This window comes from Formosa haliotis (assembly GCF_001685485.1).
Taxonomy (GTDB): domain Bacteria; phylum Bacteroidota; class Bacteroidia; order Flavobacteriales; family Flavobacteriaceae; genus Formosa; species Formosa haliotis.
On record NZ_BDEL01000001.1, the window covers coordinates 4,084,216 to 4,141,886 of the forward strand.

Annotated in this window: 45 protein-coding genes and 2 pseudogenes (2 of these 47 only partly in view); 27 read left to right on the forward strand and 20 right to left on the reverse strand. The window is 33.9% G+C overall.

Annotation, left to right across the window (positions count from 1 at the left end; genetic code table 11):
- Both A9D35_RS17335 and A9D35_RS17340 read left to right on the forward strand, forming a co-directional pair.
- On the forward strand, positions 1-668 hold the 3' portion of the coding sequence (locus A9D35_RS17335) for a hypothetical protein (protein WP_141675573.1). 43 nt of this gene lie to the left of the window's left edge; 668 of the gene's 711 nt are visible here — the last part of the coding sequence; its start codon lies beyond the left edge, outside the window; it ends in the stop codon at positions 666-668.
- Positions 669-956: 288 nt separating this feature from the next.
- Positions 957-1,691, forward strand: coding sequence for a hypothetical protein (locus tag A9D35_RS17340; RefSeq protein ID WP_141675574.1), 735 nt, complete (start codon positions 957-959; stop codon positions 1,689-1,691).
- On the opposite strand, the gene A9D35_RS17345 is transcribed toward A9D35_RS17340, so the two are convergent.
- Complete coding sequence (locus A9D35_RS17345) at positions 1,678-2,592, reverse strand: bifunctional metallophosphatase/5'-nucleotidase (protein WP_066225338.1); 915 nt, start codon at positions 2,590-2,592, stop codon at positions 1,678-1,680. The two genes, A9D35_RS17340 and A9D35_RS17345, sit on opposite strands and share 14 nt — an antisense overlap.
- 12 nt (positions 2,593-2,604) lie before the next feature.
- Complete coding sequence (locus A9D35_RS17350) at positions 2,605-3,363, reverse strand: 5'-nucleotidase C-terminal domain-containing protein (protein WP_066225340.1); 759 nt, start codon at positions 3,361-3,363, stop codon at positions 2,605-2,607.
- Between the two features lie 71 nt (positions 3,364-3,434).
- Here A9D35_RS17350 and A9D35_RS17355 point away from each other — a divergent pair, with 71 nt between their 5' ends.
- The 14 genes from A9D35_RS17355 (at position 3,435) to A9D35_RS17415 (ending at position 16,134) form a co-directional block, all read left to right on the forward strand.
- Entirely contained in the window at positions 3,435-3,953 is a 519-nt protein-coding gene (locus A9D35_RS17355) for a DUF6913 domain-containing protein (protein ID WP_066225342.1), read from the forward strand.
- 4 nt (positions 3,954-3,957) lie between these two features.
- The gene (dapA, locus tag A9D35_RS17360) at positions 3,958-4,836 is read left to right on the forward strand and encodes a 4-hydroxy-tetrahydrodipicolinate synthase (RefSeq protein WP_066225344.1); all 879 of its coding nucleotides are present in this window, start codon (positions 3,958-3,960) and stop codon (positions 4,834-4,836) included.
- Between the two features lie 179 nt (positions 4,837-5,015).
- Positions 5,016-5,816: an outer membrane protein assembly factor BamD gene (locus tag A9D35_RS17365; RefSeq protein ID WP_066225346.1), complete on the forward strand. Its 801-nt coding sequence runs from the start codon at positions 5,016-5,018 to the stop codon at positions 5,814-5,816.
- Positions 5,817-5,820: 4 nt separating this feature from the next.
- Positions 5,821-6,147 (forward strand): DNA-directed RNA polymerase subunit omega, encoded by a 327-nt coding sequence (locus tag A9D35_RS17370; RefSeq protein WP_066225348.1) that lies wholly within the window; start codon positions 5,821-5,823, stop codon positions 6,145-6,147.
- A gap of 10 nt (positions 6,148-6,157) precedes the next feature.
- The gene (gene coaBC / locus A9D35_RS17375; protein ID WP_066225350.1) at positions 6,158-7,369 is read left to right on the forward strand and encodes a bifunctional phosphopantothenoylcysteine decarboxylase/phosphopantothenate--cysteine ligase CoaBC; all 1,212 of its coding nucleotides are present in this window, start codon (positions 6,158-6,160) and stop codon (positions 7,367-7,369) included.
- Positions 7,362-8,249, forward strand: coding sequence for a type IX secretion system protein PorD (gene porD / locus A9D35_RS17380; RefSeq protein WP_066225352.1), 888 nt, complete (start codon positions 7,362-7,364; stop codon positions 8,247-8,249). The genes coaBC and porD overlap by 8 nt, the downstream gene beginning before the upstream one ends.
- 62 nt (positions 8,250-8,311) lie before the next feature.
- A complete protein-coding gene (gene recN, locus A9D35_RS17385; protein ID WP_066225354.1) occupies positions 8,312-9,964 on the forward strand; it encodes a DNA repair protein RecN in 1,653 nt (550 codons plus the stop codon).
- A gap of 12 nt (positions 9,965-9,976) precedes the next feature.
- Complete coding sequence (locus A9D35_RS18735; RefSeq protein WP_159427076.1) at positions 9,977-10,138, forward strand: hypothetical protein; 162 nt, start codon at positions 9,977-9,979, stop codon at positions 10,136-10,138.
- 161 nt (positions 10,139-10,299) lie between these two features.
- Entirely contained in the window at positions 10,300-11,124 is an 825-nt protein-coding gene (locus A9D35_RS17390) for an enoyl-ACP reductase FabI (protein WP_066225355.1), read from the forward strand.
- An 82-nt stretch (positions 11,125-11,206) separates the two neighbouring features.
- Positions 11,207-12,211 carry a glycosyltransferase family 2 protein gene (locus A9D35_RS17395; RefSeq protein ID WP_066225357.1) on the forward strand — a complete coding sequence of 335 codons (1,005 nt, stop codon included), beginning with the start codon at positions 11,207-11,209 and terminating at the stop codon, positions 12,209-12,211.
- Between the two features lie 2 nt (positions 12,212-12,213).
- Positions 12,214-13,176, forward strand: coding sequence for a CdaR family protein (locus A9D35_RS17400; RefSeq protein ID WP_066225358.1), 963 nt, complete (start codon positions 12,214-12,216; stop codon positions 13,174-13,176).
- A complete protein-coding gene (coaE, locus tag A9D35_RS17405) occupies positions 13,173-13,763 on the forward strand; it encodes a dephospho-CoA kinase (protein ID WP_066225360.1) in 591 nt (196 codons plus the stop codon). The genes A9D35_RS17400 and coaE overlap by 4 nt, the downstream gene beginning before the upstream one ends.
- Positions 13,764-13,840: 77 nt before the next feature.
- Positions 13,841-15,415 carry a sensor histidine kinase gene (locus A9D35_RS17410; protein WP_066225362.1) on the forward strand — a complete coding sequence of 525 codons (1,575 nt, stop codon included), beginning with the start codon at positions 13,841-13,843 and terminating at the stop codon, positions 15,413-15,415.
- Between the two features lie 5 nt (positions 15,416-15,420).
- Entirely contained in the window at positions 15,421-16,134 is a 714-nt protein-coding gene (locus tag A9D35_RS17415) for a response regulator transcription factor (protein WP_066225364.1), read from the forward strand.
- Positions 16,135-16,359: 225 nt separating this feature from the next.
- Here A9D35_RS17415 and A9D35_RS17420 read toward each other — a convergent pair whose 3' ends face one another.
- The 8 genes from A9D35_RS17420 to A9D35_RS17455 form a co-directional block, all read right to left on the reverse strand.
- The gene (locus A9D35_RS17420) at positions 16,360-16,791 is read right to left on the reverse strand and encodes a hypothetical protein (RefSeq protein WP_066225366.1); all 432 of its coding nucleotides are present in this window, start codon (positions 16,789-16,791) and stop codon (positions 16,360-16,362) included.
- A complete protein-coding gene (gene miaA / locus A9D35_RS17425; protein WP_066225367.1) occupies positions 16,788-17,699 on the reverse strand; it encodes a tRNA (adenosine(37)-N6)-dimethylallyltransferase MiaA in 912 nt (303 codons plus the stop codon). Before miaA ends, A9D35_RS17420 begins: the two co-directional genes overlap by 4 nt.
- Positions 17,700-17,703: 4 nt before the next feature.
- On the reverse strand, positions 17,704-18,573 hold the full coding sequence (locus A9D35_RS17430; protein ID WP_066225368.1) for an ion transporter: 870 nt from the start codon (positions 18,571-18,573) through the stop codon (positions 17,704-17,706).
- 67 nt (positions 18,574-18,640) lie between these two features.
- Positions 18,641-20,017 (reverse strand): exonuclease domain-containing protein, encoded by a 1,377-nt coding sequence (locus tag A9D35_RS17435; RefSeq protein WP_066225369.1) that lies wholly within the window; start codon positions 20,015-20,017, stop codon positions 18,641-18,643.
- Positions 20,018-20,033: 16 nt separating this feature from the next.
- Positions 20,034-20,699, reverse strand: a complete 666-nt coding sequence (locus tag A9D35_RS17440) for a YggS family pyridoxal phosphate-dependent enzyme (protein WP_066225370.1) — start codon at positions 20,697-20,699, stop codon at positions 20,034-20,036.
- Between the two features lie 17 nt (positions 20,700-20,716).
- Positions 20,717-21,955 carry a DUF1015 domain-containing protein gene (locus tag A9D35_RS17445; RefSeq protein ID WP_066225372.1) on the reverse strand — a complete coding sequence of 413 codons (1,239 nt, stop codon included), beginning with the start codon at positions 21,953-21,955 and terminating at the stop codon, positions 20,717-20,719.
- Between the two features lie 8 nt (positions 21,956-21,963).
- Positions 21,964-22,854, reverse strand: a complete 891-nt coding sequence (locus A9D35_RS17450; protein ID WP_066225374.1) for a 3-hydroxyacyl-CoA dehydrogenase family protein — start codon at positions 22,852-22,854, stop codon at positions 21,964-21,966.
- A 66-nt stretch (positions 22,855-22,920) separates the two neighbouring features.
- Positions 22,921-23,880 carry a Gfo/Idh/MocA family protein gene (locus A9D35_RS17455; protein WP_066225376.1) on the reverse strand — a complete coding sequence of 320 codons (960 nt, stop codon included), beginning with the start codon at positions 23,878-23,880 and terminating at the stop codon, positions 22,921-22,923.
- Between the two features lie 130 nt (positions 23,881-24,010).
- Here A9D35_RS17455 and A9D35_RS17460 point away from each other — a divergent pair, with 130 nt between their 5' ends.
- Positions 24,011-24,652 (forward strand): protein-L-isoaspartate(D-aspartate) O-methyltransferase, encoded by a 642-nt coding sequence (locus A9D35_RS17460; RefSeq protein ID WP_066225378.1) that lies wholly within the window; start codon positions 24,011-24,013, stop codon positions 24,650-24,652.
- Positions 24,653-24,660: 8 nt separating this feature from the next.
- Positions 24,661-25,458 carry a patatin-like phospholipase family protein gene (locus A9D35_RS17465; RefSeq protein ID WP_066225380.1) on the forward strand — a complete coding sequence of 266 codons (798 nt, stop codon included), beginning with the start codon at positions 24,661-24,663 and terminating at the stop codon, positions 25,456-25,458.
- Positions 25,459-25,463: 5 nt separating this feature from the next.
- Here A9D35_RS17465 and A9D35_RS17470 read toward each other — a convergent pair whose 3' ends face one another.
- The 3 genes from A9D35_RS17470 to smpB are packed head-to-tail and all read right to left on the reverse strand — an operon-like array spanning position 25,464 to position 28,060.
- Positions 25,464-26,024, reverse strand: coding sequence for a hypothetical protein (locus A9D35_RS17470; protein WP_066225382.1), 561 nt, complete (start codon positions 26,022-26,024; stop codon positions 25,464-25,466).
- 10 nt (positions 26,025-26,034) lie between these two features.
- Positions 26,035-27,573, reverse strand: coding sequence for a M61 family metallopeptidase (locus tag A9D35_RS17475; protein WP_066225383.1), 1,539 nt, complete (start codon positions 27,571-27,573; stop codon positions 26,035-26,037).
- A gap of 28 nt (positions 27,574-27,601) precedes the next feature.
- Positions 27,602-28,060: an SsrA-binding protein SmpB gene (gene smpB, locus A9D35_RS17480; protein ID WP_066225386.1), complete on the reverse strand. Its 459-nt coding sequence runs from the start codon at positions 28,058-28,060 to the stop codon at positions 27,602-27,604.
- A gap of 446 nt (positions 28,061-28,506) precedes the next feature.
- Between smpB and A9D35_RS17485 the strand changes: the two genes are divergently transcribed.
- Complete coding sequence (locus A9D35_RS17485; RefSeq protein WP_066225388.1) at positions 28,507-28,935, forward strand: hypothetical protein; 429 nt, start codon at positions 28,507-28,509, stop codon at positions 28,933-28,935.
- A gap of 219 nt (positions 28,936-29,154) precedes the next feature.
- On the opposite strand, the gene clpB is transcribed toward A9D35_RS17485, so the two are convergent.
- Positions 29,155-31,761, reverse strand: a complete 2,607-nt coding sequence (gene clpB, locus A9D35_RS17490; protein ID WP_066225390.1) for an ATP-dependent chaperone ClpB — start codon at positions 31,759-31,761, stop codon at positions 29,155-29,157.
- A gap of 136 nt (positions 31,762-31,897) precedes the next feature.
- Here clpB and ytxJ point away from each other — a divergent pair, with 136 nt between their 5' ends.
- Positions 31,898-32,278: a bacillithiol system redox-active protein YtxJ gene (ytxJ, locus tag A9D35_RS17495; protein WP_066225392.1), complete on the forward strand. Its 381-nt coding sequence runs from the start codon at positions 31,898-31,900 to the stop codon at positions 32,276-32,278.
- 89 nt (positions 32,279-32,367) lie between these two features.
- Here ytxJ and A9D35_RS17500 read toward each other — a convergent pair whose 3' ends face one another.
- A complete protein-coding gene (locus tag A9D35_RS17500) occupies positions 32,368-33,399 on the reverse strand; it encodes a TlpA family protein disulfide reductase (protein WP_066225395.1) in 1,032 nt (343 codons plus the stop codon).
- A gap of 268 nt (positions 33,400-33,667) precedes the next feature.
- Between A9D35_RS17500 and hutH the strand changes: the two are divergent.
- Positions 33,668-35,178 (forward strand): annotated as a pseudogene (gene hutH / locus A9D35_RS17505) (histidine ammonia-lyase).
- 68 nt (positions 35,179-35,246) lie between these two features.
- Here hutH and A9D35_RS17510 read toward each other — a convergent pair.
- Positions 35,247-37,793, reverse strand: coding sequence for an ATP-dependent Clp protease ATP-binding subunit (locus A9D35_RS17510; RefSeq protein WP_066225397.1), 2,547 nt, complete (start codon positions 37,791-37,793; stop codon positions 35,247-35,249).
- Between the two features lie 260 nt (positions 37,794-38,053).
- Between A9D35_RS17510 and gyrA the strand changes: the two genes are divergently transcribed.
- Positions 38,054-40,615: a DNA gyrase subunit A gene (gene gyrA / locus A9D35_RS17515; RefSeq protein WP_066225399.1), complete on the forward strand. Its 2,562-nt coding sequence runs from the start codon at positions 38,054-38,056 to the stop codon at positions 40,613-40,615.
- Positions 40,616-40,785: 170 nt separating this feature from the next.
- Positions 40,786-41,883 carry a tetratricopeptide repeat protein gene (locus tag A9D35_RS17520; protein ID WP_083191745.1) on the forward strand — a complete coding sequence of 366 codons (1,098 nt, stop codon included), beginning with the start codon at positions 40,786-40,788 and terminating at the stop codon, positions 41,881-41,883.
- An 835-nt stretch (positions 41,884-42,718) separates the two neighbouring features.
- Here A9D35_RS17520 and A9D35_RS17525 read toward each other — a convergent pair.
- The 3 genes from A9D35_RS17525 to A9D35_RS17535 are packed head-to-tail and all read right to left on the reverse strand — an operon-like array spanning position 42,719 to position 52,393.
- Positions 42,719-44,635 carry an OmpA family protein gene (locus tag A9D35_RS17525; protein WP_066225401.1) on the reverse strand — a complete coding sequence of 639 codons (1,917 nt, stop codon included), beginning with the start codon at positions 44,633-44,635 and terminating at the stop codon, positions 42,719-42,721.
- An 11-nt stretch (positions 44,636-44,646) separates the two neighbouring features.
- A complete protein-coding gene (locus A9D35_RS17530; RefSeq protein ID WP_066225403.1) occupies positions 44,647-45,615 on the reverse strand; it encodes a PorP/SprF family type IX secretion system membrane protein in 969 nt (322 codons plus the stop codon).
- A 10-nt stretch (positions 45,616-45,625) separates the two neighbouring features.
- Positions 45,626-52,393 (reverse strand): HYR-like domain-containing protein, encoded by a 6,768-nt coding sequence (locus A9D35_RS17535; RefSeq protein ID WP_066225405.1) that lies wholly within the window; start codon positions 52,391-52,393, stop codon positions 45,626-45,628.
- A gap of 692 nt (positions 52,394-53,085) precedes the next feature.
- On the opposite strand from A9D35_RS17535, the gene A9D35_RS17540 reads away from it, so the two are divergent.
- The 4 genes and pseudogenes from A9D35_RS17540 (at position 53,086) to A9D35_RS17555 (ending at position 57,272) form a co-directional block, all read left to right on the forward strand.
- A complete protein-coding gene (locus A9D35_RS17540) occupies positions 53,086-53,577 on the forward strand; it encodes a SixA phosphatase family protein (protein ID WP_066225407.1) in 492 nt (163 codons plus the stop codon).
- Between the two features lie 94 nt (positions 53,578-53,671).
- Entirely contained in the window at positions 53,672-55,735 is a 2,064-nt protein-coding gene (gene ppk1, locus A9D35_RS17545) for a polyphosphate kinase 1 (protein ID WP_066225409.1), read from the forward strand.
- A 1-nt stretch (position 55,736) separates the two neighbouring features.
- Positions 55,737-56,644: pseudogene (locus A9D35_RS17550) on the forward strand (Ppx/GppA phosphatase family protein).
- A gap of 97 nt (positions 56,645-56,741) precedes the next feature.
- Positions 56,742-57,272, forward strand: a complete 531-nt coding sequence (locus A9D35_RS17555) for a porin family protein (protein WP_066225411.1) — start codon at positions 56,742-56,744, stop codon at positions 57,270-57,272.
- Positions 57,273-57,371: 99 nt separating this feature from the next.
- Here A9D35_RS17555 and A9D35_RS17560 read toward each other — a convergent pair.
- Positions 57,372-57,671, reverse strand: a protein-coding gene (locus A9D35_RS17560; protein WP_141675575.1) for an IS3 family transposase (it continues 881 nt past the right edge of the window). Within the gene, positions 57,372-57,671 belong to an annotated coding region that runs on past the window's edge; the region does not span the whole gene.

Here is a 57,671-nt window from a genome sequence, read left to right on the forward strand (position 1 = left end):
GCCTAGTGTTTGTATCTCTGCAATTGCAAGAGCTACATGATTATTCCGAGTTTGTTAAAGCCTTAATAGTACCTTGTGTTTGCTTGTTTTATTTAGGTTCAAAACAAAAGCACTCTAAATATTTTACAGTTTTTTTAGTGTTGTTTTCTGTTTCAGAGGGCTTAACTTTTATAGGTGGTTTTTTGCCAATTAACTATGAGTACTTCTTGGGGAATGTGTTGTATATTTTAGCTTATAGTATGCTTACGGTGGGGGTGATAAAGGAATTTCATATTAGCCATTTACTACAACATTATAAATATACCATTATGATATTGGGTCTTTTAAACCTATATATTTTGTATGTTATGTATTCTGCTTCGGGTTTAAAATTTACAACGGAATCTATTGTGGTAGAATTTATTTATAATGTTGTGATCCTCTTATTGCTTACTACTACATTTCTTAATTACTTAGTTCAAGATAATAGAAATACCTTGTTGTTATTTATGGGGTCTTTAAGTGTGGTATTCTCAGAGGTTATTCAATATGCTTTTTATTATATTGCCCCAGTAGCAGTTTTAAATTTAGTTTCCTTCACGCTTACAATTACTGGTTTTTTGTTTTATTATGTCTTCGCCGTGCAAAAGGACTCGAGTAAAAAAGAATGGGTAAAAGTAGAATCCTAATTTTCTTATTGTTGTAATTAGGTGAATGTCTTATTCGATCCTGAAAGACTTATTCGTTATTATTAAATGCTCCTAAATAGGGATAGAAAATGGCGTGTTTTAAGTGTCTATTTGGCTTTATTCTTTTCAAAAAATCTAACTTAAAAAATTTATAAGCTTTTAGATTAGTAGGTGTGTCGTTCATCGAAAATTTATGTTTTATCGATAAAGTGCATTTTAATTACGATGTAGAATTGTATGTTTGCTAAACCTACTTATGTTTTTTTTGCTTTGAAGAATTTAAATAAAATGGATTACGATAAGATCTTTTTATCGGTCTTAGTTTTACTTGTATTTGTAAATGTTATTGCTGAAGTTAGTCAGAATTCTATGCTTACTCAGATAACAAATGCATTATTTGTACCCTTATTCGTCGTTGTTTATCTGTTGAATGCGGCACACCTAAGTGTCTTTTTAATTTCGTTTTTAAGCTTTTCTTTTTTAGGAGATGTCACATCGGTATACTATCAAAACAGTCATGTTTTAAAAAGTTCAAACTTGTTTTATTTTTTAAGCTATTTAAGTTTATTAGGTATTGTAGCTCCTAAATTTAAAGGCATACAATTTGGCAAACTAATTGGTGGGTATTTGCTAATAGTATTCCTTATTAATGCCTATTTAATGTTTCAGTTATATATGGTTTTAGAAGATGTAATTTTTGAACCTGATGAACTCACCTTTTTTGCCTTAAGGAATATAACTTTAATTGTTTTAGGATTTGTGTCTTTTGCTGTGTATTTAAATTCAGATTCTAGTGCCTCTATACTCTGTTTGGTAATGTCTATTTGTCTTATCTTTTCAGAAGTTCTATTCTATATTAGAAACTATTATATTTCCGATTGGACTTTGGTGTTATTAGACCGTAGTTTATACGGCTTAAGTTTAGCATGTTTATATTACTATATGAAAGAACTGACGTCTATCTCGTCTACAAAGATGAAAAAGGGACCCGTACAATCAGAACACCGTATTACACAATTATAGAGGTGCCATCCGCGGCTTTATTTTTATTAGAGTCGAAGTAAAAGTCTATTTTTCCAAGGTTAATACCATAACAACCAACTTGATTTACCAGCATGTTTTGTCCTTCAATATTTTTAACTATTGTAGGTTTTGGTAAAAATGTATGTGTGTGGCCACCAATAATTAAATCGATGTTTTTTGTTGCCGCCGCAAGTTTTAAATCGCTTATTTTTCCTTCAAAGCCGTATTTATATCCCAAATGCGATAGGCAAATAATTAAATCGCAATGCTCTTGATCTTTTAAAATCCGTGTCATTTCTTGTGCTGTTTCAACCGGATCTAGATATTTTGTTTCCTTATACATGGCCGGATCTACCAAGCCTTGTAATTCTATACCTAAACCAAAAACTCCAATCTTAATGCCGTCTTTTACAAAAATTTTATACGGTTTGGTGTGGGTGTCCATAGCCGTGTTAGAGAAATCGTAGTTAGAAATAAGAAATGGAAATTCGGCATGAGGCAACTGTGCATATAATCCGTCTACACCATTGTCGAAATCGTGATTCCCAATAGTAGCTGCATCATACTTTAGTTTACTCATTAATTTAAATTCCAGTTCACCTCCATAAAAGTTGAAATAAGGTGTGCCTTGAAAAATATCACCTGCATCTAAAAGAAGCGTATTTGGGTTTTCGGCACGAATACCATCAATTAAACTAGCGCGTTTGGCTACTCCACCTTTATTAGCCATAGTGCCTTCGTTAGGGCCGAATGGATCGATATGGCTATGTACATCGTTAGTATGTAAAATGGTGATTTTTTTTGTTTTAGGAGCCGTTGTAAACGACGTTAGGCTTAGTCCACCTAAAGCAACCAAAGACGTCGCCACTGTAGATTGTTGTAAAAAGTCTCTACGTTTCATAACACTTGTAATTTAATTTATTTGAATAAACCTGTCGTCTCTAACCGGGTTAATAGTATCTACTTTAGTAAAGTAATCTATAAGCGCATTTCTTACTTTATAATCTAAGACATAAACACTGTCGTTTGGTTTAAAAAACGTCATGTGGTCGCCTCCATTATAGAGGTAATCGTTTGTTACCACGTAATAGGTTTTTGTTTCATCTACAGGTTTTCCGTTAACTGTAGCCTCAACAATATCGTATTTAGAATCTAGAGCTAATTTAATTCGCGATACGGGATGTGCCAATCTTTTTTCGCTTAAATATTTAAAGGCTTCGTTTACGTTTTTACCTTTTATGGCAACAACAACAATACTATTTTCAAAAGGCATAAGCTCAAAAGCAGTGTTTAATGTAATATTACCTTTAGATATAGGAGCGCGAATACTACCGTGATTTAGAAGTACAAAATCGATGTCTTTCCCTGTTCTGCTATGAAATACAGGATTAGATTGTTCGTAAATAATATCGGCCATCAAGTTACCAATTGCAGTATTGAATTGGCCATTATCTTTGGCATAGTAATCTGGAGAATATGCTAAAACGCTATCTAATTCTTTAACTACGTGGTCGTGATAAGGTTTTATAAAGGCATTAATGGCTTCATCTGATTTTAAATTCTCTGAAATAGGAATTTGTTCGCCTTCAATTTTTGCCAGATTTAAAGTATGTGTTTTACAACTTGCTAAAAAAACGAGTAATACACCAACAATTAATTGTTTAAAAATCATAATTAAACTTATAAAATATAATGAAGTATGCTTATAGTTTTTGCTACATTTGCACCAAAGTTTAAAGATAAATGATTTTAAAGGGTTTTAGGGAAAAATCTAATAAAAAGTATTTTAATAAATTGTTAGCAAATCACAGTGTTTCTAACGCTTCAAAACCTATTGAGAGTTTGGGAGTTATATTGAATATAGATGAGTTTCCCGATGTTGAATCTTTAGAATCCTTGTCGAAACTTTTAAATGTTAAACCTAATAAATTTCAATTAATACAGTTTTCAACGGCGAATAAGGTGCAAGATGTAACAGAAGTTTCATGGTATTCGGCAAAAGATATTGGTTGGAAAGGCACAATAAAAGATGGTGAATTACAGGCCTTCTTAAATACAAATTTTGATGCACTTGTAAGTTATTATACAGATGATAATTTAGATTTAAAAGTGCTTACAGCCGCATCGAAAGCCGATTTTAAAATAGGAATTTTACAAGAAGAACAACGGTTAAACGATTTAATAATTAATGTAAATCCGGAAGCCATAGAGGTATTTAAAAGTGAGCTTTTAAAATACTTAAGTATATTAAATAGAATTTAAAAAGATGAATAGTAAATTAATGGGTACTGGAGTTGCTCTAGTTACACCTTTTAAGGCAGATCTAAGTGTAGATCACGATGCATTAACACAAATTGTTAATTTTAATATTGAAAACGGTACCAATTATTTAGTTATAAGTGGCACAACTGGAGAAAGTGTAACGGTTACTAAAGACGAAAAGAAAGCTATCATAAAAACGGTTTCTGAAGCCAATAACGGGCGTGTGCCATTAGTTTTAGGAATTGGTGGAAATAATACTGCAGCTGTAATTGAAGAAATTAAAGCTACAGATTTAAGTGCTTTTGAAGCCATTCTTTCGGTTTCTCCTTATTATAGTAAACCAACTCAAGAAGGGGTTTATCAGCATTTTAAAGCCATTTCAGAGGCTTGCCCAATTTCAATTATATTATATAATGTACCAGGAAGAACGGCTTCTAATATGTTGCCAGAAACAACATTAAGACTTGCAAACGATTGTAAAAATATTGTAGGTGTTAAAGAAGCTGGTAATAATATTGGGCAGTATTTAAAGCTATTAAAAGATAAACCAGAAGATTTTTTAATTATTTCTGGCGACGACGATTTAGCTTTAGGAGTTATTTTAGCTGGTGGTGCTGGTGTTATTTCGGTAATTGGCCAAGCCTTTCCGGCAGAGTTTTCTAAAATGATTCAATTAGGATTAGAAGGAAAAGCTAAAGAAGCGTACGCGATTCATTATAAATTAATGGATGTTATTGGTTATATTTTTGAAGAAAATAATCCGTCGGGAATTAAAGCTGTTTTTGAAGCTTTAAACTTGTGCCGAGCCAGTGTAAGATTGCCATTGGTAGAAGCAACTTCTGGGTTGAAAGATAAAATTAAAGCGTTTGTAGATACGTTTTAATTTAATATAAATGGGCGCGTGTTTACCTAGTAAGCATGCGCATGATTTTTAGGAATAGTTTCAAAAGTTAAAAATTACTTAAAGCTAATTGTAACCTAATTACATCCTTTATTTTAGCTGAAAAATATTATTTTTAAAATCAATTAGAATAGCTTAATTTTGCATTCTGTTTAAAAACTATGAGGAAATTTTTATACGTATTATTAGCATGCTTTGTTTTAAGTTCATGTAGTGAATATCAAAAGACACTTAAAGCACAAGATGTTGGAGCGAAGTTTAAATTAGGAGAAGAACTTTATAATCAAGGTAGTTTTTCTAAAGCAAACAGGTTGTTTTCTCAAATTGTACCAAGTTACCGTGGTAAGCCACAAGCCGAGAAGTTAATGTATATGTACGCTAAGTCGTACTACGAAATGAAAGAATATAAAATTTCTGGCTATCAGTTTGAGCGTTTTGTAGATTCGTATCCTAAAAGTGAAAAGCTAGAAGAGGCTGCTTTTCTAGGCGCTAAGAGTTATTATTTTGAATCTCCAGTGTATTCTAAAGATCAAGAGGATACCAGAACAGCAATAGAGAAGTTACAATTGTTTATTAATAGGTTTCCAAAATCAGAGTATTTAAGCGAAGCGAGTGGTTATATACAAGAATTAGATGCAAAATTGGAGCGTAAAGCATACGAAATTGCAAAACAATATAATACGATTTCAGATTATCAAGCGGCCATAAAATCGTTCGATAATTTTTTATTCGAATTCCCTGGTTCTTCATTACGTGAGGATGCCATGTATTACAAATTAGATGCATCGTATAAATTAGCAATGAATAGCGTTGAGCGTAAAAAACAACAACGATTAGAAGCCGCAGACGAAAACTATCAAGTATTAAAAAATAGTTTTGCTGAGACTCAATATTCAGAACAAATAGATAAGTTGCACGCAGAAATAGTAGAAGAATTAAAAAAATACAGCACTAAAAGTTAATATAATGGATTTAAAAAAAATCAATGCTCCTGTAAATACGATAACGTATAACAGAAACAAGATAGACGAGCCGACAGGAAATATTTATGAAGCAATTTCTATTATTTCTAGACGTGCAGATCAGATTAACACTGAAATCAAAAAGGAACTAATTGAAAAATTAGAAGAATTTGCGACATATAACGATAGTTTAGAAGAAATTTTCGAAAACAAAGAACAAATAGAAGTATCTAAGTTTTACGAAAAATTACCTAAGCCACATGCTTTAGCTGTTCAAGAATGGTTAGACCATAAAGTATATTATAGAAACACTGACGAAGACGTTCAGTAACATATAGGCTATGTCAATATTAAGCGGCAAAAACATACTGTTAGGCATTAGTGCTGGTATAGCGGCTTATAAGACGGCTTCATTAGTAAGGTTATTAGTAAAAGCAGGTGCAGACGTAAAAGTGGTCATGTCACCTGCTTCTTTAGATTTTGTAACTCCTTTAACCTTATCTACACTATCAAAACATCCTGTTGTATCTTCTTTTTATAATGAAGACGACGAGAGTGCCGTGTGGAACAGTCATGTCGAATTAGGACTGTGGGCAGATCTCTTTATTATAGCTCCGGCAACAGCCAATACCATGTCTAAAATGGCTAGCGGAACTTGCGATAATTTATTATTAGCTACCTATCTATCTGCTAAATGTCCGGTGTATTTTGCTCCCGCGATGGATTTAGATATGTATAAGCATCCGTCTACAGCACACTCTTTTAAAACATTACAAAGCTTCGGAAACATAATGATTCCTGCAACTTCTGGCGAGCTAGCTAGTGGTTTAGTAGGGGAGGGGCGTATGGCAGAACCCGAAGACATCGTATCTTTTGTAGAAAACCATATATTAGGGCAATTGCCTCTTTATGGTAAAAAGGTTATGTTAACCGCAGGTCCTACCTACGAAGCTATAGATCCAGTTCGATTTATAGGAAATCATTCTAGTGGGAAAATGGGGTTCGAGTTGGCTGAAGTGGCCGCTAATCTTGGTGCTGAGGTGATTTTAATTTCAGGGCCAACAAATCAAACCCTACAACACAGCCGAGTAAAAATTGTACCTGTTGTTAGTGCGCAGGATATGTACGAACAAGCTCATTTATATTTTAAAACAGCAGATATTGCTATTTTAGCCGCTGCTGTTGCAGATTATAAACCAAAAGAAGTTGCACTTCAGAAAATAAAAAAGGACGATAGTACGTTAACTTTAGAGTTAGAAAAAACGAAAGATATATTAGCATCGTTAGGCGAAATTAAATCGAATCAATTTTTAGTTGGATTTGCTTTAGAAACGCATAATGAGTTGGAGCATGCCAAGGCAAAACTAAAACGGAAGCATTTAAACCTAATCGTTTTAAATTCTTTAAACGATAAAGGTGCCGGTTTTAAGTCAGACACCAATAAAGTAACCCTTATTGATGCCCAAGAACATATAACAGAGTTTACTCTAAAATCGAAAGCAGACGTTGCTCAAGATATATTCAACGAAATATTAAACCAAATACATGCGTAATTATTTATTTGTTCTTTTGTTATGTTTTTCCATGGGTATTTCTGCTCAAGAATTAACCTGTAAAGTTGTCGTAAATGCAGAGCAAACAGGTAATGAAAATGTTCAGGTATTTAAAACCTTAGAAAAACAACTTACCGAATTTGTAAATAATACACAATGGACCTCTAGAGGGTTTAAACTACAAGAACGTATTAACTGCAGTATGGTGATTACCGTTGTAGAATATGCGAGCGATGTGTTTAAAGCAACCTTACAAGTGCAATCTTCCAGACCAGTATACGGGTCGTCTTACAGTACCCCTGTTTACAATTATAACGATAAAGATTTTTCGTTTAGATATGTTGAATTTCAAAATTTAAATTTTAGTCCAACACAATATCAGTCAAATTTAGTGTCTGTATTAGCGTTTCATATTTATATGATTTTAGGTATGGATGCCGATACGTTTAAACTTCGTGGAGGTGAAGAGTTTTTAAATCAAGCTCAAACCATAGTAAACTATTCGCAACAAGAAAATTACAACGGTTGGAAATTGGAAGATGGTTTACAGTCTAGATATATGCTTATTGATAATATGCTGTCGCCTACTTTTAAAGAGTTTCGAGACGTTATGTATGCCTATCATAGAAAAGGTTTAGATGAAATGAGTAACGATGTAAAAACTGGAAAAGAAAATATAGCATCTGCCGTAGATTTATTCGTCCCGATGAATAACCGTAGACCTAATTCTTTTTTAGTTCGTGTGTTTTTCGATGCTAAAAGTGACGAAATCGAAGATATATTCTCAGATGGCCCAAGTGTTAATGTTTCCGAACTTACCGATGTACTTAACAAAGTGGCACCAAGCTATTCCAGTAAATGGAGAAATATTAAATTTTAATTTGATAACAACTGAAAACTAAATTATATTTGGTTTTACAATTCTAAAGCACCCTAATTACATTGCTTACATCCCTATCTATAAAAAACTATGCCTTAATAGACGATCTGCAAACAGATTTTAATAAAGGCTTTACAATAATAACTGGTGAAACCGGTGCAGGTAAATCTATATTACTAGGCGCTTTATCGCTTATTTTAGGAAAGCGCGCCGACCTGTCTTCTTTAAAAGACGATAGCCAAAAATGCATTATAGAAGCGGTTTTCGATGTAACCAATTATAACCTTCAAGCCGTTTACCAACAAGAGGATTTAGATTACGAAGCCCAAACTATTATTAGACGCGAAATATTACCATCTGGGAAATCGCGAGCCTTTGTTAACGACTCTCCGGTAACCCTAAGTAGTTTGCAAACTCTATGCGATCGCTTAATCGATATTCACTCGCAACACCAAACTACGCAACTTACAGACGATGGTTTTCAGTTTCAAGTTATAGATGCTTTAGCAGAGGTTGAAGAACCTTTGGTAGCCTATAAAGTGCAGTTAAAATCGTATAAATCGCTTCAGAAGGAATTAAAAAAGTTAGAGGATTTTCAAGCAGAAGCCAATAAAGAACACGAATACAATACCTTTTTATTACAGGAATTAATCGATGCTAAGTTGGTAGATGGTGAATTGGAAAGTTTAGAGGAGGAATACGAAACCTTAGATAATATTGAGGCGATAAAGGAGAAAATAGGTGCTTCGCATCAATTATTAAGCGACGAGCAAATAGGTGGTTTAGCTATACTAACAGAAGTTAAAGCAAACTTTAGTAAGATTGCATCGTTCTCTCAAAAATATAAAGAATTATACGACAGAATAGACAGTAGTTTTATTGAGTTGTACGATATTTTTACAGAAATAGAAGCGTCAGAAGATGCTCTAGAAGCCGACCCGAACCGGTTAGAAGTTGTAAACAACAGGTTGCAATTGCTTCATAATTTGAAGAAAAAACACTTGGTTTTAGATATTTCAGAATTAATTAAAATTCAGAATGCTCTAGATGAAAAAGTTGGTATTACAGAAAATTTAGATAAAAATATTCAGAAATTAAAAACGAGTATCGCCAAACAGGAAACCGAATTAAATGCTTTAGCTAAAATTATTCATTCCAACCGATCGGCTGTTATTCCTACATTAAAATCGCAACTTGAAACTTTATTGTCGGAGTTAGGAATGCCTAATGCTCAATTTAGTATCAATTTAAAAGCAGCAAGTACTTTTCATTCTAATGGGAAAGACGATTTAGAATTTTTGTTTACAGCAAATAAAGGTGGAAGTTTTAAAGCTTTAAACAAGGCCGCTTCTGGAGGAGAATTATCTCGAATTATGTTGGCAATAAAGTCGGTGTTGTCAAAATATATGCAATTACCTACCATTATGTTCGATGAAATAGATACTGGTGTTTCTGGTGAAATATCGAACAAAATGGGCGCTATAATGAAGCAAATGAGTAAGAGTATGCAGGTTTTTGCCATTACACATTTACCACAAGTTGCTGCAAAAGGCGATACGCATTTAAAAGTGTATAAGGAAGATATTAATCACATTACAACAACCAACTTAATTGCCATAACTGGAGAAGACCGTATTGTAGAGATTGCGCAAATGTTGGGCGGAAAAGAGGTGTCGGCATCTGCTATTGCACATGCTAAGGAACTTTTAAACTAACTCACTTTTAAAATGAAAAAATTACTTTTAGTATTGTTTTTTGGTTGTGCGTTATTAGGGTTTTTAGCTTGTGATTCTGATGCTGATATTTGTAGTGGTGTTTTTGTTGATGGCGAATGTGTTCCAGATTATGTGTTCCCACCAAATAATGCCATACATGAAGATGTAAAATAGAAAAAGTGAAGTAAAATAATAGGGTGTACCCATTCTAGTATTAGAATATTAAAAGGCTTACTATTTTTACTAAAAATGAATTATTAATAGAATAAAAAGTTTTCATAACTTTGACGATTCTGTTAATTTGCACTAACGATAGATAAAAAAGAATTAAAAATATGTCATACAATTTATTAAAAGGAAAGAAAGGGATCATTTTTGGAGCATTAGATTCAAATTCAATTGCTTGGAAAACAGCAGAACGTGTTCACGAAGAAGGCGGTACGTTTGTGTTAACTAACGCTCCTGTAGCCATGAGAATGGGACAAATAAATGAATTGGCCGAAAAAACAGGGTCTCAAATTATTCCTGCCGATGCTACTTCTCTTGACGATTTACAAAAGCTAGTAGAGCAATCTATGGAGATTTTAGGAGGTAAAATTGATTTTGTACTACATTCTATCGGGATGTCAATTAACGTAAGAAAAGGAAATCACTATACCAATCAAAATTACGATTTTACCAAAAAAGGGACCGATGTTTCTGCGATGTCTTTTCATAAAGTAATGCAAACCTTATACAAGGCCGATGCCATGAACGAGTGGGGTAGTATTGTTGCATTATCTTATATGGCTGCACAACGTGTGTTTCCTGATTATAACGATATGGCAGATAATAAAGCGTATTTAGAAAGTGTTGCTCGTAGCTTTGGATATTTCTTCGGAAAAGATAAAAAAGTAAGAGTAAATACCATTTCGCAATCGCCAACTCCAACTACTGCAGGTAGCGGAGTTAAAGGTTTTGACGGATTTATAGCTTACGCAGATAAAATGTCGCCTCTAGGTAACGCAACAGCTTTAGATTGTGCAAACTATACCGTTGCCATGTTTAGCGATTTAACAAAGCGTGTAACGTTACAAAATCTTTACAACGACGGAGGATTTAGTAATATGGGAGTAAGTATGGAAGTTATGGATGCTTTTGTAGAAAAAAACTCGAAATAAGAGATAAAAATTATACTTTATAATTAATTTAAAAGCTGCCTAAAAAGGTGGCTTTTTTTATGCAATTAAGTACATTTGTTTTATGCAATTACAGTATTCATTTATTATTCCAGTCTATAACCGTCCCGATGAAATTGAGGAACTACTTATTAGTTTCGTCAATTTAAAATCGACTTTAGATTTTGAAATTGTAATTGTAGAAGATGGCTCTACACAAACCTCTAAACGTGTTGTAGATAGATTTAAGAACCAGCTGAATATTGCATATTTCTATAAGAAAAATTCAGGGCCTGGCGATTCTAGAAACTTTGGGATGCAACATGCCAAAGGAAATTATTTTATAATACTAGACTCAGATTGTGTGTTACCTTCTCAATATTTAAATGAAGTTGATGCCAGTTTAAATCATGAATTTGTAGATTGTTTTGGTGGTCCAGATGCGGCCGATACCTCGTTTACGAAACTTCAAAAAGCTATTAATTTTTCAATGACTTCTTTTATTACAACAGGAGGCATTCGAGGAGGGAAGAAGCAGGTAGGTAAATTTCAACCTAGAAGTTTTAACATGGGGTTGTCTCAGGCGGCTTTTATGGCATCTAAAGGATTCGGAACTATTCATCCTGGCGAAGATCCAGATTTATCTATTCGGTTATGGGACTTAGGGTTTCAAACAAAATTAATTCCAGAAGCTTTTGTATATCATAAGCGTCGTATTTCGTGGTCTAAATTTTATAAACAAGTCCATAAGTTTGGATTGGTGAGGCCTATTTTGAATGCTTGGCATCCGCAGACCGCAAAACTCACATATTGGTTTCCAACGGTATTTTGCTTAGGTTTAATAGTTGCTCTCGCAGCATTTATTTTTCAAATTAAATGGTTATTAATTGCCTATGCTTTATATTTTGTGGTAGCCTTTGTATTAGCATTCTTGCAATCAAAAAATGTAATAGTAGCCGTGTTGGCCATTCTGGCAATATTAATTCAGTTTATGGGTTATGGCTATGGTTTTATTACATCGTTTATAAAGATTCATATATTAAAAAAGGACGCAGAACGTACATTCCCAGAATTATTCTTTAAATTATAAAAATGAAAGACATAAAAACTAGATTTTTAAAATTTGTAAGAAGTAAGAAAATAAACATTTTTGCTTTATTTCTTGCCTTGTCTTTCGCTATTTTAGTGTTGAATAAATTATCTAGAACATTTGTTAACACCATAACATTTTCTGTAGAAACGGTTAATTTACCAGAAACCTTTGTGGTTTTAAACGATAGTAGTCAGCAGTTAAATATTACATTTAAAACGTATGGATTTAAGTTTCTTAGATATTATTTAACCAAACCCACTTTGCGTTTAGATTATGAGGATAAGGTTAAATTAACCGATTCTACATTTGCTTGGAGCCAGCACCGGTCGTATTCTAAAATTAATTCGCAGTTCGATAAGGATGTGGAAATTCTTAGTATTTTACCAGATACCTTGTTCTTTAACTACGATGTAAATGCGAGTAAAGACATCCCTGTGGTTTTACAAAAAAATATACAGTTTAGCCCCGGTTTCGATGTGTTAGATGGTTTTTCAATCTCACCAGATTCGGTGCATATTATCGGGCCAGCAAAAGTTGTAAATGCATTAAAAGAAATAAAAACGGTACCTCTAGAATTAAAGGATGTGCGATCAGATATCAATCAAACTTTAAATTTAGAATTACCTGAAGGAAAAGATCAATTAAAATTATCGCATACCAAAGTGCGATTAAAAGGGAGTGTAGAGAAATTTACAGAAGGGACTTTTAATATTCCCGTTACGGTTAAAAATATTCCTAAAGACATGTCGTTAAAATATTACCCTAAGTCGGTTTCGGTGTCTTATTATACCACATTACAAGGATTTAATGAAGTTAGTGCCAAAGATTTTAAGGTGGAGTGTGATTTCAATAAACATATTGAAAATAATTCGTATTTAATTCCGGAGCTCGTGGCACAACCAGAAACTGTAAAAAGCGCAAAAATTATTCAACAAAAAATAGAATTTATAATCTCGGAATGATAGTAGTTGGTTTAACAGGAGGCATAGGTAGTGGTAAGTCTACCGTAGCAAAGCAGTTTCATAAAAAGTTTGGAATTCCAACTTACATCTCAGATGATGAGGCTAAACGTTTAATGGTTAATTCAGAAACCATAAAATCTGATATTATAGCTTTGTTTGGAGCCGAAGCCTATTTAGGTTCTGCACTTAACAAGCCCTTAATTTCTCATGCTATTTTTAATAATAAGGCCTTGTTAGAACAAATGAATGCTATTGTTCATCCTCGCGTTGCAGATCATTTTAAGTCTTGGTTAAGTGAACAAAATGCACCCTATATTTTAAAAGAATCGGCTATTTTATTTGAAAGTAAAGGCGATAAAATATGCGATAAAATTATTACCGTAACTTTAGATAAAGCAACAAAAATAGAGCGCCTCTTAAAGCGCGATGACACCACTGTAGAGAAGATTGAAGCTATCATGAAACAGCAGTGGACAGATGCCATGCGCATAGAAAAATCGGATTATCTTATTGTAAATGATACTATAGCACATATGGAAGATCAGGTTGCCGAAATTCATAATTCTATACTTAATAAATTCGTATAAATCTGCAATTTTAACAATTTTGTTAACGTAAGGTTAAATGTTAAAAATGCTAAATGTTAAAATGTTAATTTTGAACGATGAGCAAAAAGTTATTCATTTTGTTAGTGCTGTTAATGAGTTTATCCTTGGTAGGAATAATATTTGTACAAGCACGATATATAAGTGATGCCGTTAAAAATGAGGAGAGACAGTTTACCTTCAATGTAAAAAAAGCATTGAGTTTTGTTTCAAAAGACATTGAACAACGCGAGTTAAATACTTATTTTAAAAAGTTTCAACGTTTAGTTGATCAGAAAAAAGAAGCCGATACTATAGCTATTACACAGCTCCTTTTTAATCAGCAAAACGAAAGTACAGACGAAACTTTAATTTATAGAAGTGGTATCTTAGAAAAGAATTATAAGTTATCATCATCGATCTTTGACATAGGTTTAGATAGTATTAATATAAAACGAATTATTAGAGATTCTGAAACAAAAATATATAGTAATAAAAGTGTTTTAGAAAATAAGGTCAATGTTAGTCCTGTGTTTAGCATATCTAAAATTGGTAGATTTAATGAGGCAGAAAAACAAAGTTTTGAAGAAGCTTTTAAAGTGCTTTCAAGTAGAACACCAATTTATAAACGTGTTAAAAGTGAAGAAATAAAAAGATTATTATCTAAAAAACTTCACGAAGATAACATCGATATCGATTATGAATTTGCTATTTATAGTAACGACTTGGCAACAAAAGTACAAAGTGAAGGTTTTGAGTTGAAAGATGATAAAACTTTTAGTGTACCCATTTTTCAGAATGAAAATAGCCAGAATAATTTTAGATTATTAGTAAACTTTCCAGAGCGAAATAAGTTTATCATGTCGTCTATATTAGGGTTAACCTTATTGTCTTTCATTTTTACAACTATTATTGTTATTGCCTATACAAGTGCTTTATACCAACTTGTAAAACAGCGTAAAATTTCGGAAATTAAGAATGATTTTATCAATAATATGACGCACGAGTTTAAAACTCCAATAGCCACTATTAATTTAGCTTTAGATGCCATTAGGAATCCGAAGATTATTGATGATAAAGATAAGGTAATGCGTTATCTTAATATGATTAAAGAAGAAAACAAGCGTATGCATGCACACGTGGAAAACGTATTAAGAATATCTAAATTAGAAAAAAACGAACTAAATATTAGTAAGGATCGCGTGAAGCTTCACGACCTAATAGAAGATGCTGTAACGCACGTAGAGCTGTTAGTAGAAGACAGACAAGGCTATATTCATTTACATTTAGATGCCGAGCATACCGATGTACTAGCAAGCGAAACACATTTTACTAATGTTATAGTTAATATGTTTGATAATGCAATAAAATACTCGCCAGACGCACCAAAAATTGATGTGTATACAGAAAATGTAGGGAACAGTATTTTATTAAAAATAAAAGACCAAGGAAGCGGAATGAGTAAAGCCGCGCAAAAACGAGTTTTTGAAAAATTTTATAGAGAACACACAGGAAACATACATAATGTTAAAGGTCACGGTCTAGGCTTGGCTTATGTAAAACGAATAGTAGATGATCATCAAGGTCATATTTCGGTTGAAAGTGAAAAAGGAAAAGGAAGTACATTTATTGTTAAACTTCCATTAATATCATAAAGGTTATGAGCGAACAACATAAGAAAATTTTATTAGTAGAAGACGATCCAAATTTTGGAACAGTTCTTAAAGATTATTTAACCATGAACGATTATGTCGTTACACATGCTAAAAACGGTATGGAAGGGTTTGAAAAATTTAAAAAGGACGATTACGATTTGTGTATTCTTGATGTTATGATGCCTTATAAAGATGGCTTTACATTGGCTAAGGAGATTAGAGAAAAGAATACCGAAGTGCCTATTATCTTTTTAACGGCAAAAGCCATGAAAGAAGATGTGTTAAAAGGGTATAAAGTAGGTGCAGACGACTATTTAAATAAGCCTTTTGATAGCGAAGTGTTATTGATGAAGATTCATGCAATTATTCAGCGTAAAGCTTCCGAAACGGTTACAGATAGTAAGCAATTCGAATTTAAAATTGGAAACTTCGATTTAAACTCTAAATTGAGATTCTTAAAATTAAACGATGAAGAGCCAATAAAATTATCGCCTAAAGAAAACGAATTATTGCGTTTATTAGCATTACATGAAAATGATTTAATGCCAAGAGAATTAGCGTTGACTAAAATTTGGAGAGATGATAACTATTTTACGTCTAGAAGTATGGATGTATATATCGCCAAATTACGTAAATATTTAAAAGGAGATGAGAATGTTGAAATATTAAACATTCACGGTGAAGGTTTCCGTTTGGTTGTAAATAACCAAAACGGTTAAAACACAAACTGGTTTAAAATATAAAGAGGCTGTCCTAAAAGTAGAGTTCTCGTCAACCTGAACAAGATTCAGGTGCTCACATCATTGATGATTCATGTGATGAGATTCTGAAATAAATTCAGAATGACGGATTTAAATACTTTTTGGACAGCCTCTTTTTTGTTCTACAAAATTGAAATTAATCTGCTTAGAGGACTAACTTATTAGCCGTTATAATTTTTGTGGTTAAAGTTGTTTTTTATAAATCAATCCTGGGCCATCGCAGTTTTTCCAAGTGCTAGATAGAGTATTACTAGCTTCGATATAAAAGTCTTCTTTTAAATCTGAATAACAGGAACCAATAATATCATTTTCAGTATTAAATTTCAATTCTAAAAGCGATTCATGAGATGTTTGTTTGAGTAGGAATGTTCCTGAAGCTTCTGTTGTAATCCCATTTCGTTCTCTAGATTTTGTAAATGTTAAATCTGGATTAAAGAGGTAAGTTTCTTGCCATTCCATCTCATCACCTGAAGTTGTAGAATTTGGAAGATTTCCGGTCATTTCCGTCAGTTTCCATGTGCCAATAACTTCTGTTGTATTGGTATTCGAATCGTCATCATTACTGCAAGCCAATAGTAATCCTAAAAGAAGGCATATAAGGGTTGCTTTTTTCATAATAATTGTTTTTCGAGTGCAAGGATTATGGTTTCAATTGGTGTTTTGTAGTCGAACCAAATGGTGTTTTCATGTCTTCTAAACCATGTAAGTTGGCGTTTAGCAAAGCGTCTCGAATTTTTCTTAATTTCTGAAATTGCAAAATCTAAAGTCCACTCTCCATTTAAATAGTTGAAAATCTCTTTATAGCCAACCGTATTTAAAGCATTTAAATGCTGCTTATCTTTTAGTTGTTTTACTTCTTCAATAAGACCTTGATTAACCATTATATCCACACGTTGGTTAATTCGCTCGTAAATGAGTTCACGATCGGCTGTTAAGCCCACAGTTATCGTTTTAAATGGGCGGGAGTCTTTGTTTTTATTCAAAAAAGATGAGTAGGGTTTATCTGTACCAATACAAATTTCTAAAGCTCTAATAACCCGGTGCGGATTATCTATAGCTATAGCGGCGTACGATTTAGGGTCTAGAGTTTTTAGCTGAGCTTGTAAGGCCTCTAAACCTTCAGTTTCTAATCTTTTATTTAGTTCGGTTCTAATACTGGCATCAACTTCAGGAAAATCATCTAAACCTCGGGTTACGGCATCTACATATAAGCCAGAACCTCCAACCATAATAACCGTGTCATGCGTTTTAAAGAGGGTGTTTAGGCATAATAGGGCATCTTTTTCAAAAGCACCCACATTGTAATTGTCATCGACTTGCAAATGATGGATAAAATGGTGTTTTGCAAGCGCTAATTCTTCAGGAGTAGGAGCAGCCGTACCAATGGTCATGTCTTTATAAAACTGTCTAGAATCGGCAGAAATAATTTCGGTTTTAAAATGCTGCGCAAGTTTAAGACTTAAAGCTGTTTTTCCAATAGCAGTAGGGCCAACAATAGAAATAAGATGTTTATTTGTATTCAATAGTTTAGGTATTATGTAAAGGTTCTCCGCAATTATAACAATATTCAGCGCCATCTCTGTGATCGTGTTTCAGGCAATTAGAACACGATTGAGAATTTAAATGTATGGTTTTATTCTGGTCTGCCGGCAGTGCTATAGGTCCAGGAGTTTTAGTGCGGTTGCTATATTCGGCAGAAACGATACCTGTTGGAACCGCTATAATACCGTAACCTAAAATCATGACTAACGATGCGATAAATTGCCCAAGTGGGGTTTGCGGTGCAATGTCTCCAAAACCAACAGTGGTAAGGGTTACTATGCACCAATATACACTTTTAGGAATGTTTGTAAATCCATTTTCTTCGCCTTCAACCAAATACATAATCGTGCCCAAAATAACCGCTAAAATTATAACCGCAAATAAAAATACAGAAATTTTGGCTCGACTAGCTTTTAAAGCAGATACTAGATTGTGCGAGGCTCCTAAATAGCGCCCTAATTTTAAAATTCTAAAAATACGAAGTAATCGCAATGCTCTTAAAGCCACCAAAGCGTGTGTCCCTGTAAAAATGATGGAGAGGTATTTTGGAGCGGTAGATAATAAATCGATAATACCGTAAAAGCTACAAATGTATTTTAAGGGTTTTTTTACCGTAATTATTCGCGCTATATATTCAATGGTGAATAAAATAGTAATGACCCATTCGGCCGCATTTAAAACATCGTGATATTTTGAGTCGATAGATTTTACGCTCTCTAGCATTACTAAAATAATACTAGTAATAATAACTATAAGCAACAGGATATCGAATAACTTACCTGCAGGTGTTTCTGCTTCGTAAATTATATCGTGTAACTGCTCTTTCCAGTTTTTTTTCTGTTTGGATTGGCTCATAGAATCAAAAATAAGAAAAGTAAGTTAGTTTTCTTGAAATATATAAAGTAAGCTTCAGGAGAAAGCATTACCCAAGCAATTCAATTATTTTTAAGTTTTTATGCCTGCGTAAATAACTTTGTATAATATGTTGTGTGTCTCTATTATTTTCCATTCTGGTAATTATAGATTCTAACACTTTAAGGTTGTTTATTTGATAGTTTAAATTGAAAAACCCTAAACCTTCAAATTGTCCATCTTTAATATAAACGGCACTGCGCTCGTCTATATCTCTGCCGCGATCTACAATAATCATATTTTTATGGATGTAGCTATTTTTATCAATAAGTTGCTGCACACGGGCATTATAATCTGCAGCAGGCTCTTCAATTTTACAAGCACCAAAACACGTTTTTGTGTCGTAATTAAAACATGGTTTTTCAGGGATGTTGGCTGTAAATCCTGTTAACTTTAAACATAAGTTATAGGTTTCTACGGCATGTTCTAAAAAGTGCTTAGCACTTTGCTTGTTACTAAATGTGGTAATTGGGTGCTTGCGTCCGTCTGCCACATCTATTTTTAAATTTATATACCCGTTTTTGTCCTTAAACGCATAAAGAGCATGTGTAAATTGGGTGCGTTTTCTTGAGCGGTTATAAATAGGTTTTAAGCGTTTTATTTCTTCGTTTTCCTTTAATAAAGCAATTAATTCACTACCCGTTTCCTCGTAGGTGACGTGAGACACATGAAGTTGAATTTTTTTAGATTTTGAATTCGGTGCTGTAAAATGTTGATTTACTCGACGTTTTATATTCCTACTTTTACCAATGTAAATAATGTCGCCACCTTCCTTATGAATATAGTAAACCCCGGTTACAGCAGGAAGATCTTCTACAATATCTATAAGTTTTCCTTCTAGTTTTTTCGGGTTTTGGGCTTCTTTAATAGAGGATAGAATAATTTTTTTAGAACTATCTTTAGTTTGAAGTAATTTGAAAAGTTTTACTGTGGCCATAGCATCTCCGTTGGCACGATGTCTGTCGGTTACGGGAATACCTAGCGATCTTACTAATTTTCCTAAACTATAAGAAGGCTGATCTGGAATTAAATCTTTTGCTAATTCTACGGTGCAAAGTGTTTTACGTTTAAAGTCGTAACCTAAGCGTTTAAATTCGGTTTGTAAAATGCGGTAATCAAAAACAGAATTATGAGCTACAATGATGCAGTCTTCTGTAATTTCAATAATACGTTTTGCAACCTCGTAAAACTTGGGTGCATTTTTAAGCATATTGCTATTAATACCTGTTAGGTTTACAACAAAGGGCTGAATCTCTCGCTCTGGATTTACTAAGGATATAAATTGATCTACAACGGTGTGGCCGTCGTATTTGTAGATAGCTATTTCTGTAATGCCTTCCTCATTAAATTTGCCACCTGTGGTCTCTATGTCTAAAACTGCGTAAATAATAAACTCTTAAAAATTAATAATTTCTTACTCCAAATATACTGCTTCCAATGCGCACCATAGTACTTCCGCAAGCTATGGCTAACGGATAATCTCCGCTCATTCCCATGGAAATGGTGTTAAATTGCTCTGGTTTGGGGTGTTCAATTTTCAAAGATTTAAAGATAGTTTTTAATTGGTTAAATTCAGATTTTATTTGAGATTCATTCTCGGTAAAGGTTGCCATTCCCATAACACCAACAATATTAATGTGTTTTAATTCAGGAAAATTTTGAGAATGGAGAATTTGGGAAGCCTCTACTGCGGTCATTCCAAATTTAGAGTCTTCTGCGGCAATTTTTATTTGAAGTAAACAGTCGATAACGCGATTGTGTTTTTCGGCTTGCTTATTTATTTCGTTTAATAATTTTTCATTTTCCACGCCGTGAATCAAACTCACAAAACCGGCCATATATTTTACCTTATTCCGTTGCACATGACCAATCATATGCCATTGGATATCTTTTGGCAGTTGCTCATGCTTTTCGGCCATTTCCTGAATTTTGTTTTCTCCAAAAATGCGTTGACCAGCTTCATAGGCTTCTAAAAGATCGCTTATGGGTTTGGTTTTAGATACTGCAACTAACGTAACATGCTCGGGAAGTGTTTCTTTTATATGATTTAAATTTTGTTGAATAGACATGATGTGAAATTTGTGTATTAAAATTCGTAAATGGTAATACCACTACGTAGTTTAGGTTCTATAAAGGTGCTTTTAGGAGGCATCTGTAAATCGTCGTCGGCAATTTGTTTTAATTGCTTTATAGTGGCAGGAAGCATGGCGAAACCAACTTTAAACTCGCCACTATCGACACTGCTTTTTATATTTAGAAATTCGTTTTTACCGCTGGTGTAGGCAATACGCTTATCGTTTCTTAAATCATGTATACCTAAAATAGGACGTAATATGGTTTTGTAAAGTAGATAGGCGTCTAAGCGATCTAAAGAAGTTTCGAAATTATAAATGGTTTTCCTGAGGTATAAAGAATAAAATTCACCATCTAAATACATGCTAAAATGATGTTTTTTACTTGGTTTATAAAGCTGTTTGTGTCGATTTTCAATTCTGAAACACATATCTAATTGAATCAGAAATTCTTCCTTACTAAGCCCATTTAAATCTTTTACCAACCGATTGAATTCATGGATTTTTAAATCGGATTCAGGAATGAGATAAGCCATGAAAAAGTTATAAGATTCAGAACCAACATGATTGGGGTTATTCGATTTTTCCTCGGCATAATGCAAATGTGAGGATGCCGAACGGTGATGCCCATCTGCTATGTAAATGGTTGGCATATTTTTGTACGCATCTGTAATGGTGTCTATCATAGCCTGATCCTCAATCTTCCAAAGATAGTGGGTGTCTCTATAAGTGGTGGTAAACTCAAACTCTGCACGTTCCTTTTGTATCTTTTCAATACAAGATTTTATAATGGCATTATCTGGATGTGTTAGCAATACTGGCTCTGCGTTAAACCCAACAGTTTTTAGGTAATCTTTAAAAATGATTTCTCTAAATTGAATGGTGTTTTCGTGTTTTTTAATCACGTTGTTTTCGTAATCGGCCGCACTTGCAGCTGCGATTATTCCATTGAATTCCTGTTTTTCTCGGTCAATAATTCTATATGCGTAATAACAAGCCGTTTTATCTTTTTTAAAAATATGATCTTCCTTAAATTCTAAATATCGGTTTCTAACCAGCTTATACCTGTCTAGTCCAGAAAGTTCTTTATCGTATTTATAACCAGGATTAACAATATGCAAAAAGGAATACGGATTGTAATTTAAACGTGCTTCGCGCTGTTCTTGCGAATAGGTGTCATACGATCGCGATGCTACTAGACTTACCTTGTCTCGTGTAGGTCTAACGGCTTTAAACGGAAGAATTTTTGCCATAGCTTACACTATTTTAAAAATTGCTTCGCGACTTGTTCTGCTTTTCTGCTGGAAGAATAATCGTAAAACCCTTCACCAGATTTGACTCCTAATTTTCCTGCACGTACCATATTTACTAGTAACGGGCAAGGTGCGTATTTGGGGTTTTTAAATCCGTCGTACATCACGTTTAAAATAGATAAACAGACATCTAATCCTATAAAATCGGCCAATTGCAAAGGTCCCATAGGGTGCGCCATACCTAATTTCATAACCGTATCTATTTCCGAAACTCCTGCCACACCATTATATAAGGTTTCAATAGCCTCATTAAGCATGGGCATTAAGATTCTGTTAGCCACAAATCCAGGATAATCGTTAACTTCTACAGGGACTTTTCCTAAAGTTTTCGATAAGTCCATTATGGTTTTGGTAACCGAATCGCTAGTGTTGTACCCACGAATAATTTCTACCAACTTCATGATGGGAACAGGGTTCATAAAATGCATTCCAATAACCAATTCCGGCCGACTAGTAGCCGCTGCAATTTGAGTAATAGAAATAGACGATGTGTTTGTTGCTAAAATGGTTTTTTCGGGACAAACATCATCCAATTGTTTGAATATTTTTAATTTGAGTTCGCTATTTTCTGTAGCCGCTTCAACCACTAAATCAGAATGTTTTACGCCTTCTGTTAAATTGGTGAAAGTTGTAATGTTTTGAAGTGTTTCAAGTTTTTGATTTTCACAGATAACCTCTTTAACTATTAGCCGATCGAGATTTTTTGTAATCGTCGCAATCCCTTTGGTTAAAGAATCTTCGCTAATGTCAATTAAATGCACCTTAAATCCGCTTTGGGCGAACGTGTGTGCAATACCATTTCCCATAGTTCCTGCACCGATAACTGCTATATTTTTCATGATAGTTTAGGTTAATGTTGCGAGTACGTGGTTAGGGTGCTCTAAAGTTTGTTTGTATTTTGTATTTTAAAATTGATCAATAATCATATTGGCAACACGTAAGGCTTCTGTACCGTCGTGTAAGGTTACAATAGGTTTTGTATCTGTGTTTATAGCATGTGCAAAAGTTTCAAGCTCATCTAAAATGGCATTGTTATTTGCTATGTCTGGATTTGCAAAATAAATTTGTTTTTTTACCCCTTCGGCATTTTGTAAAATCATGTCGAAATCGCCAGGTTGTTTTGGGGCATCTTTCATCTTTACAACTTCACATTTCTTTTCTAAAAAGTCGACAGAAATATAGGCGTCGCGCTGAAAGAACCGTGTTTTACGCATGTTTTTTAACGAAATTCTACTAGCAGTAAGGTTAGCAACACAGCCATTTACAAATTCAATTCTGGCATTAGCAATATCTGGCGTTTCACTAATTACAGAAACTCCACTCGCACTAATATGTTTAACTTTAGATTGAACAACACTTAATATAATGTCGATGTCGTGAATCATTAAATCTAGTACCACAGGAACATCTGTTCCTCTAGGGTTAAATTCTGCCAATCGATGGGCTTCAATAAACATCGGTTTGTCTAGTAAATCTTTTATGGCGGTAAAAGCAGGGTTAAAACGTTCTACATGCCCAACCTGACCTTTTACTTTATATTCTGCAACCAAGGTTCTAAGTGCTTCTGCTTCTTGAACCGTATTTGTAATTGGTTTTTCAATAAAAATATGTTTTCCTTTTGCTATGGCTAATTTGGCACAGTCGTAATGCGAAAGCGTGGGAGTTACAATATCTACAACATCTACAGCATCAATTAATTCTTCAACAGTGGCGAAAAATTTATAACCAGTTTCGGCCTCAACACGTTTAGCATTTTCTATATCTGCATCATGAAAACCGACCAATTGGTATTTTTCAGATTGATTAAGTAGTCTTAAATGAATTTTTCCGAGGTGACCAGCACCAAGAACTCCAGCTTTTAACATTATAATAGGGTTTTAAACAAAAATAAGATTTTTTATGACTTTTAAATGCCAATTAAAATTTAAAAATTTAATAAAAGATTTACTTTTGCAAAACGAACTACGCTACTAAACCTACATAATACACGTACTCTTGAAAGATACTTTTAAACATCAAGGATTAAGACAACAATTGGTAAATATTTTAAAGCAGAAGGGCATTTCTGATGCTGCTGTGTTACAGACCATAGGGCATATTCCTAGGCATTTATTTATGGATTCTAGTTTTTTAGATCACGCCTATCAAGACAAAGCTTTCCCTATTGCTGCCGACCAAACTATTTCTCAGCCTTACACGGTGGCATTTCAAACAGAATTATTAAAAATTACAAGAGATGCTAAAATTCTAGAAATAGGTACTGGGAGTGGATACCAAACGGCTGTGCTTTGCGAGTTAGGAGCAAAGGTGTTTAGTATTGAGCGTCAATTAGAACTATTTAAAAAGACAAGTAAGTTTTTACCAAAATTGGGGTATCGCCCGAGAAAATTAATTTTTGGCGATGGGTATAAAGGCATGCCAGAAGAAGCTCCTTTTGATGGTATTATCGTTACGGCAGGTGCACCGTTTGTTCCTACACCATTATTGAGTCAGTTAAAAATTGGCGGCCGCTTGGTAATCCCTGTTGGTGATGAAGTACAAACTATGACACTTTTTGTTAGAAAAGGGCTGAAAGAATTTGAAAAACATGAGTTTGGTGAATTTCGTTTTGTACCTTTATTGGAGGACAAAAATTAAAACTTAACATGAAATTGTTTAGGGCAAAACATCAAGATTTAAAACCCCATGAACTAACAAATGTTTCTCTGGTTTTAAGTGGAGGTGGGGCTCGAGGTGCTCTTCATTTAGGAGTGTTAAAAGCTTTCGAGGAAGCCGATATTCAAATTAATGCCATTTCTGGAACAAGTATAGGTTCTATTATCGGAGCACTGTATGCACAAGGTTTAAAAGCCGATGAGCTTTTAGATCTTATGATGAAAAGTACATTTGCTAAAATATTTAAATTTACCAAAAGAAAAGGTGGGGTTTTGCATATGAAAGCCATCAATAAATTGTTTAATATTTATATTCCTCACAATTCCTTTAGCGACTTAAAAATACCGTTTTACTGTTGTGTTACCGATCTCGATCAGGGCGGTTTTAAAATATTGGGTCCAGCAGATCAAGTTCCTCTACAGGCAGCAGTAATAGCATCATCTTCTATTCCCGTTATTTTTCCACCTGTAAAAATTAATAACAGTTATTATATAGATGGCGGTGTGTTTAATAACTTACCTGTAGAGCCTTTAAGAGAAGCTGGTTTTAAGCATATAATTGGAATACACGTGAATAATTATAAGTATGTACCGACACATAATATGCAGTCTGTTGCCGAACGTGTGTTTACTTTACTTATTAAGCAAAGTGTAAAAGCCAATCAGAAAATGTGCGATTTTAATATTGATCCGTTTTTGGATAAGACTTATCAAACTTTAGATTTTTCAAAAACAAAAGAGCTATACGACATAGGTCTTGAAGCAGGACGGAATTTTTTAAAGGAATAATTAGACTAGTAATCGTTATCTTTTTGAAGATACGCGTCTGGTATAGGTTTGTCTTCTGAAGCATTAGTCCATAATAAATTAATTATCCACCAACGATTTCCATCAAACATAAGTTGTATGCTGTTTATACCTTTCATGAAGGGCTCTTTATCCTTTTCGGAATAGTAAGCTTCAAATGTGCTAAATACTTGGGTTATATCTCCAAAAGTATTTACAATTCTATGGATTTCTTTTTCGTGAAATCCGTTTTTTAGCATCCAAGGTTTAGCGGTTTTTACATACTCGTCTGGCGACATATATTTCGCTTGTAGTTTGCCTTGATGATCTAAACCTGTAGTGATTAATTTAGCATCAGGTTTAAATAAAAATTTAAATAAATCCCAATCGCGTTTTTCTTTTTTATCACCAGATATCGATAAATACAAGGTTCCTAATGTGGTTTCTAAAGATTTTACAAAAGGAGTATAATTGGTTTTCTGAATTTCTACTTGTTTGTCTTTTTTCTGAGAATAAGAAGGTGTGCAAATGAGTAAACCTATCGATATGGCTAATAGAAATTGTTTCATTTTTTTACTGTTATAGGTTTATAGGAGCCATCCACTTTGTTCTTAATTTTAATTGTTGCGCTGATGGCGACTCGTTTAAAGAAAATGTATTGGTTTCTTTATTATAATCTACACCAATTAAATTGTAATAAGATGCAATTGGTAATGGTTTGCTGTTTATAATATAATCGTCGATAAAACCTTGAATTTCTGGATAGGTTTTATTGACAAAGGTTTTAAAAAATGTAGCATCGTCAAACGATTTGTTTGGGCCATATTCTTTAGAGAGGTCTTTAATAACATCAACATAACCCCGTTTTCCATCAGAAAGTTCTAGGAGTTTAATATCTAAAAGTCCGGCAACCAAAGCTCCTTTCATATAAATATTACCGTATTGCTTGTTTCCTTCTTTGGTGTACGAGGTAAGCGACAATTCTTCTAAGCTCACATCTGGTTTAAAATAATTAGCGTTAACCATTATTTTTTGAGAAAGCGTTTTAAAATATTCGTCTATCGATTTTAAACCAGAGCGAAAAAGCATCATATGTGCCGCCCATTCTGTAGTGCCTTCGTATAACCATAAATGTCTTGAAGGGACCGGGGTTATAAAATTAAATTGCCCTACAATTTCACTGTGAATATTTAGAGGGGTTACCACATGAAAAAATTCATGAGCAGCCACTTCAACAATTTGTTCTTCTAAATTTTCCCATCTATCTTCCTTGTAAATGTATTCCGAACTGTATGAATGTTCCCAAGCGCCGTTAGTTTTATCTTCAAAATGAAATAAGAATGTGTAATTTTTAACAGGTAAGCCATTTAGAAATCCACTTGCCGATAACAACATGTTTTTCATGGATTCTAAAATTTGGTCCGATGTAATTAATCCAGTTTTAGAATAGGTGTAAATATCTACATTGGTGCCTTCAACGTTCATTGATGCCTTAGTTAAATCTCCTAGTAAAATAGGGGAGTCTACAACTTTGTCATAATTTTCGGCGTAATATAAACTATCGCTAGTAATAGATAAAGCTGTACCTACTTTCCAAGTGTCTGGATAATCTAATTTTATCGTAATGGGGCTGTTTTGTTTGTCCTTAAAATACCCGAAAACGGCTTGGCCATTAATTAACGTATGGTCGTTTTCTATAGATGTACCACACATTAAATAAATGTTATTCTCGGGAACAGGAGTGTCCCAAGTTTCAGAAATTTGATATTCTATTTTAGCAATGTGCTCTGGGGTCGATAATTTAAACTGATTGGTGGTTACTTGCGTGGTTTCTAATTCTTTGCCTTTAGCATCAAAAGCCTTAAAACTTTTTACATACCTACCAATATCCATAACTTGATATGTACCAGGAGCCGTAGAAGCAAACTGAAAGATAGAGTTTTCTGCCGTTAATGCAGGAGGAGTAACGGTGACTTTATAAGTATCGTTAGAGCGGTCTAAAAGGTTAACCTCGAATTTTATATTATCAACAGTTTTTGTTGTTGAGTGTTTGGTTCCGCCACAAGAATATAATGCCAACGTAAAAGCGATAATTATAATTCTGAAACTCGATTTCATAGTATTGTAAGTAAATTTAACGCTAATATTATTTGTAAATCTTTTTAACCCGGTCTAGATTACGTTTGTTATCTCGGTCTTTTATGGTTTCACGTTTGTCGTAAAGTTTTTTACCTTTAGCAAGAGCGATATCTAGCTTAGCATAGCCTTTTTCGTTAATAAATAACTTTAAAGGTACAATAGTAAGTCCGCTATTTTTAACCTCTTTTTCAAGCTTTTTTAGCTCGCGTTTGTTTAAAAGTAGTTTGCGTTGTGCTTTTGGGTAGTGGTTGTAATGTGTACCGTATTTATATTCTTCAACAGTCATGTTTATAACGAATAATTCGCCTTGTTCGTTGAATTCACAAAAGCTTTCAGCAATAGATGCTTTGCTGCTTCTTATCGATTTAATTTCGGTGCCAGAAAGTACAATTCCAGCGGTATATTTATCTAAGATTTCGTATAAAAAACGAGCTTTCTTATTTTGTATGTTTATCTTTTTTTGCATAGATGTCAAAGGTAAATAATTAAATATAAATTAAGAATAGCTAAACCTTCAATTAAATGAAATTAAGTATAGTAATTAATCCTAAAACGTAACGAATTAGGTGTTTTTTTTAAGATAGGGAATGGTAAGGAAAATAAGTTGTTGTATTTCATCTGAAAATATGATCCGTTTAACTGTTGATTTTTTATTTGAATTTTAAGACTGGTATTTTCTTACAAGTATCATTATAATACGTTTAGTGAATCTCGATAAACTGAAAAGATGAGGTAAGGCTTTGTATTATAGCTTGTTGCTTTTGTTTAAAATAAGATGAAGATATTGAGTTTATCAGAAAAAAGCTATTTAAATATTACAGAAAATTAAATAATTCTTGTTTTTTCATATCAAGTAAAAGAAAATATAATTAAATTTGACTAGATAAATTTCTAACTTTATTTATAAATATTATGAAGAAAATTACATTATTATTCGCTTTTGCATTAATGCTTAGTGCAGCTAGTGTTTTTGGACAAGCAAGAAAAGAATTAAATTTTGGGTTAATTGGAGTGAATTATGAAATTCCAGTTCACAAAGATATTACTATTGCACCAGGTGTTGGTACAGATTTCGATTTAGACTGGCTTACTTTAGGTGTTAAAGCAAACTACTATTTCGATAATCTTTTCGGAATTACAGATCAAGCTTGGGATGTTTATGGTGGAGCTAACGCCGGGTATGGTCTTTACTTAGGAGATAATGATCATGACTCTAGTAAACTAAACATAGGGCTTCAAATTGGTGGACGTTGGTTCTGGAATGATAAATGGGGACTTTATGCAGAGGTTGCTGGAGGAAGTATCTTTACACCGTCTATTGGTGTTACAATGAAATTATAAGAGTGTAATTCTTATTATATAAAATGCCTTAAGAGTTTTTCTTAAGGCATTTTTTTTGTCTAATATGTATGTCTTAAAACAAAAAAAGCAATGTTATCTAAAATTGAGATTCACATTGCTTTTAATTTAACTAACCAACCTATTCTTTAAACGGGATTAGGTTTGTAATAGTATTTTAAAATTGTAGTTTAACAAAATTTTAAAGTTTTAAGCCCTTTATTATTTTTCTGAAACAAGATTATCTTGATTTCTGAATACTAATTCATCATCGAAAGCATCTAACAGAATTATACTATCTGTTGTTACTTTTCCAGATAAGATTTCTTTACTTAGGGCATTAAGCACCTCTTTTTGTATCACACGTTTTACAGGTCTTGCACCATATTCCGGGTTGTATCCTTTTTCGGCTAAATAGTTTATAGCTTCAGGAGTGGCATCAAAAGTAATGCCTTGTTGTCCTATCATTTTAGCGATACCTTTTAGTTGTAGTTCTACAATCTCTTTTATGTTTTCTTTGCTTAATGGCGTAAACATAATCGTGTCGTCTATACGATTTAAGAACTCTGGTCTTACCGATTGTTTTAAAACTGCTAATACATCTATTTTAGCTGATTCTATGGCGCTTTCAATATCATTCGTGGCTTCAAAACGCTCTTGAATAATCTGACTCCCCATATTTGAGGTCATAATGATTATCGTGTTCTTAAAGTCTGCTACACGACCTTTATTGTCTGTTAAACGTCCTTCGTCTAAAACTTGTAATAGAATATTAAAGGTATCTGGATGAGCTTTTTCAACTTCATCTAAAAGTACCACCGAATATGGTTTACGTCTAACCGCTTCTGTTAATTGTCCACCTTCGTCGTAACCAACGTATCCCGGAGGCGCTCCAACTAATCTGCTTACAGCATGACGTTCTTGGTATTCGCTCATATCAATTCGCGTCATTGCACTTTCGTCGTCAAACAAATATTCGGCTAAAGCTTTAGCTAATTCGGTTTTGCCAACTCCTGTTGTTCCTAAGAATAAGAAGGTTCCTATTGGTTTATGCGGGTTTTGTAAACCAGCTCTACTACGTCTTACCGCATCACTAACAGCTGTAATGGCTTCTTCTTGTCCCACAACACGTTTATGTAATTCGTGTTCTAGGTTTAAAAGTTTTTCGCGTTCACTTTGAACCATTTTAGTTACCGGAATACCAGTCCACTTGGCAACTACTTCAGCGATATCGTCGTAAGTTACTTCTTCTTTAATTAATGAGTTTCCAGATTGGTTTTCGCTTAATTCTTTTTGAAGTTGATCTAAACGTTCTTGGGCATCTTTAATTTTTCCGTAACGAATTTCGGCCACTTTACCATAATCTCCTTCGCGTTCTGCACGTTCTGCTTCAAGCTTGAAATTTTCGATATCTAATTTTGCAGCTTGAATATTGTCTACAACTTCTTTTTCGCTTTTCCATTTCGCATTTACCTCATTGCGTTCTTCTTTTAAGTTGGCTAAATCGGCAGTTAAACTTTTAAGTTTTACTTCGTCCTTTTCACGTTTAATGGCTTCAATTTCAATTTCTAACTGCATTATTTTACGATCTAAAACATCGAGTTCTTCTGGTTTAGAATTAATTTCCATACGCAATTTAGAAGCCGCCTCGTCCATTAAATCAATGGCTTTATCTGGTAAAAAACGGTTGGTAATATAACGTTCAGATAATTCTACCGCACCAATAATAGCTTCGTCTTTAATACGAACTTTATGGTGAGTTTCATACTTTTCTTTAATTCCTCGTAATATTGAAATGGCACTTTCTGTATCAGGCTCATCGACCATTACTTTTTGAAAACGACGCTCGAGAGCTTTGTCTTTTTCAAAATATTTTTGATATTCATCTAAAGTTGTTGCGCCAATAGCACGAAGCTCGCCACGAGCAAGCGCAGGTTTTAAAATGTTAGCGGCATCCATAGGGCCTTGTCCACCTCCGGCTCCAACAAGGGTGTGAATTTCGTCTATAAATAGAACAATATCACCTTCGCTTGTGGTTACTTCCTTAATTACAGATTTTAAACGTTCTTCAAACTCTCCCTTATATTTTGCACCAGCAATTAGGGCTCCCATATCTAGAGCGAAAATTTGTTTGTCCTTCAGGTTTTCTGGGACATCGCCATCTACAATACGGTGTGCTAAGCCTTCGGCAATAGCAGTTTTACCGGTTCCTGGTTCACCTACTAAAATAGGATTGTTTTTTGTTCGTCTAGATAAGATTTGAAGTATTCTTCGTATTTCTTCATCACGACCAATTACAGGATCTAATTTTCCGTTTTTTGCTAATTCGTTTAAATTTTTAGCGTATTTATTAAGTGCATTGTAGGTGTCTTCTTGACTTTGCGAGGTTACGCGATCGCCTTTTCTAAGCTCTTCAATGGCTGCTCTCAGGTCTTTTTCGGTTACCCCTTGGTCTTTTAGCATTTGAGCAATTTTGCTATTCGATTTAAAGATTGCAATAATTAAATGTTCGATAGAAACGTATTCATCGTTCATTTTTTTTGCAATGCTTGTGGCATCGTTTAAAGCGGTGCCTAGGGCTCTGGACGCCATAATTTCTCCTCCAGAAACTTTAGGAAAACTTTCTATTTGTTTGTCTACTGCCTGCTCTAAAATAGAAGTATTTACATTTAATTTCTTTAGAATAAACGGCAATACATTTTCATCGACTTCAGAAATCGCCTTAAATACATGTTCGTTTTCTATATTTTGCTGACCATTTTCTTGTGCGATTTGTTGCGCACGTTGAATGGCTTCTTGAGATTTTATTGTATAATTGTTAAAGTTCATTGTTTATGTGTTTTTCAATGCATATTCAATTATCTTACCAACACGAAATAAGCGACAAAATGACGTGTTTTTACAAGCAATACATGACTATTTGTCTTTTTTAATATGAAAATACTATTTAAAGTTAATAAAAAATATGGGTTTATTTGATAAAATGTTTGGTGGTAAATCGGAGAAAGTGGAGCGTGATTTGCCATGGAAACCGTTAGTGAGTATCGGTCAGTTAGAAGATATTAAAAATGCTTCGAATGAGAGACCTCAGGTGTTGTTTAAACATTCTACACGTTGTGGTATTAGTAGAATGGTATTAAGTCAGTTTGAAAAGGACTATAATAATGAAACCGATGTAGATTTATATTTTCTAGACCTTTTGCAGCATAGAGATGTTTCTAATGCTATTGCAGAGCAGTTTAATGTGTATCATGAGTCTCCGCAACTTTTAATTGTTAAAAATGGTATTGTGGTTAAACATGCATCGCATGGAAGTATTAATAATATAGATTTGACTACAATTTAAAACTTGTGTTTAAAAACTGTTTAATAAATTAAAATGCCTTTTAAAATATAGATTTTAAAAGGCATTTTTTATATCGGAATCTAAATAAATTAGATGCTTAACGAGTTAAATAGGTCTTTAAGTTTGTCGTCTGATGGTCTAGGAGCAGAAGGATCCACGATAGTACCATTAGGGTCGATTAAAATAAATCTAGGGATTCCTTTAATTTTATAATCAGTTACAAATTGAGATTTCCAACCTTCTGGTGCCATAACCTGAACTCCAGATAATTCTTTGTCTGCAACCATAGCTAGCCAGCTCTCTTTAGCTTTTTCCCAAGACCCACCATGCGATCTGTCGTCGTCTACAGATAGGCTTACAAAGGTTATGTTTTTATCGTGATATTCTTTTTCTAATGCTTTTAATGCAGGGATTTCTGCTTTACAAGGTCCGCACCAAGTTGCCCAAACATCTATGTAAACGTATTTTCCTTTTAAGCTTTCTAGAGATGTTTTAGATCCATCTACATTGGCATAGTCAACAAAAAGTGGAGACGGTTTACCTGTCAATTCTTGTTTTAAAAGGATGTTAGATGCGTAGTAATTTTTTGTTCCCTCTAACATCGGTTTAAGACTCTTTTCCATTTGGTTTGTAATGGTGGTGTCTATACCTTGCTTAGAGTTGTAAAACGTAGTTAATTCTTTTTCTATGTCATTAAATTTAGCATCTAGTGTCTCTAAATCCATAGAAGAGAAATCTTGATCAAAAAGTTTTTCTTGAACTAAAGATTTTTCGGCAAGAAAAGAGTTATTTGTAGCGCCTTCTCCCGTATATGTAATGGTTTCGTCAAATTCTTTAGTGTCTAGAGTGATGTTTAAATCGTAACCGTTTTTTAGGAATATGGTAGACGATTCTTTACCATCAAAAAGGTTGTAAAGGCCAGGTTCTACTTTTAATGTGTCCTTAAAGGTACCGTCACTATGTACTGCGATGGTTTTGTTAAACGTACGACTTCTAATAACTAGCGAATCGCTGTTTTGATCTGTAATTTTTCCTGAAAGTGTTACGTAATCTTTGTTTTTTGGAGTTTCTTGACAAGCAAAAATGGTTAGGGCTCCAATTGCTATTAGTATTTTTTTCATGTTTAATTGTTTATTTTCATCAAAAATAAAGTTTTACATTGATATAATGAACTCATCTTAACATTTTGTTTTTTTAAGAAAACTAAAGTGCAATTCGATGTAAACACTGTAATATTAGGCTTTAAGGGTGTAATTGTAATTTAAGAAGAGGAGGTGTAGCTTGTCATTTAAATCTTAAGGTATGTTCTTTAGTCTGGAGATTTATTCATTGTAATTCCTTGCTTTATTTGATAATAATGATGAATTTTACGCCCCAATAACTTCTATTATGAATAATTATCATTTAATTTCCGCAAAGACTCTTGATTTATCAAAATTCAAGAGATTATTACAGAGCAAATTCCTCTTCAATTATCTGAAGATGTAGTACAAAAAATAAAGGATTGTCGTGTGTATCTTGATGAAAAAATGAAGGCACAAGATTCTCCAATTTACGGTATCAACACAGGATTTGGGTCGTTGTATAATGTGAAAATTTCAAGAGAAAATTTAACAAAATTACAAGAGAATTTGGTAATGTCTCACGCTTGTGGGACAGGTGAAATTGTGCCTGTTGAAATTGTGAAATTAATGTTGTTGTTTAAAATACAGTCATTAAGTTATGGGCATAGTGGTGTGCAAATAGAAACCGTTAACCGACTAGTAGATTTTTTTAATAATGATATTTTTCCAGTAGTGTATTCCCAAGGTTCACTAGGTGCTTCTGGCGATTTAGCTCCTTTAGCGCATTTGGCACTGCCTCTTTTAGGGCGAGGAGAAGTGTTTTTTAAAGGTAAAATTGTTCCTTCTAAAAAGGTGCTTAAAAAATTCGATTGGAAACCAATTGCATTGCGATCTAAGGAAGGTTTGGCACTTTTAAACGGAACACAATTTATGAGTGCTTACGGAGTCCACTTGTTGTTGCAATCTTATAAGTTGTCTTATTTAGCCGATTTAATTGGAAGTATTTCCTTAGATGCTTTTGATGGAAGAATCGAGCCTTTTAACGCTTTAGTGCATTATGCTCGACCTCATAACGGGCAAATAAAAACAGCAGAACGTGTTCGCGAATTTTTAGATGGAAGCGAATTAATTGTTCAGCAAAAACAACATGTACAAGATCCATATTCGTTTCGTTGTATCCCGCAAGTACATGGAGCTACAAAAGATGCATTGGCATTTGTTGAAAAAACATTTAAAACAGAAATTAATTCGGTAACCGATAATCCAAATATTTTTGCTGAAGAGGATGAAATTATCTCTGGAGGAAATTTCCATGGTCAGCCGTTAGCCTTGGCTTTAGATTATCTTAAAATAGCAATGGCCGAATTGGGGAATATTTCTGAACGAAGAACCTTTCAGTTGGTTTCTGGTTTAAGAGGTTTGCCAGCGTTTTTGGTGAATAACCCAGGATTAAATTCTGGATTTATGATTCCGCAATATACGGCTGCAAGTATTGTTAGCACGAATAAACAATTGGCGACGCCTGCAAGTGTAGATAGTATTGTGTCGAGTAATGGGCAAGAAGATCATGTAAGTATGGGAGCTAATGCTGCTACACAAGCGTTTACCTTAGTTAATAATGTAGAGCGTATTCTTGCTATAGAATTGTTTAATGCTTCTCAGGCTTTACAGTTGCGTTCGCCTTTAAAATCTTCAGAATTTATTGAATCTCTATTAAAAATGTTTCAGGCAGATGTGCCTTTTGTAACCGATGATAGAATTTTGCATAACGATATAGAAGCGTCTATTGCATTTATAAAAAACTTAGCAATAGATTCTACCGAATTGTTTGGGTAGGATCTTATGACACAAAAAAAGGGGCAAATATTGTGAAATATTTGCCCTTTTTTATATAGTTAATAATCTTAAGATTCTGTTGGGTTTTCTTGTTTTTCAATGGTAATAACAAGCTCTTGATTTGCTTCGTCCAAATCCATTAAAATAACATCGCCTTCGTGAATTTTAGAGGTAATAATCTCTTCGGCTAAAGCATCTTCAACATACTTTTGGATGGCTCTTTTTAGAGGCCTTGCTCCGTATTGTTTATCGAACCCTTTATCTGCAATAAAACTAGTTGCTTTCTCGCTTAATTGTAAATCGTAACCTAAATCTTTAATTCTTAATAATAATTTATCAAGTTCTATTTTAATAATTTGGTTAAGATCTTCTTTTTCTAAGGTGTTAAATACAATAACATCATCAATTCTGTTTAAGAATTCTGGAGAGAAGGCTTTCTTTAAAGCGCTTTCTATAACTCCTCTAGTATTGGCGTCTTCTTGTGCTTTTTGAGATGCTGTACCAAATCCAATTCCTGTACCGAAATCTTTCAATTTACGAGCACCAATGTTAGAGGTCATGATGATAATTGTGTTTCTAAAATCAATTTTACGACCTAAACTGTCGGTTAAGAATCCATCATCTAACACTTGAAGCATCATGTTGAATACATCTGGATGCGCCTTTTCAATTTCATCTAAAAGTACTACAGCGTATGGTTTACGACGAATTTTCTCGGTTAATTGTCCGCCTTCTTCATAACCTACGTATCCTGGAGGTGCACCTACTAATCTAGAAATTGCGAATTTCTCCATGTATTCGCTCATATCTATTCTAACAAGGGCATCTTCGCTGTCAAATAATTGCTTTGCAAGTACTTTGGCTAATTGCGTTTTACCCACACCTGTTTGTCCTAAAAATATGAAGGAACCAATAGGTTTGTTAGGGTCTTTTAGTCCGGCACGGTTACGCTGAATGGCTTTTACCACCTTAGAAACGGCATCGTCTTGACCAATTACTTTTCCTTTAATTAGTTCTGGTAAACGGGCAAGCTTGTTACTTTCTGTTTGTGCAATTCGGTTAACAGGAATCCCCGTCATCATAGAAACGACATCGGCTACATTGTCTTCTGTTACAACTTCGCGATGTTGTTTAGTTTCTTCTTCCCATTTTTCTTGCGCTACTGCTAATTCCTTTTCAAGACGTTTTTCGTCGTCTCGTAATTTCGCAGCTTCCTCGTATTTCTGCTTTTTAACTACAGATGTTTTGGTGTCTCTAACTTTTTCTAACTCTTTTTCAAGTTCTAGAATTTGTTTCGGCACGTTTATATTTATAATGTGCACACGAGACCCAGCTTCATCTAAAGCATCAATAGCTTTGTCTGGTAAGAAACGTTCGGTCATGTAACGATTTGTAAGTTTTACACAAGCTTCTATAGCCTCTGGTGTATAATTTACATTGTGATGACTTTCGTATTTATCTTTAATATTATTTAATATTTCTATAGTTTCTTCTACCGTTGTAGGTTCTATAATTACCTTTTGAAAGCGACGTTCTAAGGCGCCATCTTTTTCGATGTACTGTCTGTATTCATCTAAAGTTGTTGCACCAACACATTGAATTTCTCCACGTGCTAAAGCCGGTTTAAACATGTTGGAAGCATCTAAACTTCCTGTTGCCCCACCAGCACCAACAATGGTATGAATTTCGTCTATGAAAAGAATAATATCATCATTCTTTTCTAATTCATTCATAACCGCTTTCATACGTTCTTCAAACTGTCCGCGATATTTTGTGCCAGCAACTAGGCTGGCTAAATCTAGAGTTACCACGCGCTTGTTAAATAGAATTCTAGAAACTTTACGTTTTACAATTCTATTTGCCAAACCTTCCGCAATAGCAGATTTACCAACTCCAGGTTCTCCAATTAAAAGCGGGTTGTTCTTTTTACGACGACTAAGTATTTGTGATACACGTTCAATTTCTTTTTCACGACCAACAACAGGATCTAGTTTCCCTTCTTCGGCCATGGCAGTTAAATCACGACCAAAATTATCTAAAACAGGAGTTTTAGATTTTTTGTTGGTTTTACTTGTAGGAGAATTGAACAAGTTATCTTTTGTAGCATCGTCATCGCTCGCACTATCGTCTTGGAACGATTCTGCTTTTGGTTCTATATAATTATCATCGTTTGTAATCATAAGTTTAAATTGTTCTTTAACGTTATCATAATCTACTTTTAGCTTATTTAAAAGCTTAGTGGTAGGGTCGTTTTCGTTCCTTAAAATACACAGCAATAAATGCGCGGTATTAATGGAATTACTTTGAAATAATTTGGCTTCTAAAAACGTAGTTTTTAAAGCCCGCTCAGCTTGTCTGGTAAGGTGCAAATTCTTTTTCTCGTTAGAAATTGCCGTTAGGGTAGGGTTTGCAGGGCTTAATATTTCAACTTTTCTCCTTAAATGATTTAAATCTATATCTAAGGCATTTAAAATGTTTATTGCTTTCCCGTTTCCGTCTCTTAAAAGTCCAAGCATAAGATGTTCTGTACCTATAAAGTCGTGACCTAAGCGTAGGGCTTCTTCTTTACTGTATGCAATAACATCTTTTACTCTTGGTGAAAAATTATCATCCATAAATTAAATCCTTTCTGCATTAAAATTACTAAAACATATTACCAAAGGCAAAAAGTATTCCTTAAATTATATGATTTGTGCTAAGAGAAATAAAATCTTTAATAAATCAAAATAATTAGGGGCTTACTTATTAACTAAACACCTAGGGTAGATTGTTAATAAAAACTGTTAAAAAAGCTGTTAAAACCCCTGCTATGACTCGGGAAATGGTTATCTTAGCGCGATTTGAAACACACAAGATAACTAAATTAATTTTATAGATGGCAGAAGGAGAAAAGCTTATTCCAATTAATATAGAGGACGAAATGAAAACGGCCTACATTGATTATTCAATGTCGGTCATTGTGTCACGTGCCTTACCAGATGTTAGAGATGGATTAAAACCGGTACATAGACGTGTTTTATTCGGAATGCATGAATTAGGAATTAGAGCAACTGGTGCACATAAAAAGTCAGCAAGAATTGTTGGGGAAGTATTAGGAAAGTACCACCCACACGGAGATACGTCGGTTTACGATGCTATGGTGCGTATGGCTCAAGAATGGAGTTTACGTTATATGTTAGTAGACGGCCAAGGTAATTTTGGTTCTGTAGATGGCGATAGTCCGGCAGCAATGCGTTATACAGAAGCACGTATGCGTAAAATCTCTGAGGACATGTTGGCAGATATAGATAAGGAAACTGTAGATCATAAATTAAATTTTGATGATACCTTACAGGAACCAACCGTATTGCCAACTCGAATTCCAGGTTTATTAATTAATGGAGCTTCAGGAATTGCCGTAGGTATGGCAACCAATATGCCACCACACAATTTAACTGAAGTTGTAGATGGTATTGTTGCATTTATTGAAAATAAAGATATTGAAGTCGACGAGCTTATAAATTATATTAAAGCTCCAGATTTTCCTACCGGAGGAACTATTTATGGTTACGATGGAGTTAAGGAAGCTTTTCGTACAGGTCGTGGACGTATAGTAATGCGTGCCAAGGCTAATATTGAGGAGGTACAAGGTCGTGAATGTATTATTGTTACAGAAATTCCGTACCAAGTTAATAAGGCAGACATGATTAAAAAGACTGCCGATTTAGTTAACGAAAAGAAATTAGAAGGTATCGCTACTATACGCGATGAGTCTGATAGAAACGGAATGCGTATTGTTTTTGTGTTAAAGCGAGAAGCCATTCCTAATATTGTACTAAACAAATTATACAAGTATACACAACTGCAAACGTCTTTTAGTGTAAATAATATTGCATTAGTAGAAGGGCGTCCGCAATTATTAAACTTAAAAGATTTAATCCATCATTTTGTTGAGCACAGACACGAAGTTGTTGTTAGACGTACAACTTACGAATTACGTAAAGCAGAAGAGCGTGCACATATTTTAGAAGGATTAATTATAGCTTCTGATAATATTGATGAAGTAATAAAAATTATTAGATCTTCTTCTAACGCCGATGAAGCTAGAGAACGTTTAATAGAACGTTTTAAACTTTCGGAAATACAAGCGAAAGCTATAGTCGAGATGCGTCTTCGTCAACTTACCGGACTGGAGCAAGATAAATTACGTTCAGAATATGACGAAATTATGTTAACTATAGAAGACTTAAAGGATATCCTAGACAAGAAAGAACGTCGTATGGATATTATTAAGGAAGAGCTTATAGTTATTAGAGATAAGTATGGCGATGAGCGTCGTTCGGTTATAGAATATGCTGGAGGAGATTTAAGTATTGAAGATATGATTCCAGATGAGCAAGTTGTAATTACAATTTCGCACGCTGGGTATATTAAACGTACATCGCTTACAGAATACAAAACGCAACATAGAGGTGGTGTTGGACAAAAAGCATCGACCACACGTAACGAGGATTTCTTAGAACATTTATTTGTAGGTACCAACCACCAGTATATGTTATTCTTTACACAAAAAGGAAAATGTTTCTGGATGCGTGTATACGAAATCCCGGAAGGTAGTAAAACCTCTAAAGGAAGAGCGATTCAGAATTTAATAAATATCGAGCAAGACGATAAAGTCATGGCGTTTATTTGTACGCAAGATCTTAAAGATGAAGATTACATTAATAGTCATTATGTAATTATGGCGACTAAAAATGGCCAGGTTAAGAAAACATCTTTAGAGCAATATTCTCGTCCGAGAACCAACGGAATTAACGCGATTACCATTAAGGAAGATGATGTGCTTTTAGAAGCTAAGCTTACCACAGGAACAAGTCAAGTTATGTTGGCATTAAAATCTGGTAAAGCCATTCGTTTCGAAGAAGCTAAAACAAGACCAATGGGTAGGGGAGCCTCTGGAGTTAGAGGTATCACACTAGCTGAAGAAAATGACGAAGTTATCGGAATGATTACTGTAGAAAACCCACAAGAAGAATCTGTACTTGTAGTCTCTGAAAACGGATATGGTAAACGTACCTATATTGACGATCCAGAAGATGGAGAACCAGTATACCGAATTACAAATCGTGGAGGAAAAGGTGTAAAAACTATTTCTATTACAGAAAAAACAGGTAAATTAGTGGCAATCAAGACGGTATCAGATTCAGATGATCTTATGATTATCAATAAATCGGGTATTGCTATTAGAATTGCTGTTAAAGATTTACGTGTAATGGGTCGTGCAACGCAAGGGGTAAAACTTATTAATTTACGTAATGGAGATTCTATTGCAGCTGTTGCTAAAGTGATGCATGAAGAAGAAACTTTAGAAGACTTGGAAGGAGCAGAGGGTGATATTATTCCTGTAGACGGAGAAGATTCACCATCTATTGAAAACAATAACTTAGAAAATAATTAATAAACATATTAACTTAATTTGATTACAATGAAAAAACAGATTATAGTTGCTTTAGCTTTATCGGTTAGTGCATTTGCAGTCGCACAAAAAAAGAACTAAAAGCAGCAGAAAAAGCAATTAAAGGTAACAATTATGCAGAGGCAAAGGCCGCTTTAAATCAAGTAGAGCCAATGTTATCTTCTATAGATGAAAAGTATAAGTCGAAGTATTATTTTTTACAAGCTGAGGCTTTATATGCTAACGGTGCAGGATCTGAAGCCGATGTTACAAAAGCCATAGAAAGCTTAAATAACGTAGACGATTCTATGAAAAGCGAAGTTGTAGAATTTAAACAAGAAATGCAAAACACATTTTTAGTTAAAGCTAACAACGATTTTAAAAATAAAAATTACTCAGCAGCAAATAAGGAATTTGAACAATTGTATAACATCATGCCTTCAGATACGACTTATTTATATTATGCAGCTGTAAGTGCAGTTAGCGATCAAGATTACGATTCAGCTTTAAAACACTATATTAAATTAGATGAATTAGGGTACACAGGTATTGAGACGCAATATTATGCAACAAACATTTCTACTAACGAGGAAGAAGTAATGTCTGAAAGCCAAAGAGATTTATTTGTAAAGGCAAAATCTCATATCAAGCCAGGTAAACGTAAAACAGAATCTAAGCAAGCCGAAATTACTAAAAACATTGCTTTAATTTATGTGTCTCAAGGTAAAAATGATGAGGCTTTAGAAGCGGTTAAAAAAGCAAGACAACAAGATCCAGAAAATTTAGATTTATTATTAACAGAAGCTAATTTATACTTAGAATTAGGAGAAACAGATAAATTTAAAGAATTAATGGAAGCAGCTGTTGCAAAGCAACCAGACAATCCAAACTTACATTACAACATTGGTGTTATTTCTTTAAAGAATAAAGAATTTGAAGCAGCAAGAACATCTTTTGAAAAGGCACTACAATTAAAGCCTGATTATGCAGATGCAGCCTTAAATGAGTCTACAACTTACATTGATGAAGGAAACTCTTTAATTGAAGAAATGAACAGTTTAGGTACTAGTAAAGCAGATAACCAACGTTATGATGAATTACGTGCTAAGAAAACAAGTTTATTCGATAAAGGGGCGCAAGTTTTAGAGCAATATATTGCTAAAAACCCTAACCCAGAGCCAAACATTTACCAACAATTAATTAATATTTACAATGCTGTTGGAAACGATAAAGCTAAAGACATTCAAGCAAAATTAGACGCTTCTAAATAAGTAGTTTTCTTATTATAATTTTAAAACCCATGATGTTTATTCGTCATGGGTTTTTTTATGTCTTTACGTAAGTAATATGGCTTTATAGAAGTGAGGGTAGGAACATCATTTTAACTAAAAATAAGCCCTTTGTTTTGTGTTTCTTAAATGGTTAATATTAGTTTGGCTATTTTAGGCTAAACGCTCTTTGAATAGCTTTAAATACTGTTTGGAGTTTTAATACATAATCATTTCAGAAAATTAATGGGTAATAGACATAAAATTAATTGTAACCTTGAGTTTTGGTGGGACGGATAGGGGACTAACATCTTAAAAATCCGAAATGAATTTTACCAAAACAATCTGGACTATCAAGTTGGGGCTATGGATAACATTTATAATTGGATGTTTGGAAAATAAGAAGATATTAATCGTATTATAAGATGGTTTCTTTGGGGGCATTAATGAGAAAAATCTACTCCTACGTCAATCATAATTAGCATTACAGTTAAAGCAGATTTATGTTGCTTGATCCGTTTTAAGATTTATTACTGGATTATTATATTAAGGATTAGGAAAGAATGGTGTATTAGTAATCCTATTATTTCTTGGTGCTAAAATGGTTTAAAGGATTAGTAGTTTAACTCAGTGGGGGAATTGAGGTTGATATGATATTTAAGAAACCTTTTAGTTAAGGTTAATTAAATTTTATTTTCAATGGTACCCTTGGGTTAAGATTACAACGAATAAGGAGTAGCTTAGATTGAATTAAAAGGTAGTGAGGAGTAAGAAATTCTATGCCAATAAAAAAGCCGCTGTAAAGCGGCTTTTTTTAATTTATATGATAATAGGATGATTAATTATCAGTGTCTTCTAAGATAATAAACTTAGAACGTCTGTTAGCTTGATGTTCTTCTTTAGTACATTTTACACCGTTAGAACAACCGTTAACCAATTGAGTTTCTCCGTAACCAATAGCACTTTCAATTCTACTTGGATCAATCTCTCTAGATAAGATATAATCTCTAGTAGATTTAGCACGTTTGTCAGATAAGGTTAAGTTATAGTTATCTGGTCCGCGGCTATCTGTATGCGATTCAATTTTAATACGCATATTAGGGTGTTCTCTCATTACCCCAACAATGTTTTCAAGTTCGTAAGCAGCATCAGTTCTAATATCCCATTTGTCGAAGTCGAAGTAAATTGGATTAATAACAATCTCGTCTTCTATAATTAGAGGGATTAAATTAAGATCTGTAATAATTTCGTTTCCGTTGATTAATGATGTATTTACTTCTCTTAAATCGTCTTTGTAATCGGCCTTACTACCTAAAACATTATACTTAGAGTTACACTTCACTCTAAAAGAATACATACCATCTTCTCCAGTCATAACTTGTTGCATAACTTTTCCAGTTTCATCAATTAACTGTACTGTTGCGAAAGATAATGGAACAAGGGTTCTGCTATCTCTAACTGTACCTTTAATAAGTTGAGAACAGATTTCGAATGAATAGATATCGTCGCTTCCCATTCCGCCTTCACGGTTAGAAGATAAATACCCACGGCCATTTTTTGCATCTATATTGAAAGCAAAATCATCGAAACCACTGTTAAAAGGAGCTCCTAAATTTTCAACCTTTGTACCTCCTTTAAGGACATCTGATTTAAAAATATCTAAGAATCCTAAGTTTACATAACTGTCTGATGAAAAGTATAAGGTGTTATCCTCATCAACAAAAGGAAACATTTCTTTTCCTTCAGTGTTAACCGCAGCACCTAAATTAACAGGAAAACCATAATTGTCTTCTCCTAAAATGGCTACTTTCCAAATATCTGTTTGACCAAATCCACCTTCTCTATCTGAAGTAAAGTATAACGTTTTGTTATCTGGACTTAAAGCAGGGTGACCAGTAGAGTATACACGGTCGTTAATAGATAATTCTTTAACATCTTGCCAAGTACTATCTATATACGTTGCTTTATAGATTTTTAAGTGAGAAGTTCCTTCTCGGTCTGCTTTTAATTTTTTGTTTTTACTTACGTTATCTCTAGTAAAATACATGGTTTTACCGTCGTTGGTAATAGCAACACTAGCTTCATGATATTTAGTATTGATATCGGACCCTTTAATATAGTTAGGGTAGCTATAGTTTAATGCATCTTCACCATCTGTAGCTTCAGAAATTTGAGACTGGTAGATGTCTAGGAAAGGTTCATTGTTCCATACATATAATTCGTCTCTATTCTTTTTAGAAGTAGAAGCAAAGTAAAAGGTTCCATCGTATTCAACCCCACCAAAATCTGAATTTTTAGTGTTTATTGGTAAATTTACTAATTCAACATAAACCCCTTCGGTACTTTTAAGTTTTTCATATAAAGCTACATTTGTAAAATCGGTTCCTTTGATTCGATCTTCATCTTTCTGAACTTCATTAAACTTTTCTAAGTATACCACAGCTTCATCGTACTGACCAAGACTTCTTAATGACTGAGCATATTTATAATAGTAAATAGGATCTATATCCTCGTATTTATTTACAGCTACTTCATACCATTGAGCAGCTTTTTCTGAATTTGAGTTGTTGTAGTAACAATCTCCTAATCGCGTTAATACGTGGGCGCTACTGTCTCCTTTTTTTACAGCTTCTTGATATAAATCACTTGCTTTAACATAAGCGTAATTTTTGAAGAATTTGTCGGCTACCTTTTTTTGAGCAAAGATAAAAGTACTCGAGAGCGCTAGTATTGTTAATATAATTTTTGTCTTCATAGTGGTAGTCTTTAGAAATATCTAGGGGATTTAATACGTCTTTCTTTAAATAATTCGAACATTAACATGATTTCGTGGGTTCCGCTTTGGTAGTGTCTTATTTCAGAATTCACTGGGAATTCATAAGTGTAACCAATTCGTATTTGTTTAGAAACTTGGAAATCAACCAAAGCTCCAATTGCATTTGTTCCTCTAAATCCATAATCAATAGTTCCATCTTGTAGGTCTCTATCATCTACACCTGGATTATGTCTATAACCAGCACCTAACCATAATTTTTCGTAAAATAAGAAATTAGCAGTTAAGTCGTAAGATAAAGGTGCTCCATTTGTCGCTTTTACAAGGAACGATGGTTTAAACTTAGTGTAGTCTCCAAGGTTAAATACAAATCCACCTGTAAAATAATAACTAACACGTTCTAACGCTTCGTACTCATCTGTAGCGTAATCGGTATTTAGAATACGAGGTGCCGATAAACCTAAATACCATCTGGTAGAGTGCCAGTATACACCAGCACCAAAGTTAGGCGACCAACGATCTTCTATACCATAAATAACAGGGTCGTTAGGGTTGTCTAATCTAAAACCTTGATCTAAGCTATATTGGGTAAAACCAGCATTAAGACCAAAGGCTAATTTAGAGTTTTCTCCTGTTTTAATAGTATATGAAAAACTTCCATATAAATAATTAAAGTTTTCAGGACCAAGTTCATCATGGATATAAGATCCTCCAATCCCGATTTTCTCGTTATTAAGAGGTGAGTGTATAGATAGTGTTTCTGTGTTTGGTGCACCATCTATACCTACCCATTGGCTTCTGTGTAATCCAACTACACTTAATGTACCTCTACTTCCTGTATATGCAGGGTTAATAGATATGGTATTATACATATATTGGGTGAACTGAGGCAATTGTTGTGCCATCCCGACCGTACAACTCAATAATGCAATAGCTACTATGTGATATTTTAAAATTTTCATAGGTTATTTTTTATTTGGTTCCTAAGTAAATTGGACCTGTCAGTGGTTTCAATCCGCTATTTTTTAATGTTACTATGTAATAATATGTTCCTGTTGGTAAGTGATTAGAATTACCAAATGCACTTGAATCGTTTTGACCACTCCAGTTGTTTTGGTAATTAAGTGATTTATAAACTAAAGCACCCCATCTGTTATAAATTTCAACCTCTATAACAAATCCACATCTGTCTATACCTGTTACAGTGAAGAACTCATTCCATTGGTCACCATTTGGTGTAATCGATGTTGAAATGATAGGATCACAAGTAGGAGGAACACAATCTTCATTAATATCTAAAGTTACAGTTGTTTGATTTTGACATCCTGAGTCTTCAGTAAAGGTAAATACATATGTTCCAACTTCTGAGTCGATAGGATCGAATATGCTACCATTAAGGGTTGCATCTCCAGAATCTACTACCCAAGTACCACTTGAAGTATTATCGGCTAAATAGCTGTTTAAGTCTATTGGACCACCTTCTGTACAAGCACTATCTGAAACTAGAACTGGTTCTTGATGTACATTAACAGTAATTGTTTGTGTAAATACTGAAGTATTACCACTAGAATCTGATACTGTCCATTCTCTTATTATTAAGTAGTTTTCGTTTGCTGCACCACTAGAGGTATTCTCTTCTGTATAATCTACAGTTAAATCTGTAGAACAGTTGTCTGCGAATACTAAATCTGGTTTAGCAGGTACGTCTGTACAATTAACTAAAACTTCTGTATCTAAGTCGCTAACTAGAGTAGGAGGTGTTGTATCTGCTACTGTAATAATTTGAGATACTTCAGTAGTGTTTCCACAAGCATCAGTAAATGTCCAAGTTCTTGTAATGATACTACTTGTAGCATCGATATCATTTGTAGTGTCTACACCTGTAGCAGTGATTGACGCTCCACAATTATCGGTTGCAGTTAAATCTATCATTGCAGGTACATCGTCTCCACATTCTACCGTTACATCGGCAGGTACAGTTGGAGCAGTAGGAGCAACATCATCTATAACAGTTATTACTTGAGTAGTTGTTGTTGAATTTCCACTACTATCTGTAAACATCCAAGTACGTGTAATAATTACGTTACAAGCATCGGCATTATCTATAGTTTCAGTTCCTGCATCAGTAATAGTTCCATCACATGCGTCTGTCGCTGTTAAAGTGTCTAAAGCAGGCACATCATCTATACAAGCATATGTTGTGTCTGCAGGAGCGTTATCTACTACAGGAGCAGTTTCATCAGTATAAGTAATCGTAGCAGTAGTTGTTACGAAATTACCAGCAGCATCGGTAACAGTGAATGTTACAGTTGTTGCGCCATCTGTGTAATTGTTAGTCCAAGTAATGTCTGAACAGAAATCAATGGCAGTAGCACCTCCGTTATTCGCTAACCATGCATTAATAATATCAGTTGGATCTTCGTTACATTCAATTACTAAATTTTGAGCAGGTGTGTCAATAACCGGAGCCGTTTGGTCTGTATAAGTAATCGTAGCCGTAGTAGTTACAAAGTTACCATTAGCATCTGTAGCAGTAAATGTTACAGAGGTAGCACTAAATGTGAAGTTATTAGTCCAAGTAATGTCTGAACAGAAATCCGTAGCAGTAGCACCACCGTTATTCGCTAACCAAGCATTAATAGCATCAGTTGGATCTTCGTTACATTCAACTACTAAATTTTGAGCAGGAGTGTCAATTACCGGAGCCATTGTGTCTGTATAAGTAATCGTAGCAGTAGTTGTTACGAAGTTACCATTAGCATCTGTAGCAGTAAATGTTACAGAAGTAGCACCAGTAGTGAAGTTATTAGTCCAAGTAATGTCTGAACAGAAATCTGTAGCAGTAGCACCACCGTTATTCGCTAACCAAGCATTAATAACATCGGTAGGATCCTCGTTACATTCAACTACTAAATTTTGAGCAGGAGTGTCAATAACCGGAGCCATTGTGTCTGTATAAGTAATCGTCGCCGTCGTCGTTACAAAGTTACCATTAGCATCTGTAGCAGTAAATGTTACAGAAGTAGCACCAGTAGTGAAATTGTTAGTCCAAGTAATGTCTGAACAGAAATCAGTAGCAGTAGCACCACCGTTATTCGCTAACCATGCATTAATAATATCAGTTGGATCTTCGTTACATTCAATTACTAAATTTTGAGCTGGTGTGTCAATAACAGGAGCCGTTTGGTCTGTATAAGTAATCGTAGCCGTAGTAGTTACAAAGTTACCATTAGCATCTGTAGCAGTAAATGTTACAGAGGTAGCACCAAATGTGAAGTTATTAGTCCAAGTAATGTCTGAACAGAAATCCGTAGCAGTAGCACCGCCGTTATTCGCTAACCAAGCATTGATAACATCGGTAGGGTCTTCGTTACATTCAACTACTAAATTTTGAGCAGGAGTGTCAATAACCGGAGCCATTGTGTCTGTATAAGTAATCGTAGCCGTAGTAGTTACGAAGTTACCATTAGCGTCTGTGGCAGTAAATGTTACAGAAGTAGCACCAGGAGTGAAATTGTTAGTCCAAGTAATGTCTGAACAGAAATCTGTAGCAGTAGCACCACCGTTATTTGTTAACCAAGCATTGATAACATCGGTAGGGTCTTCATTACATTCAACTACTAAATTCTGAGCTGGTGTGTCAATAATTGGAGCAGTGTCGTCTGTATAAGTAATCGTAGCAGTAGTTGTTACGAAGTTTCCATTAGCGTCTGTAGCAGTAAATGTTACAGAAGTAGCACCAGTAGTGAAATTGTTTGTCCAAGTAAGGTCTGAACAATTATCAGTTGCAGTAGCACCACCATTATTAGCTAACCATGCATTAATAACATCCGTAGGATTTTCGTTACATTCAACTACTAAATCTTGAGCAGGTGTTTCAATAATAGGAGCAATATTATCTGTAAGGATAATTGTTGCTGAAGTTGTGCTTACATTTCCACAGGCATCTGATGCTGTAAAAGTAACCGTAACATCTGAAGCATTAACTAAAGAACTAGGATCAAAATCATTACTCCAAGTTACATCAGAACATACATCCTGTCCCATTGCACCTCCATTTGTGTTTAACCAAGTTTGAATCTCGGTAATATTTGAATCTCCACATTCCACTGTTATGTCTTGAGCTGCTGTAGTAATTTCAGGAGCAAGTTCATCTATAATGGTATAAGTAGCTGCTGTATTTACTGAGTTTCCACACGCATCAGTAGCTGTAAAGATTACTTCTACAGCACCGTTACAAATGTCTGCAGTTGAATCGTAGTTATTAGTCCAAGTTACATCAGAACAACTGTCATATGCTAATGCATATCCGTTAAGTTCTACCCAAGCATCGATAGTTGGATTTCTTTGTTCCCCATCGCAAGTAAAAACGATATCTGTAGCTTCTTCGATTAGTATTGGAGCAGTTTCGTCTATAACGTTGATAGTTTGAGTACCTACACTAACATTACCACAAGCATCTTCGAAAGTCCAAGTACGTGTAATGATAACGTTACAAGCATCTGAATTGTCTGTTACATCTACAGGAGTTGCTGTTACCATGGCACCACAATTATCTTGAGCAGTTAAGTCGATCATTGCAGGTAATTCATCTGAACAATCAATAGTTACATCTGCAGGAATTGTTGGTACAATTGGAGCTTGAGTATCTGCTACTGTAATGGTTTGAGATACTTCTGTAGAATTTCCACTGTTATCTGTGAATAACCAAGTACGAGTAATAATTACATTACAAGCATCAGTATCGTTAATAGTTTCTGTACCGTTAGATGTGATTGTTCCAGAACAATCATCTGTAGCAGTTAATGGTTCCATTGGAGGAACATCATCAACACATTCTACAGTTAAATCTGCAGGTGCATTATCTACTACAGGAGCAGTAGTATCTTTGTCTACTGTTATGGTTTGTGTCGCTTCAGTTGTGTTTCCACAATCATCTGCAAATATCCAAGTTCGTGTAATAATTGTATTTAAAGGGTTTGAATCATCTACTGTTTCAGTTCCTTGAGATGTAATTGTACCCGTACAATTGTCTGTTGCAGTTAAAGGCTCCATTACAGGAACATCTTCATTACAATCTAGAGTTAAATCAGCAGGAGTAGTATCTACAACAGGTGCTGTTTCATCTTTAACAGTTATGGTTTGAGATACATCGGTTGTGTTTCCACTTTGGTCTGAGAATATCCAGTTACGCGTTATGATTATATTACAAGCGTCTGTATCATTAGTAGTTTCAGTACCGTTAGATGTTATAGTTCCAGAACAGTTATCTGTTGCTGTTAATGTTTGCATTGCAGGTACATCAGTAATACATTGTACTGTTAAATCTGTTGGTGCTGGACCATCTAAAACGGGAGCAGTTTGATCGTTTACTGTTATTATTTGAGATACTTCAGACGTATTTCCACAAGCATCGGCGAATGTCCAAGTACGTGTAATAATAATGTTAGCTGGATCTGAATTATCTTCTGTATCTACACCAGGTACAGTAATCTCACCAGCACAATAGTCTGTTGCTGTAAGATTAATATTAGCTGGAATATCTTCATAACATTCTACAGTAACATCTGCAGGTACGTTTGTTGGTACTGTTGGAGCAGTCTCATCTATTACCGTAATTGTTGCAGTTGCAGTTGCAATATTCCCACAATCATCAGATGTAGAGAAAGTAACGGTAGTTGCGTTGTTAACACCACAAGCTTCTAAGGTAAAAGAATCCGGATCAAAATCGTTAGTCCATGTTACTTGCTCTGAACAAACATCTGTTGCGATAGCACCACCATTAGAAGTTAACCAAGTATTTAAAGTACTTTGCGAATTTTCATTACATTCTAATACTAAATCTGTTGGTGCAGTGTCTATTGTAGGTGCATTAACATCGATAAGAGTGTATGTGGCAGATTTTGTAACTGAGTTTCCACATGCGTCAGTAGCTGTAAATTCTACGGTAACCGACTGATTACATGTAAGGGCTTCACCATTATAGTTGTTTGTCCAAGTAATATCAGAACAATTATCTTCAGCTAAAGCATATCCATTAAGCTCTACCCAAGCGTCAATTGTTGGATTTCTTTGCTCTCCATCACATTCATAAACAATATCTTGTGGATCATCGAAGAATATGGGAAGAACATCATCTACCACCATAATATTTTGAGATATCTCTGTAGTGTTACCGCAAGCATCTGCAAATGTCCATGTACGAATTACTGATTGGTTACAGCTATCTGAAGGTACTACAGTGTCTACACTTGTTGCAGATATGGTGCCTGCGCAATTATCTAATGCTTGTAAAGTAAGAGGGGCAGGAAGATCTGTTAAACAACTAACTGCTGTATCTGCAGGAGCTTCTGGCGCAACAGGAGCAGTAGTATCTACTACATTTATTGTTTGCGAAACTTCAAAAATATAATCACATGAATCTTTGAAAGACCATGTACGTGTTATAATGATATTACATGGATCTGCAGAGTTAATTGTGTCTTGTGGAAGCGAAGTCATAGTATTTCCTGGCGAACAATTATCTGGAGCAGTTAAAGGCTCTCCGGCAGGAACATCTGTAAGACATTCATAAGTAGCATCTATAGGTGGCACAGGCAATGTGTCATCTTCAAAAGATAAGGTTATGTTATAAATTACATATTTGTCCTTAGTTGCTGTATATTGTAAAGATAATTGATCTTGATTTGGAGCAACTGTATCTGGACGAAGACTATCTCCAAAAGGAAGATCAAATTTATGTAAGTCTAAGCCATATATTGTACCACTAGGAAACCTTTCAGTACCGTCAACAGTTATAGTTGAATTAAAAAAGTTTAAAGAGGTATTTGGACCATGTTGTAGACGGTTTAGGTAATTACCTGTTCCTCCAAATTGCGTAGTTAAAGCATCACCATCTAAATCAAGATCTCCTTCTCCAGCCATAATCCCTATTTGGCCTCTTACAACATCGGCAGTATTTAAGTTGCTAATATCTAGGTTGATATATCTACTTGGGACATACCCAGCGTCACCTGGAACATTTTTAAAAGAATAACCATCGAAAACACCAATATTACGCACTTTCATAGCTGTGTTTTGGTAAACAATAATCATACTCCAACCTCCATAATAGCCAATCCCAAGGTTTGATGTATTGTCTTTACCTTCTACTAAGGCGATATCGGCCACAGTATAACTACCGGTACCGTTATTTTTAACAAAATCTGTAACATCTGCAAATGCGATATACATATTATCATATATACTTTCAGGATAGTATATATCGTTATCTGCAGCGGTTATAGTTGTATATGCTGAGTTAGGACCTTTTAAGGAAACTATTCCCTTATTTAAGGTTTTTGGCCCATTATCGGTTTGTACAACAAAACTTTTATCTGGACCTGGACGACCTGTCCAATATAATCCGGCATAAACAATTTCAGAATTGTTAGTAACCTGCCCACTTTCATCTAAAAGATTAATGTCTGCAGTCGATGAGTTGATTGTAGTAATATCATTATCTACATCTACATAAAACATGTCTCCAGAATCATTACTCTGTCCTGGGGTATCAGGAGCAAGGTTTGTATTACCTATTATAGTAAAATCTCCTTGAACAGTAAAATTAGCCCTTGAGCTAAATGGTACTGCTGACTGGCCATGGCTATAAAAACTAAAAGCCATTAGCACTAATGCTAACAGCGAATACTGTTTAATGTTTTTATATGCCTTAATTTTCTTAGCGTAAAATTTTTTCATTTCAAAATCGATTAAGTTATCCTAATACTGCCTATGAGGGATTATTAACATTGTAACTATGAGTTATTCTTGGGTCTATTAAAAAATGTAACGGGTTGGCAATTGGCATTCTTGTTACATTAAATTCTTTTATGCTCGATAGTTTCTGCTTGAAACTATTTTTTTTATAGATGTAAAAGCTATTTGCTTTTAGTATATTAACTAAAGCAGTTAAGTGCGGTAATAAATTTGAGGTGTAATGTCTTATCATGTAGCAATTTATTGATTAAAATTTTTCTCTTTTTCTGTTAAATATTATCCAATGAATTTCAATAGGTAATGGTTTTACTTTTGGTTAGGAAGTAAAATCATTTGCGAGGGAGTAAAGCGTTTGAGGGAATGCTCTGTAAACTAGAGCAAAAGGCTTTGTGTATTGAAATTAGACTTGGGATCATATTTATTACAATTTATGATAACAAAAAACGGTAGTTAAAAGGAGTTAAAAAAAAATAAATGTTAAAGGACTTATAAATTCGACAAAGTGACCCGAGGATACATATTATCGGTTAATTCGGTAGTTTGTCGAGTATAATTTTCTATACATTTAAATATTACTGTATTTACTTACTTCTGTCGTACTTTAGTTACTAGTTAATAATTTGTTTATTAACATATTATGATTAAGATTTTGTTAAATTTTAACTTAAATTTTTATGAAAAAACTAATTCTTATTAGGCATGGAAAATCATCATGGAAATATGATGTAGAAGACATGTATCGGCCTTTAAAATCGGTAGGTGAAGCTAATACCATTAAGGTTTGCAAAACATTTTTAGAAATGTCGGAAATTTCTTTAAAAAATGTGTTTTCAAGTCCGTCAAAACGTACAAGAGATACTTGCGAAATTTTTATTAAAAATTATAGTAATCCGGATAAAATTGAACCCCAAATTATTCAAAATTTATACGATTTTGAAGGTCGAAAATTAGTGCAATTTATTAAATCTTTAGATAATGATTTAGATACTGTTTTTATTTTCGGACATAATAATGCACTCACTAATTTCGTGAATGCTTATGGCGATTTTTATATTGAAAATGTGCCTACAAGTGGACTTGTTGTTCTTGAATTTTTAATAGACAATTGGAGTGATCTTAGTAAAGGAAGTATTAAATTAAAATTATTTCCTAAGGAATTAATCTGATTTTTTTTATTTTAATCCCTTTTAATAACAATCAAAAAACGGTATTGAAACCTAAATACAATATATTTGTAATTAGTATAAAAGAACGATTTGCATGATAAAAGTTGATAAAACGAATAACACTTATATAAATAGAGAACTTAGTTGGCTTCAGTTTAATGCTAGAGTACTACAAGAGGCAGAAGATAAAAATGTTCCATTAATAGAAAGGTTACGATTTCTAGGTATTTTTTCTAATAATTTAGATGAGTTTTTTAAAGTAAGATATGCGACTGTTAAGCGTATAGATCAAGCAGGTAAGGCTGGTAAGAGTGAATTAGGAGGAATTAAGGCCAGCGAACTTTTAGAGATTATTACTGGAATTGTAATTGAACAGCAAGCTGAAAGCTTAGAGATTTTAAATGATATCCAGAATAAATTAAAACATGAGAATATCTTTATTATAGATGAAACTCAAATTAAACCTTCACAACATCAGTTTGTTAAGCAATATTTTATTCAAAAAGTCAGTCCAGCTTTAGTTACCATTATATTAAACGATTCTATAAAATTACCTTTATTAAAAGATAGTGCAGCCTATCTTGCGGTTAAGATGGTTATGAAATCGGGAGATCACCAATATGCATTAATAGAAATTACTAAAAATATGGATCGCTTTGTCGTGCTTCCTCAAGAAGACGATAAGGACTATATTATTATGTTAGACGATTTATTGCGTTATTGTTTAAGTGATATTTTTAATATTTTCGATTATGAGACCATTTCGGCACATATGATAAAAATTACAAGAGATGGCGAATTGGATTTTGAAAGTGATTTAAGTAAAAGTTTTATAGATAAACTTTCAGATAGTGTTAAACATAGGCAAACTAGCGAACCGGTTCGGTTTGTGTACGATAAGCAAATAGATCAAGAAACGCTTCAGTATTTACTGCATAAAATGAACATTGAGCCTTCCGATAGTATTATTCCTGGAGGTCGTTACCATAACAGAAGAGATTATATGGGGTTTCCTAGTTTAGGAAGAACCGATTTGTTGTACGATAAAATAGAACCACTACCAATTAAAGGTCTGAGTTTAGAAGAAAGTATTTTTTCAGCAATTTCAAAAAAGGATTATTTATTATACGCTCCATATCATACTTTTTCTTATGTCGTTAAATTTTTACGAGAAGCAGCATTAGACCCAAAGGTAAAAACTATTAAAATTACAATTTATAGGTTAGCCGAAATTTCTCATATCGCTAGTTCTTTAATTAATGCGGCTAAAAACGGAAAACGAGTTACTGTTTCTATAGAATTACAAGCACGTTTTGATGAGCAAGCTAATATCGCGTATGCCGAACAAATGGAATTGGAAGGAATCAATCTTATTTTTGGTGTTCAGGGCTTAAAGGTACACAGTAAAATGTGTGTTATAGAACGCGAAGAAAATAAGAAAATTAAGCGTTACGGATTTGTAAGTACAGGAAACTTTAATGAATCTACCGCAAAAATATATACCGATTATACGCTATTTACAGCAAATCAGAAGATATTAAAAGATATTAATAAGGTTTTTAGCTTTTTTGAAACAAATTATTTAATATTCAGATATAAACATATTATCACTTCACCTCATTATACTCAAAAAGCACTTTTCAAATTAATTGATACCGAGATAATTAATGTTAAACTTGGTAAGCCGGCTAGTATTAGACTTAAAATGAATAGTATTTCTAGCTACAAAATGGTTGATAAGCTATATGAAGCTAGTAGAGCAGGTGTTAAAATTCAAATGATAGTAAGAGGATTGTGTTGTTTGGTACCTGGAATTAAGGGCATGAGCGAAAATATTGAAGTTATAAGTGTTGTAGATAAGTTTCTAGAGCATACAAGGCTTTATATGTTTGCAAATGGCGGGGATCCAAAAATATTTATTTCGTCTGCAGATTGGATGACGAGAAATATTGAAAATAGGGTAGAAGTAACTTGTCCAATTTACGATGAAAATATCAAGCAAGAATTAATAGATACCTTTAATATTTGTTGGAGCGATAATGTAAAAGCGAGATTGTTAAACTTGGAGCAGACTAATGAATATAAAAGAAATAAGAAAGAAAAAGTGAGATCGCAGTTTGCAACCTACGAATATTACTTAAACAAGCTAAAAGAATAAAATGCTAACAATAAAAAAATATGCAGCAATCGATATCGGATCAAACGCCGTAAGATTGCTTATTGCAAATATTATTGAAGAAGAAGGTAAGCCAACAAAATTTAAAAAAAGCTCTTTGGTTCGTGTACCCATTCGTTTAGGTGCAGATGTGTTTCTAAATGGTAAAATATCAGAACACAATACAGAGCGCATGGTAGATACTATGCATGCCTTTAATTTGCTAATGCGTTCTCATAAAGTAGAAAAATATAAAGCTTGTGCTACATCGGCTATGCGTGAAGCAAAAAATGGACAAGAAGTTGTATCACAAATATTAGAAAAATCTGATATTAAAATAGATATTATTGAAGGCGATGAGGAAGCAGCCATTATTGCGGCTACCGATTTAAATGCTTATATAAACCCAAACAAAACTTATTTATATGTCGATGTGGGTGGGGGTAGTACCGAGTTTACCGTTATTCACGAAGGGGAAACAGCAATATCAAGATCGTTTAAAATAGGAACGGTAAGATTGTTAAACGATATGGTTAAAAAGGAAACTTGGAATGACCTTGAAACTTGGATAAAAGATAATACTAAGAAATACGATAAAATTGATTTAATCGGTTCTGGGGGAATATTAATAAGATATTTAAGGTTTCAGGTAAAGCCATAGGAAAGCCTTTAACTTTTTTTTATTTAACCTCATATTATAACATGTTACAATCGTATTCTTATGAGGAGCGTATTACAGAATTAGACTTAAACCAGGATAGAGCAGATGTTATTATTCCTGCCGCAAGAATATATCTATCTGCTATGAAATGGAGCGGGGCTAAAGATATTTATGTACCGAAAATTGGTTTAAGTGACGGAATTATAAAAAGTTTATATTACGAAACGGTATCGAGTAAAATTTTGGAATAACGGATTTTTTGTGCCGTTTATCTTTTTTTTCCTACAATTATCTAAAATTATATTAAAGTGATTTTTTAATTTTAACTTAGCAGCAAAATCTATCATTATGAAAAAAATTACCTTACTAGTCTTAACCATTCTAGCCACGACAACGAGTTTTGCTCAATTTGACTTATTTGGAGTTAGAGCCGGTATTAATATATCCAACTTGGATTATAGTTCTGAAGTTCCGAGTGGAAATGCACACAGAAACGGAGTTGTAGTTGGATTTACAGCGCAATTTGCACTATCAGACCATTTTTCTATTGCCCCTGAAATTCAATATTCAGCCGAGGGAGCAAAGGAAGAAGAATTAAGATTAGATTATTTAAACCTTCCTGTATTTGCTAAATACAGTATTAACGAAAAATTATCTTTTGGAGTAGGTCCACAAATGGGATTAAAAATCCATGAGTATAAAGACGGATATCAAAACCTAATGTTTTCTGGAGTAGGTGTTATAGAATACTTGTTTTACGAAGATTTTTACGTAGATGTTAGGTATTCTTACGGATTTACAAATGTTTATGACGACGATCAGCCGTATGAAGCAAAAAACAGTAATATCCAGATAGGAATCGGTATGAAAATATTTTAGTACTATTTAATTTACAAAAAAAGCCTGTGTTTAAAGTTTTAAACACAGGCTTTTTTTGTGATGGACTTGCAACAAAAAAATGGACAAATAGTTGAATGACTATGCAGCTAGTTTAAGGTTATATATGTCTAATTCAAATTCTCTTATAGTTCTATTTCCTAAAAAGGAATGTCTTCTTCTACTATTGTACCAGGTTTCTATCCATCCAAAGATGGATAACTCCGCTTCAGATCTCAACTTATAATTGTGCCTATAAACCCATTCTACCTTTAAAGATTTAAAGAACGATTCTGCAACTGCGTTATCCCAGCAATTACCTTTTCTGCTCATAGATTGGTTTACTAAGCCTTTGTAACTTTTAATTAAAGAGGTGAACTTATGGCTGGCATATTGTATACC

Coding starts and splice junctions, on each gene's coding strand:
- A9D35_RS17340 (WP_141675574.1), top strand. CDS start 957: ATGGATTACGATAAGATCTTTTTATCGGTCTTAGTTTTACTTGTATTT.
- A9D35_RS17345 (WP_066225338.1), bottom strand. CDS start 2,592: ATGAAACGTAGAGACTTTTTACAACAATCTACAGTGGCGACGTCTTTG.
- A9D35_RS17350 (WP_066225340.1), bottom strand. CDS start 3,363: ATGATTTTTAAACAATTAATTGTTGGTGTATTACTCGTTTTTTTAGCA.
- A9D35_RS17355 (WP_066225342.1), top strand. CDS start 3,435: ATGATTTTAAAGGGTTTTAGGGAAAAATCTAATAAAAAGTATTTTAAT.
- dapA (WP_066225344.1), top strand. CDS start 3,958: ATGAATAGTAAATTAATGGGTACTGGAGTTGCTCTAGTTACACCTTTT.
- A9D35_RS17365 (WP_066225346.1), top strand. CDS start 5,016: ATGAGGAAATTTTTATACGTATTATTAGCATGCTTTGTTTTAAGTTCA.
- A9D35_RS17370 (WP_066225348.1), top strand. CDS start 5,821: ATGGATTTAAAAAAAATCAATGCTCCTGTAAATACGATAACGTATAAC.
- coaBC (WP_066225350.1), top strand. CDS start 6,158: ATGTCAATATTAAGCGGCAAAAACATACTGTTAGGCATTAGTGCTGGT.
- porD (WP_066225352.1), top strand. CDS start 7,362: ATGCGTAATTATTTATTTGTTCTTTTGTTATGTTTTTCCATGGGTATT.
- A9D35_RS18735 (WP_159427076.1), top strand. CDS start 9,977: ATGAAAAAATTACTTTTAGTATTGTTTTTTGGTTGTGCGTTATTAGGG.
- A9D35_RS17390 (WP_066225355.1), top strand. CDS start 10,300: ATGTCATACAATTTATTAAAAGGAAAGAAAGGGATCATTTTTGGAGCA.
- A9D35_RS17395 (WP_066225357.1), top strand. CDS start 11,207: ATGCAATTACAGTATTCATTTATTATTCCAGTCTATAACCGTCCCGAT.
- A9D35_RS17400 (WP_066225358.1), top strand. CDS start 12,214: ATGAAAGACATAAAAACTAGATTTTTAAAATTTGTAAGAAGTAAGAAA.
- coaE (WP_066225360.1), top strand. CDS start 13,173: ATGATAGTAGTTGGTTTAACAGGAGGCATAGGTAGTGGTAAGTCTACC.
- A9D35_RS17410 (WP_066225362.1), top strand. CDS start 13,841: ATGAGCAAAAAGTTATTCATTTTGTTAGTGCTGTTAATGAGTTTATCC.
- A9D35_RS17415 (WP_066225364.1), top strand. CDS start 15,421: ATGAGCGAACAACATAAGAAAATTTTATTAGTAGAAGACGATCCAAAT.
- A9D35_RS17420 (WP_066225366.1), bottom strand. CDS start 16,791: ATGAAAAAAGCAACCCTTATATGCCTTCTTTTAGGATTACTATTGGCT.
- A9D35_RS17430 (WP_066225368.1), bottom strand. CDS start 18,573: ATGAGCCAATCCAAACAGAAAAAAAACTGGAAAGAGCAGTTACACGAT.
- A9D35_RS17440 (WP_066225370.1), bottom strand. CDS start 20,699: ATGTCTATTCAACAAAATTTAAATCATATAAAAGAAACACTTCCCGAG.
- A9D35_RS17445 (WP_066225372.1), bottom strand. CDS start 21,955: ATGGCAAAAATTCTTCCGTTTAAAGCCGTTAGACCTACACGAGACAAG.
- A9D35_RS17450 (WP_066225374.1), bottom strand. CDS start 22,854: ATGAAAAATATAGCAGTTATCGGTGCAGGAACTATGGGAAATGGTATT.
- A9D35_RS17455 (WP_066225376.1), bottom strand. CDS start 23,880: ATGTTAAAAGCTGGAGTTCTTGGTGCTGGTCACCTCGGAAAAATTCAT.
- A9D35_RS17465 (WP_066225380.1), top strand. CDS start 24,661: ATGAAATTGTTTAGGGCAAAACATCAAGATTTAAAACCCCATGAACTA.
- A9D35_RS17470 (WP_066225382.1), bottom strand. CDS start 26,024: ATGAAACAATTTCTATTAGCCATATCGATAGGTTTACTCATTTGCACA.
- A9D35_RS17475 (WP_066225383.1), bottom strand. CDS start 27,573: ATGAAATCGAGTTTCAGAATTATAATTATCGCTTTTACGTTGGCATTA.
- smpB (WP_066225386.1), bottom strand. CDS start 28,060: ATGCAAAAAAAGATAAACATACAAAATAAGAAAGCTCGTTTTTTATAC.
- A9D35_RS17485 (WP_066225388.1), top strand. CDS start 28,507: ATGAAGAAAATTACATTATTATTCGCTTTTGCATTAATGCTTAGTGCA.
- clpB (WP_066225390.1), bottom strand. CDS start 31,761: ATGAACTTTAACAATTATACAATAAAATCTCAAGAAGCCATTCAACGT.
- ytxJ (WP_066225392.1), top strand. CDS start 31,898: ATGGGTTTATTTGATAAAATGTTTGGTGGTAAATCGGAGAAAGTGGAG.
- A9D35_RS17500 (WP_066225395.1), bottom strand. CDS start 33,399: ATGAAAAAAATACTAATAGCAATTGGAGCCCTAACCATTTTTGCTTGT.
- A9D35_RS17510 (WP_066225397.1), bottom strand. CDS start 37,793: ATGGATGATAATTTTTCACCAAGAGTAAAAGATGTTATTGCATACAGT.
- gyrA (WP_066225399.1), top strand. CDS start 38,054: ATGGCAGAAGGAGAAAAGCTTATTCCAATTAATATAGAGGACGAAATG.
- A9D35_RS17520 (WP_083191745.1), top strand. CDS start 40,786: ATGTTATCTTCTATAGATGAAAAGTATAAGTCGAAGTATTATTTTTTA.
- A9D35_RS17525 (WP_066225401.1), bottom strand. CDS start 44,635: ATGAAGACAAAAATTATATTAACAATACTAGCGCTCTCGAGTACTTTT.
- A9D35_RS17530 (WP_066225403.1), bottom strand. CDS start 45,615: ATGAAAATTTTAAAATATCACATAGTAGCTATTGCATTATTGAGTTGT.
- A9D35_RS17535 (WP_066225405.1), bottom strand. CDS start 52,393: ATGAAAAAATTTTACGCTAAGAAAATTAAGGCATATAAAAACATTAAA.
- A9D35_RS17540 (WP_066225407.1), top strand. CDS start 53,086: ATGAAAAAACTAATTCTTATTAGGCATGGAAAATCATCATGGAAATAT.
- ppk1 (WP_066225409.1), top strand. CDS start 53,672: ATGATAAAAGTTGATAAAACGAATAACACTTATATAAATAGAGAACTT.
- A9D35_RS17555 (WP_066225411.1), top strand. CDS start 56,742: ATGAAAAAAATTACCTTACTAGTCTTAACCATTCTAGCCACGACAACG.